General features: G+C 70.4%; 56 protein-coding genes, 1 tRNA gene, 1 rRNA gene and 1 other RNA gene (1 of these 59 running past the window's edge). 23 read left to right on the top strand and 36 right to left on the bottom strand.

Going from position 1 to position 55145, the window contains the following annotated elements; all coding sequences use genetic code 11:
* Positions 1–1302 carry the 5' portion of a glutamine synthetase family protein gene (locus AC6EI4_RS15155; RefSeq protein WP_498424580.1) on the bottom strand. The gene continues 39 nt to the left of window position 1, outside the view, so only the first 1302 of its 1341 coding nucleotides appear in the window; it begins with the start codon at positions 1300–1302; the stop codon falls past the left edge of the window.
* A 21-nt stretch (positions 1303–1323) separates the two neighbouring features.
* On the bottom strand, positions 1324–3372 hold the full coding sequence (locus AC6EI4_RS15150; RefSeq protein WP_498451961.1) for an NAD(+) synthase: 2049 nt from the start codon (positions 3370–3372) through the stop codon (positions 1324–1326).
* Between the two features lie 140 nt (positions 3373–3512).
* On the opposite strand from AC6EI4_RS15150, the gene panB reads away from it, so the two are divergent.
* Together panB and AC6EI4_RS15140 are read left to right on the top strand one after the other, a co-directional pair.
* Positions 3513–4400, top strand: coding sequence for a 3-methyl-2-oxobutanoate hydroxymethyltransferase (panB, locus tag AC6EI4_RS15145; protein WP_498451960.1), 888 nt, complete (start codon positions 3513–3515; stop codon positions 4398–4400).
* An 18-nt stretch (positions 4401–4418) separates the two neighbouring features.
* Entirely contained in the window at positions 4419–5573 is a 1155-nt protein-coding gene (locus tag AC6EI4_RS15140; protein ID WP_498451959.1) for a PQQ-dependent sugar dehydrogenase, read from the top strand.
* Between the two features lie 6 nt (positions 5574–5579).
* Here the strand turns inward: AC6EI4_RS15140 and AC6EI4_RS15135 are convergent, their stop codons facing one another.
* Both AC6EI4_RS15135 and AC6EI4_RS15130 read right to left on the bottom strand, forming a co-directional pair.
* Positions 5580–5846, bottom strand: coding sequence for a hypothetical protein (locus AC6EI4_RS15135; RefSeq protein WP_498424573.1), 267 nt, complete (start codon positions 5844–5846; stop codon positions 5580–5582).
* Positions 5843–6058: a hypothetical protein gene (locus AC6EI4_RS15130; RefSeq protein WP_498424572.1), complete on the bottom strand. Its 216-nt coding sequence runs from the start codon at positions 6056–6058 to the stop codon at positions 5843–5845. Before AC6EI4_RS15130 ends, AC6EI4_RS15135 begins: the two co-directional genes overlap by 4 nt.
* Positions 6059–6082: 24 nt before the next feature.
* Here AC6EI4_RS15130 and map point away from each other — a divergent pair, with 24 nt between their 5' ends.
* On the top strand, positions 6083–6931 hold the full coding sequence (gene map / locus AC6EI4_RS15125) for a type I methionyl aminopeptidase (protein ID WP_498451958.1): 849 nt from the start codon (positions 6083–6085) through the stop codon (positions 6929–6931).
* A gap of 21 nt (positions 6932–6952) precedes the next feature.
* Here the strand turns inward: map and AC6EI4_RS15120 are convergent, their stop codons facing one another.
* Positions 6953–7396, bottom strand: a complete 444-nt coding sequence (locus tag AC6EI4_RS15120; RefSeq protein ID WP_498451957.1) for a tetratricopeptide repeat protein — start codon at positions 7394–7396, stop codon at positions 6953–6955.
* A gap of 77 nt (positions 7397–7473) precedes the next feature.
* Between AC6EI4_RS15120 and rnpB the strand changes: the two genes are divergently transcribed.
* Positions 7474–7881, top strand: an RNA gene (gene rnpB, locus AC6EI4_RS15115) — RNase P RNA component class A.
* 28 nt (positions 7882–7909) lie between these two features.
* Positions 7910–8266: a hypothetical protein gene (locus AC6EI4_RS15110; protein WP_498451956.1), complete on the top strand. Its 357-nt coding sequence runs from the start codon at positions 7910–7912 to the stop codon at positions 8264–8266.
* A 4-nt stretch (positions 8267–8270) separates the two neighbouring features.
* Here AC6EI4_RS15110 and AC6EI4_RS15105 read toward each other — a convergent pair whose 3' ends face one another.
* The 8 genes from AC6EI4_RS15105 to AC6EI4_RS15070 all read right to left on the bottom strand — a co-directional run bounded on the left by AC6EI4_RS15105 (position 8271) and on the right by AC6EI4_RS15070 (position 16686).
* Positions 8271–8645 (bottom strand): hypothetical protein, encoded by a 375-nt coding sequence (locus AC6EI4_RS15105; RefSeq protein WP_498451955.1) that lies wholly within the window; start codon positions 8643–8645, stop codon positions 8271–8273.
* A gap of 204 nt (positions 8646–8849) precedes the next feature.
* Positions 8850–10064, bottom strand: a complete 1215-nt coding sequence (locus tag AC6EI4_RS15100; RefSeq protein ID WP_498451954.1) for a DNA adenine methylase — start codon at positions 10062–10064, stop codon at positions 8850–8852.
* A gap of 14 nt (positions 10065–10078) precedes the next feature.
* Positions 10079–11050, bottom strand: a complete 972-nt coding sequence (locus tag AC6EI4_RS15095) for a hypothetical protein (protein ID WP_498451953.1) — start codon at positions 11048–11050, stop codon at positions 10079–10081.
* Between the two features lie 36 nt (positions 11051–11086).
* Positions 11087–12958: an ORC-CDC6 family AAA ATPase gene (locus AC6EI4_RS15090; RefSeq protein ID WP_498451952.1), complete on the bottom strand. Its 1872-nt coding sequence runs from the start codon at positions 12956–12958 to the stop codon at positions 11087–11089.
* Entirely contained in the window at positions 12955–14178 is a 1224-nt protein-coding gene (locus AC6EI4_RS15085) for a metallophosphoesterase family protein (protein ID WP_498451951.1), read from the bottom strand. The genes AC6EI4_RS15090 and AC6EI4_RS15085 overlap by 4 nt, the downstream gene beginning before the upstream one ends.
* 160 nt (positions 14179–14338) lie before the next feature.
* Positions 14339–15064, bottom strand: coding sequence for a hypothetical protein (locus tag AC6EI4_RS15080; RefSeq protein ID WP_498451950.1), 726 nt, complete (start codon positions 15062–15064; stop codon positions 14339–14341).
* A gap of 101 nt (positions 15065–15165) precedes the next feature.
* Positions 15166–15657, bottom strand: coding sequence for a GNAT family N-acetyltransferase (locus AC6EI4_RS15075; protein ID WP_498451949.1), 492 nt, complete (start codon positions 15655–15657; stop codon positions 15166–15168).
* A gap of 81 nt (positions 15658–15738) precedes the next feature.
* The gene (locus tag AC6EI4_RS15070; RefSeq protein WP_498451948.1) at positions 15739–16686 is read right to left on the bottom strand and encodes an alpha/beta hydrolase; all 948 of its coding nucleotides are present in this window, start codon (positions 16684–16686) and stop codon (positions 15739–15741) included.
* 111 nt (positions 16687–16797) lie between these two features.
* Here AC6EI4_RS15070 and AC6EI4_RS15065 point away from each other — a divergent pair, with 111 nt between their 5' ends.
* The gene (locus AC6EI4_RS15065; RefSeq protein ID WP_498451947.1) at positions 16798–17316 is read left to right on the top strand and encodes a TetR/AcrR family transcriptional regulator; all 519 of its coding nucleotides are present in this window, start codon (positions 16798–16800) and stop codon (positions 17314–17316) included.
* A gap of 174 nt (positions 17317–17490) precedes the next feature.
* Complete coding sequence (locus tag AC6EI4_RS15060; RefSeq protein WP_498451946.1) at positions 17491–18246, top strand: SAM-dependent methyltransferase; 756 nt, start codon at positions 17491–17493, stop codon at positions 18244–18246.
* A gap of 79 nt (positions 18247–18325) precedes the next feature.
* On the opposite strand, the gene AC6EI4_RS15055 is transcribed toward AC6EI4_RS15060, so the two are convergent.
* Together AC6EI4_RS15055 and AC6EI4_RS15050 are read right to left on the bottom strand one after the other, a co-directional pair.
* On the bottom strand, positions 18326–19240 hold the full coding sequence (locus AC6EI4_RS15055; protein ID WP_498451945.1) for a DUF480 domain-containing protein: 915 nt from the start codon (positions 19238–19240) through the stop codon (positions 18326–18328).
* Positions 19241–19351: 111 nt separating this feature from the next.
* Positions 19352–19753, bottom strand: coding sequence for a VOC family protein (locus tag AC6EI4_RS15050; RefSeq protein ID WP_498451944.1), 402 nt, complete (start codon positions 19751–19753; stop codon positions 19352–19354).
* 755 nt (positions 19754–20508) lie between these two features.
* Between AC6EI4_RS15050 and AC6EI4_RS15045 the strand changes: the two genes are divergently transcribed.
* Positions 20509–22380, top strand: coding sequence for a RecQ family ATP-dependent DNA helicase (locus AC6EI4_RS15045; RefSeq protein ID WP_498451943.1), 1872 nt, complete (start codon positions 20509–20511; stop codon positions 22378–22380).
* Between the two features lie 11 nt (positions 22381–22391).
* Here the strand turns inward: AC6EI4_RS15045 and AC6EI4_RS15040 are convergent, their stop codons facing one another.
* Positions 22392–22595 carry a response regulator gene (locus AC6EI4_RS15040; protein ID WP_498451942.1) on the bottom strand — a complete coding sequence of 68 codons (204 nt, stop codon included), beginning with the start codon at positions 22593–22595 and terminating at the stop codon, positions 22392–22394.
* Positions 22596–22779: 184 nt separating this feature from the next.
* Here AC6EI4_RS15040 and AC6EI4_RS15035 point away from each other — a divergent pair, with 184 nt between their 5' ends.
* Both AC6EI4_RS15035 and AC6EI4_RS15030 read left to right on the top strand, forming a co-directional pair.
* Positions 22780–23346 carry a DUF2231 domain-containing protein gene (locus tag AC6EI4_RS15035; protein ID WP_498451941.1) on the top strand — a complete coding sequence of 189 codons (567 nt, stop codon included), beginning with the start codon at positions 22780–22782 and terminating at the stop codon, positions 23344–23346.
* A gap of 15 nt (positions 23347–23361) precedes the next feature.
* On the top strand, positions 23362–23733 hold the full coding sequence (locus AC6EI4_RS15030) for a TfoX/Sxy family protein (protein WP_498451940.1): 372 nt from the start codon (positions 23362–23364) through the stop codon (positions 23731–23733).
* Here AC6EI4_RS15030 and AC6EI4_RS15025 read toward each other — a convergent pair.
* Entirely contained in the window at positions 23717–24523 is an 807-nt protein-coding gene (locus AC6EI4_RS15025; RefSeq protein ID WP_498451939.1) for a DEAD/DEAH box helicase family protein, read from the bottom strand. The two genes, AC6EI4_RS15030 and AC6EI4_RS15025, sit on opposite strands and share 17 nt — an antisense overlap.
* A gap of 169 nt (positions 24524–24692) precedes the next feature.
* On the bottom strand, positions 24693–24989 hold the full coding sequence (locus AC6EI4_RS15020; protein WP_498424544.1) for a DUF4193 domain-containing protein: 297 nt from the start codon (positions 24987–24989) through the stop codon (positions 24693–24695).
* Between the two features lie 238 nt (positions 24990–25227).
* Here AC6EI4_RS15020 and AC6EI4_RS15015 point away from each other — a divergent pair, with 238 nt between their 5' ends.
* Positions 25228–25524, top strand: a complete 297-nt coding sequence (locus AC6EI4_RS15015; protein ID WP_498451938.1) for a ribonuclease E inhibitor RraB — start codon at positions 25228–25230, stop codon at positions 25522–25524.
* 13 nt (positions 25525–25537) lie between these two features.
* Here AC6EI4_RS15015 and AC6EI4_RS15010 read toward each other — a convergent pair whose 3' ends face one another.
* The 3 genes from AC6EI4_RS15010 to AC6EI4_RS15000 form a co-directional block, all read right to left on the bottom strand.
* Positions 25538–25807, bottom strand: a complete 270-nt coding sequence (locus tag AC6EI4_RS15010) for a PepSY domain-containing protein (RefSeq protein WP_498424539.1) — start codon at positions 25805–25807, stop codon at positions 25538–25540.
* A gap of 36 nt (positions 25808–25843) precedes the next feature.
* Positions 25844–27139, bottom strand: coding sequence for a sensor histidine kinase (locus tag AC6EI4_RS15005; protein ID WP_498451937.1), 1296 nt, complete (start codon positions 27137–27139; stop codon positions 25844–25846).
* Between the two features lie 95 nt (positions 27140–27234).
* On the bottom strand, positions 27235–27564 hold the full coding sequence (locus tag AC6EI4_RS15000; protein ID WP_498424537.1) for a DUF6221 family protein: 330 nt from the start codon (positions 27562–27564) through the stop codon (positions 27235–27237).
* Positions 27565–27743: 179 nt separating this feature from the next.
* Between AC6EI4_RS15000 and yaaA the strand changes: the two genes are divergently transcribed.
* On the top strand, positions 27744–28523 hold the full coding sequence (yaaA, locus tag AC6EI4_RS14995; protein WP_498424536.1) for a peroxide stress protein YaaA: 780 nt from the start codon (positions 27744–27746) through the stop codon (positions 28521–28523).
* 7 nt (positions 28524–28530) lie between these two features.
* On the opposite strand, the gene AC6EI4_RS14990 is transcribed toward yaaA, so the two are convergent.
* The 5 genes from AC6EI4_RS14990 to AC6EI4_RS14970 form a co-directional block, all read right to left on the bottom strand.
* Positions 28531–29559: an ATP-binding protein gene (locus AC6EI4_RS14990; RefSeq protein ID WP_498424535.1), complete on the bottom strand. Its 1029-nt coding sequence runs from the start codon at positions 29557–29559 to the stop codon at positions 28531–28533.
* A gap of 101 nt (positions 29560–29660) precedes the next feature.
* Complete coding sequence (locus tag AC6EI4_RS14985; RefSeq protein WP_498424534.1) at positions 29661–30872, bottom strand: bifunctional RNase H/acid phosphatase; 1212 nt, start codon at positions 30870–30872, stop codon at positions 29661–29663.
* Positions 30869–31573, bottom strand: a complete 705-nt coding sequence (locus AC6EI4_RS14980; protein ID WP_498451936.1) for a zinc ribbon domain-containing protein — start codon at positions 31571–31573, stop codon at positions 30869–30871. Before AC6EI4_RS14980 ends, AC6EI4_RS14985 begins: the two co-directional genes overlap by 4 nt.
* Positions 31574–31664: 91 nt before the next feature.
* Complete coding sequence (locus tag AC6EI4_RS14975) at positions 31665–32798, bottom strand: Nif3-like dinuclear metal center hexameric protein (protein WP_498451935.1); 1134 nt, start codon at positions 32796–32798, stop codon at positions 31665–31667.
* A 20-nt stretch (positions 32799–32818) separates the two neighbouring features.
* Positions 32819–34360, bottom strand: coding sequence for an AMP-binding protein (locus AC6EI4_RS14970; RefSeq protein WP_498451934.1), 1542 nt, complete (start codon positions 34358–34360; stop codon positions 32819–32821).
* A gap of 106 nt (positions 34361–34466) precedes the next feature.
* Between AC6EI4_RS14970 and AC6EI4_RS14965 the strand changes: the two genes are divergently transcribed.
* Genes AC6EI4_RS14965 through AC6EI4_RS14955 form a run of 3 tightly spaced genes read left to right on the top strand, consistent with a single transcriptional unit; the run spans position 34467 to position 36953 of the window.
* On the top strand, positions 34467–34811 hold the full coding sequence (locus tag AC6EI4_RS14965) for a hypothetical protein (protein ID WP_498424530.1): 345 nt from the start codon (positions 34467–34469) through the stop codon (positions 34809–34811).
* A gap of 34 nt (positions 34812–34845) precedes the next feature.
* Positions 34846–36297 (top strand): sensor histidine kinase, encoded by a 1452-nt coding sequence (locus AC6EI4_RS14960; RefSeq protein ID WP_498451933.1) that lies wholly within the window; start codon positions 34846–34848, stop codon positions 36295–36297.
* Positions 36282–36953 carry a response regulator transcription factor gene (locus tag AC6EI4_RS14955; protein ID WP_498451932.1) on the top strand — a complete coding sequence of 224 codons (672 nt, stop codon included), beginning with the start codon at positions 36282–36284 and terminating at the stop codon, positions 36951–36953. The genes AC6EI4_RS14960 and AC6EI4_RS14955 overlap by 16 nt, the downstream gene beginning before the upstream one ends.
* Here AC6EI4_RS14955 and AC6EI4_RS14950 read toward each other — a convergent pair.
* Together AC6EI4_RS14950 and AC6EI4_RS14945 are read right to left on the bottom strand one after the other, a co-directional pair.
* Entirely contained in the window at positions 36943–37818 is an 876-nt protein-coding gene (locus tag AC6EI4_RS14950) for a serine/threonine-protein kinase (protein WP_498424527.1), read from the bottom strand. The two genes, AC6EI4_RS14955 and AC6EI4_RS14950, sit on opposite strands and share 11 nt — an antisense overlap.
* Before the next feature lie 35 nt (positions 37819–37853).
* A complete protein-coding gene (locus AC6EI4_RS14945) occupies positions 37854–38249 on the bottom strand; it encodes a hypothetical protein (RefSeq protein ID WP_498424525.1) in 396 nt (131 codons plus the stop codon).
* A 235-nt stretch (positions 38250–38484) separates the two neighbouring features.
* On the opposite strand from AC6EI4_RS14945, the gene AC6EI4_RS14940 reads away from it, so the two are divergent.
* The gene (locus AC6EI4_RS14940; RefSeq protein ID WP_498451931.1) at positions 38485–39396 is read left to right on the top strand and encodes a glucose 1-dehydrogenase; all 912 of its coding nucleotides are present in this window, start codon (positions 38485–38487) and stop codon (positions 39394–39396) included.
* Positions 39397–39408: 12 nt separating this feature from the next.
* On the opposite strand, the gene AC6EI4_RS14935 is transcribed toward AC6EI4_RS14940, so the two are convergent.
* From AC6EI4_RS14935 to AC6EI4_RS14920, 4 genes are all read right to left on the bottom strand, one after another.
* Positions 39409–39480, bottom strand: a tRNA-Val gene (locus AC6EI4_RS14935).
* A gap of 208 nt (positions 39481–39688) precedes the next feature.
* Positions 39689–40156 carry a peroxiredoxin gene (locus AC6EI4_RS14930; RefSeq protein ID WP_498451930.1) on the bottom strand — a complete coding sequence of 156 codons (468 nt, stop codon included), beginning with the start codon at positions 40154–40156 and terminating at the stop codon, positions 39689–39691.
* 100 nt (positions 40157–40256) lie between these two features.
* On the bottom strand, positions 40257–41864 hold the full coding sequence (locus AC6EI4_RS14925) for an AMP-binding protein (protein WP_498451929.1): 1608 nt from the start codon (positions 41862–41864) through the stop codon (positions 40257–40259).
* A gap of 35 nt (positions 41865–41899) precedes the next feature.
* Entirely contained in the window at positions 41900–42409 is a 510-nt protein-coding gene (locus tag AC6EI4_RS14920) for a DUF3052 domain-containing protein (protein WP_498451928.1), read from the bottom strand.
* A gap of 234 nt (positions 42410–42643) precedes the next feature.
* On the opposite strand from AC6EI4_RS14920, the gene aceE reads away from it, so the two are divergent.
* Positions 42644–45412 carry a pyruvate dehydrogenase (acetyl-transferring), homodimeric type gene (gene aceE, locus AC6EI4_RS14915; protein ID WP_498424519.1) on the top strand — a complete coding sequence of 923 codons (2769 nt, stop codon included), beginning with the start codon at positions 42644–42646 and terminating at the stop codon, positions 45410–45412.
* Between the two features lie 39 nt (positions 45413–45451).
* Here aceE and AC6EI4_RS14910 read toward each other — a convergent pair whose 3' ends face one another.
* Positions 45452–46468 (bottom strand): alpha/beta fold hydrolase, encoded by a 1017-nt coding sequence (locus AC6EI4_RS14910; RefSeq protein ID WP_498424518.1) that lies wholly within the window; start codon positions 46466–46468, stop codon positions 45452–45454.
* A gap of 100 nt (positions 46469–46568) precedes the next feature.
* Here AC6EI4_RS14910 and AC6EI4_RS14905 point away from each other — a divergent pair, with 100 nt between their 5' ends.
* From AC6EI4_RS14905 to AC6EI4_RS14880, 6 genes are all read left to right on the top strand, one after another.
* The gene (locus tag AC6EI4_RS14905; protein WP_498424516.1) at positions 46569–47768 is read left to right on the top strand and encodes a PucR family transcriptional regulator; all 1200 of its coding nucleotides are present in this window, start codon (positions 46569–46571) and stop codon (positions 47766–47768) included.
* 84 nt (positions 47769–47852) lie between these two features.
* Positions 47853–49034 carry an acyltransferase domain-containing protein gene (locus tag AC6EI4_RS14900; RefSeq protein ID WP_498451927.1) on the top strand — a complete coding sequence of 394 codons (1182 nt, stop codon included), beginning with the start codon at positions 47853–47855 and terminating at the stop codon, positions 49032–49034.
* Positions 49034–50044 carry a beta-ketoacyl-ACP synthase III gene (locus AC6EI4_RS14895; RefSeq protein WP_498451926.1) on the top strand — a complete coding sequence of 337 codons (1011 nt, stop codon included), beginning with the start codon at positions 49034–49036 and terminating at the stop codon, positions 50042–50044. Before AC6EI4_RS14900 ends, AC6EI4_RS14895 begins: the two co-directional genes overlap by 1 nt.
* Before the next feature lie 48 nt (positions 50045–50092).
* The gene (locus tag AC6EI4_RS14890; protein ID WP_498424512.1) at positions 50093–50338 is read left to right on the top strand and encodes an acyl carrier protein; all 246 of its coding nucleotides are present in this window, start codon (positions 50093–50095) and stop codon (positions 50336–50338) included.
* A 120-nt stretch (positions 50339–50458) separates the two neighbouring features.
* Entirely contained in the window at positions 50459–51709 is a 1251-nt protein-coding gene (locus tag AC6EI4_RS14885) for a beta-ketoacyl-[acyl-carrier-protein] synthase family protein (protein WP_498451925.1), read from the top strand.
* Positions 51709–53145: an acyl-CoA carboxylase subunit beta gene (locus AC6EI4_RS14880; protein ID WP_498451924.1), complete on the top strand. Its 1437-nt coding sequence runs from the start codon at positions 51709–51711 to the stop codon at positions 53143–53145. Before AC6EI4_RS14885 ends, AC6EI4_RS14880 begins: the two co-directional genes overlap by 1 nt.
* Positions 53146–53321: 176 nt before the next feature.
* Here AC6EI4_RS14880 and AC6EI4_RS14875 read toward each other — a convergent pair whose 3' ends face one another.
* The 3 genes from AC6EI4_RS14875 to rrf all read right to left on the bottom strand — a co-directional run.
* Positions 53322–53798, bottom strand: coding sequence for a DUF3145 domain-containing protein (locus tag AC6EI4_RS14875; protein ID WP_498424650.1), 477 nt, complete (start codon positions 53796–53798; stop codon positions 53322–53324).
* Positions 53799–54029: 231 nt separating this feature from the next.
* The gene (locus AC6EI4_RS14870) at positions 54030–54971 is read right to left on the bottom strand and encodes a tetratricopeptide repeat protein (RefSeq protein ID WP_498424508.1); all 942 of its coding nucleotides are present in this window, start codon (positions 54969–54971) and stop codon (positions 54030–54032) included.
* 106 nt (positions 54972–55077) lie between these two features.
* A 5S ribosomal RNA gene (gene rrf / locus AC6EI4_RS14865) occupies positions 55078–55145 on the bottom strand; the annotation flags it as partial.

The following is a 55145-nucleotide window of genomic DNA, read 5'->3' as shown; positions in this document are numbered from 1 at the left end:
GACCTGGCCGCGGTACTCCTCCCACTCCGCGCGCTTGTTGCGCAGGAAGAAGTCGAAGACGTGCTCACCGAGGGTCTCGGCCAGCAGCTCGGAGGACTCGGCGACGGCGATCGCCTCGGCGAGCGACTTGGGCAGCGGCTCGATGCCGAGGCTCTTGCGCTCTCGCTCGGTCAGCGACCAGACGTCGTCCTCGGCCTCGCGGGGCAGCTCGTACTCCTCCTCGATGCCCTTCATCCCGGCGGCCAGGACCACCGCGAACGCCAGGTAGGGGTTGCAGGCGGCGTCGAGGGTGCGCAGCTCGATGCGCGTGGACTGGCCCTTCTCGGGCTTGTACATGGGGACCCGGATCATGGCCGAGCGGTTGTTGTGGCCCCAGCAGATGTACGACGGGGCCTCGCCGCCGCCGATCAGCCGCTTGTAGCTGTTGACCCACTGGTTGGTGACGCAGGAGATCTCCGGCGCGTGGCGCAGGATGCCGGCGATGAACTGGCGGCCGGTGCGGCTCAGCTGGTACTCGGCGCCGGGCTCGTAGAAGGCGTTGCGGTCGCCCTCGAAGAGCGAGACGTGGGTGTGCATGCCCGAGCCGGGGTGGGTGGTGAAGGGCTTGGGCATGAACGAGGCCCAGATGCCCTGGCTCAGCGCGACCTCACGGATGACGGTGCGGAACGTCATGATGTTGTCGGCGGTGCTCAGCGCGTCGGCGTAGCGCAGGTCGATCTCCTGCTGGCCGGGGCCGCCCTCGTGGTGGCTGAACTCCACCGAGATGCCCATCGACTCGAGCATGCCGATCGCCTCGCGGCGGAAGTCGGCGCCCATCGACTGCGCGGTGTGGTCGAAGTAGCCGCTGCGGTCGACCGGCACCGGGTCCTTGCCCGGCTCGGGGGTGTCCTTGAACAGGTAGAACTCGATCTCGGGGTGGGTGTAGAACGTGAAGCCCTTGTCGGCCGCGGCGCTGAGCGTGCGCTTGAGCACGTAGCGCGGGTCGGCGTACGACGGGCTGCCGTCGGGCATCACGACGTCGCAGAACATCCGCGCCGTGGAGGGGCCGTCGCCGCTGCGCCAGGGCAGGATCTGGAACGTCGAGGGGTCGGGCATGGCGAGCATGTCGGCCTCGTAGACCCGGGCGAAGCCCTCGATCGCGGAGCCGTCGAAGCCGATGCCCTCCTCGAAGGCTCCCTCGAGCTCGGCCGGGGCCACCGCGACGGACTTGAGGTAGCCCAGCACGTCGGTGAACCACAGCCGCACGAAGCGGACGTCGCGCTCTTCAAGAGCGCGGAGAACGAAGTCTTCCTGCTTGCCCATGGAGCAACTATGGCGTATGCCTCACCGCGGTTCGCCGGAGGGCACGTTCTCCAGCTCCGCGAGCCAGGCGGCGGGGCTGGCGTCGGACGGCATCCGCCAGTCGCCCCGCGGCGACATGGTCCCGCCGGGCGACACCTTCGGCCCGTTCGGCAGCGCCGAGCGCTTGAACTGCGAGGCGAAGAACCGCTTGACGAAGACCTCCATCCAGCTCTTCACTGCTGCCAGGTCGTAGGCCTTGCGCCGGTCCTCGGGGTAGCCGGGGGGCCACTCGCCGGCCGCGGCGTCGCGCCAGGCGTGCCAGGACAGGAAGGCGATCTTGCTGGGCCGGTAGCCGCGCCGGATCACGTGGTAGAGCGTGAAGTCCTGCAGCGCGTAGGGACCGACGGAGTCCTCGGTGGCCTGCGGCTTCTCGCCCTCCCGGGTGGGCACCAGCTCGGGGGTGATCTCCAGGGCCAGGATGTCGCGCAGCACCTCATTCGTCTCGTCGGTGAACTGCCCGCTCTCGATGACGTAGCGGATCAGGTGCTGGATGAGCGTCTTCGGCACCCCGGCGTTGACGTTGTAGTGCGACATCTGGTCGCCCACGCCGTAGGTGCACCAGCCCAACGCCAGCTCGGAGAGGTCGCCGGTGCCCAGCACGATGCCGCCGCGGTGGTTGGCGAGCCGGAACAGGTAGTCGGTGCGCAGGCCCGCCTGGACGTTCTCGAAGGTGACGTCGTAGACCTCCTCGCCGTCGGCGAAGGGGTGGTCGAGGTCGTCGAGCATCTGCCGGGCCGCGGGGGTGATGTCGATGGTCTCGAACGTCACCCCCAGCGACTCCGAGAGCCGGGTGGCGTAACCCTTGGTGGTGGCGCCGGTCGCGAAGCCGGGCAGCGTGAAGGCGTGGATGTCGCTGCGCGGGCGCCCGAGGCGGTCCATCGCCTTGGCCGCCACGATCAGCGCATGGGTGGAGTCGAGGCCGCCGCTGACGCCGATCACGATCTTCGGCTGACCGATCGACTCCAGGCGCTTCTCCAGGCCGGAGACCTGGATGTTGTAGGCCTCGTAGCAGTCCTGGGCCAGCCGCTCGACGTCGTCGGGCACGAAGGGGTAGCGGTCGACCTTGCGGCGCAGGCCGATGTCCCCGCTCGGGGCGCCGAGGAGGAAGCCGATCGTGCGGAACTCGGCGATCCGGTCCGCGAACGAGCGGCGGTTGTCGTCGAAGGTGCCCATCCGCAGCCGCTCCTGGCGCAGCTTGTCCACGTCGATGTCGGCCACCGAGCGGCGGGGGCCGTCGGGGAACCGCTCGGTCTCCTCGAGCAGGTCGCCGTTCTCGTAGATCATCGTCTGCCCGTCCCAGGACAGGTCCGTGGTGGACTCCCCCTGCCCGGCGGCGGCATAGACGTACGCCGCGCAGCAGCGCGAGCTGGCGCTGCGGCACAGCAGGTGGCGGTCCTCGGCCCGGGCGATGGTGATCGGGCTGCCGGACAGGTTGGCCAGCAAGGTGGCCCCGGCCAGCGACGCCTCGGCGCTGGGCGGGATCGGCACCCACAGGTCCTCGCAGATCTCGACGTGCAGCACCAGGCCGGGCACGTCGCCGGCGGCGAAGAGCAGGTCCGGCCCGAGCGGCACCTCGCGTCCGGCCAGGGTGATCGTGGCGCCGCGCAGGTCGTCGCCGGGGGCGAACCAGCGGCGCTCGTAGAACTCGCGGTAGTTCGGCAGGTGCGACTTCGGGGCGACGCCGAGGATCTCGCCGCGGTGGATGACCACGGCGGCGTTGAGCAGCCGCAGCCCGGCGCGCACCGGGGCGCCCACGACCAGCACCGGCATCAGGTCGGCCGAGGCTGCGACGATCTCGGCCAGCGCCGCCTCGGTCGCCTCCAGCAGGGTGTCCTGCAGGAAGAGGTCGTCGCTGGAGTAGCCGGTCAGGCACAGCTCCGGGAAGACGGCGATCGCCACGGACTCGTCGTGGCAGGCGCGTGCCTGCTCCAGGACGCGCGCCGCGTTGGTGGCGGGATCGGCGACCGAGACCGGCAGCGTCACCGCCGCGACGCGGGCGAAGCCATGGGCGTAGGCCGAGTAGAAGTCCACGCCGGCGAGTGTGTCACGTGGCCTGTCCCACGAAACCCGGCGTGAGCGTCGCCACAGCCCATCGGCAGCCGCCCGGGACTAGCCTGTCGGTGGTCCGTGGACTCCACCCGGGAGCCGCGAGAGCACACGAGGTGAACCCCATGAGCGAGCAGAACGCCGCTTCGGCAGCAAGCGGCGAGGTCGCCGCGCCGTACGGCACCGGGCCCGCGAAGCCGGCCGGCGCGCCGGCGCCGATCCGCCGGATCCGCACCCACCACCTGCGTGAGATGAAGCAGCGCGGCGAGCGCTTCGCGATGCTGACCGCCTACGAGCAGTACGCCGCGCAGACCTTCGACGAGGCCGGCATCGAGGTGCTCCTGGTCGGCGACAGTGCCTCCAACAACGTCTACGGCAACGAGACCTCGCTCCCGGTGACCGTCGACGAGCTGATCCCGCTGACCCGCGCCGTGGCCCGCTCCGCGCACCGGGCGCTGGTCGTCGCCGACCTGCCGTTCGGCTCCTACCAGGCCTCCCCCGAGCAGGCCTTCCACACCGCGGCGCGGTTCATGAAGGAGGGGCTCGCGCACGCGGTCAAGCTCGAGGGCGGGGTCGCGATGACGCCGCAGACCAAGCTGCTGACCGACGGCGGCATCCCGGTGATGGCCCACATCGGCTTCACCCCGCAGTCCGAGCACAACCTCGGCGGCTACCGGGTCCAGGGCCGCGGGGACTCCGCGGCGCGGATCATCGAGGAGGCGCGGGCGTTCGAGGAGGCCGGCGCGTTCGCGCTGGTGATGGAGATGGTGCCCGGCGACGTGGCCGCCCAGGTGACCGAGGCGCTGTCGATCCCCACCATCGGCATCGGCGCGGGCTCGCGCTGCGACGGGCAGGTGCTGGTCTGGCAGGACGCGTTCGGGCTGCGCACCGGGCGGATGCCCCGCTTCGTCAAGCAGTACGCCGACGTGCACGGCGTGCTGCTGGCGGCGGCACGCGAGTACGCCGCGGACGTCAAGGCCGGCACCTTCCCCGGCCCCGAGCACACCTTCTGAGGCCGTAACCTGGGTCACATGCGCCTGGCACTCGGAGCCCTCACCCTCGCCCTGATCGGATCGTTCACCCCGGCGGTGGCCGTCGCGCCACCGGACACTGCGCCGGCAGTGCAGCGGGCCGCGGCCCCGGCACTGTCGGTGACGCGTGCCGTGGGCGGCCTGACGCTGCCCTGGGACGTGCAGGCCATCGGCGGTGGCGACCTGCTGATCACCGAGCGCGAATCCAAGCGGCTGCTGCTGCACCGCGACGGCCGGACCACGCCGGTCGCCTTCCCCTCCGGCACCGTGTGGGCCAGCGGGGAGACCGGGCTGATGTCGCTGGCGGTGGACCCGGGGTTCGGCACCAACCGGCGCTTCTACACCTGCGCGGGCGGCTACCGCTCCGGCGGCGGAAACGACGTGCGCGTCACCGCGTGGACGCTGAGCGCCGACGGCAGTCGGGCGACGCTCAACCGGACCCTGCTGGCCGGGCTGCCGGCCACCACCGGGCGCCATGGCGGCTGTCGGTTGCTGATCACCCGCCAGGGCGCGCTGCTGGTCGGCACCGGCGACGCCGGGGTGGGCCACAACCCCCAGCGGCTCGGCTCCCTGGGCGGCAAGGTGCTGCGGCTGAACCGCACCACCGGGGCGCCGTGGCCGCAGAACCCGTGGGCGAAGAAGGGCAACAAGAACCGCCGCTACGTGTTCACCTACGGCCACCGCAACGTCCAGGGGCTCGCCCAGCGCGCGGACGGCAGCCTGTGGTCGGTCGAGCACGGCAGCTACCGCGACGACGAGGTCAACCGGCTGCGCCGGGGCGGCAACTACGGCTGGAACCCGGTGCCGGGCTACAACGAGTCGGTGCCGATGACCGACCAGTCGCTGCCGGGTCGCCAGGTCGCGGCCCGCTGGCGCTCGGGCACGCCCACCATCGCCACCTCCGGGGCGGCGTGGGTGCGCGGGAAGCGCTGGGGCGCCTACAACGGCACGCTCGCGGTGGCCGCGCTGGCCGGCGAGCGGCTGGTCTTCATGAAGTTCGACCGCGCCGGGAAGCTGCGGTGGGCGCGGGCTCCGCGGGCGCTGCGCACCCAGGGCCGGCTGCGCTCGGTGACCCGGGCGCCGAACGGCGACCTGCTGGTGACTACCTCGAACGGGTCGAACGACGCCGTGCTGCGCGTCTCGCCGCGGCGCTGAGAGGGCTCAGGCCCCCCAGCCCCACCAGAGCGCGCCGGCCGCGATCGCGCCGATCCAGGCGAGCAACGCGACCAGCGGCAGCGCCGCCACCCGGACCGGGTGCGGCGTCCACCAGCGGGCGCCCAGGACGAGCAGCACCAGCCAGAGCGCCAGGAGAGCGGCGACGCCCCACCAGGGCGCGACGGCCCCGCTGGCGGCGTACACGAAGAACATGCAGGCCAGGCCGCCCATCCCCAGGAACGGCCAGGGCGGCGCCGCGGTGTTGCGGCTCACGCCTTGGGCTCGGGGCCGGGCTCGCCGTCTACGTCGTCGTTCCAGTCGGGGTCGTTGTCCCACGACTCGTTGCGCTCGGCCACCGTCTCCAGGGCCCGGGCGGCCTCGGCCGCGGAGGCGTAGGGCCCGAGCCGGTCGGCGTTCTTGCAGCCGTCGCGCTCCTCGACCACGTGGTGGGTCAGGCAGAACCAGTACTCGCGGGGGTCACTCATAGCGGCGAAACTACACTCGCCCCCATGTCCGCCATAGCTCCTGCCACGATCTCGCCGCAGCGCCGCGTGCCCACCCACATCCCCCGGCCCGAGTACGTCGGCAAGGACGCCCCCGCGAAGTTCACCGGCAGCGAGGTCAAGGACGCCGAGACCATCGAGCGGATGCGCGCCGCCGGCCGGCTGGCCGCGCAGGCCCGCGAGCTGGTCGGCAGCCACGTGGCGCCGGGGATCACCACCGACGAGCTGGACCGGATCGGGCACGAGTTCCTCTGCGACCACGGCGCCTACCCCTCGACGCTGGGCTACCGGGGCTTCCCCAAGTCGCTGTGCGCGAGCGTCAACGAGGTGGTCTGCCACGGCATCCCCGACAGCCGAGTGATCGAGGACGGCGACATCGTCAACATCGACATCACCGCCTTCCTCAACGGGGTGCACGGCGACACCAACGCCACGTTCCTGGCCGGCGACGTCGACGAGGAGTCCCGGCTGCTGGTCGAGCGCACCCGCGAGGCGCTCGAGCGCGGCATCCGCGCGGTCAAGCCGGGGCGGCGCCTCGACGTGATCGGGCGAGTGATCGAGTCCTACGCGAAGCGCTTCGGCTACGGGGTGGTCCGCGAGTTCACCGGGCACGGCATCGGCACGTCGTTCCACAGCGGGCTGGTGGTCCCCCACTACGACGAGTCCGGCTACGACGACCTGATCCTGCCGGGGATGACGTTCACCATCGAGCCGATGCTCAACCTGGGCACCCACGAGTGGGAGATGTGGGACGACGGCTGGACGGTGGTGACCCGCGATCGGCGTCGCAGCGCGCAGTTCGAGCACACGCTGCTGGTCACCGCGACCGGCGCCGAGGTGCTCACCACCCCCTGACTCCCCCTCTTGGGGTCGCCCTCAGCGCAGGTCGTCGAGGGAGCCCTCGGGGCTCTGCGCCAGCAGCCGCTCGACGCGGAGCACGGCCAGCTCGTGCTCGGGGTCGCCGCTCATCGCCGCGGCCAGGCGAAGGTGCGGTAGCGCCTCGCGCATCCGCGACTGGCGCTCCAGGCTGCGGCCCAGCGCGTGACGGACCCAGTCGTCATCGGGCAGCAGCTCGACCAGGTCGCGCAGCTCCGCCTCGGCCTTGACCAGGTTCGCGCGCATCAGCAACGCCCAGGCCTTGAGCACGCGCAGGCCGGTGGCGTCGGGGTCCTGGGCCAGCGCGGGCTCGATGATCTCCAGCGCCTCGCGCGGGGCGCGGCGGGCCAGCAGGTCGTGCGCGGTCCGGTACGCCGCGACCGGGCTGTCGGCCTGCCCGGGGAACACCACGGCGGGGGCCCGCAGCTGCTCGTCGTACTCCATCGTCGTCCTCTCCGTGTGGTGGCGTGGGGTCAACGTCACGCTCGGGCGCGTTCTTCCCCTATCCTGACTCACGCGGATGGGCTGGCCGGGCGACCGCGTCGTCCTCTCACGAGGATGCCGAGGAAGGTCCGGGCTCCACAGGGCAAGGTGGTGGGTAACGCCCACCCGGGGTGACCCGCGGGACAGTGCCACAGAAAACAGACCGCCTCCCGGCTTGCCGGGCGGTAAGGGTGAAACGGTGGTGCAAGAGACCACCAGCGCTCCGGGCGACCGGAGTGGCTAGGTAAACCCCACCTGGAGCAAGATCAAGAAGCCGTTCCCTCTCCGGAGGGGGCGGTGCGCGAGTGTTCGAGGGCGGCCCGCCCGAGCTCGCGGGTAGATCGCCCGAGGCTGTCGGCAACGGCAGCCCTAGATGGATGGTCGCCAACCGTGTGGTCGTGAGGCTGCATGGCGAACAGAACCCGGCCTATGAGCCAGCCCCTCCGCACCCTCTCCCTAGGGCAGGATGGCCCGATGTCGACCACGCGCCTGCGGACCACGCGCCGGGCCTCCTCCGTCGCCGCCGCCTGCGCGGCCGCAGTGTTCCTGGTGACCTACGCCTACGGCTTCCTCCAGCAGAACGGGGTCTGGGACGTCGAGGAGACGTGCGAACTGGACGCCGGCGTGCCCTTCGACCTGGACTACTACGCCGCACACGTGGACGCGCCCTGGTGGACGTTCACCAACCCCTGCAACGCAGAGCACGACCTCGTTCCGTCCTGGGTGACACCGACCGCCTGGACGTCCTTCACCCTGTGCGCCGTCCTCACCGTCACCGCGATCGGGCTGAGGATCGCCGCCTCGAGGCGTGCGGCTGACGAGGCACGCTGACCTGTCAGTCCAGCGGCCTGTCGAACCTCAGGAAGAGACGGACCTCGTCGCCGACGACCTCCAGTCCCGAACACACCTCTCGACGATCGAGCAGGCTCCGGGCGGCGCAACTCTCACCTGTGCTGTTGATGCCTGCGGCGACCTCCGCCGCCGACCAGGCGTGCGGCCCGCTGACGGTCCATTCGCGCCAGCAACCACCGGAAGCGCAGTTCACCCTCGGGTCGGTGGCGGCGAACCCATCGGGAAGGGACGGCGCATCCGTCGCGGGCGGTAGAGCAGTCTCGTCGATCGCTAGCCACAGCACTGGCGCGGTTACAGCGGTTGCAGCGAACGCGAGTGCCGACAGCACGATCACGAGGATGGCGGCGGTGCGACGCATCTGTGGACTGTAGGCCGCCGCACGCTTGTTGGCATGTGTGGACGGGCTAGGACCTCGATCGCTGTCACCCGCAATCGGATGGGGGGCGGACTGGGACGACCTGCGTGGCGCCTTGGTCACCCACTGCATATCGCCCAGATAGCGCAGCGTCGAAGCGCCCAGATACCAGTTGGGCGAGCCCGAGAATGATTCTGTGGCAACCGACTACGGCGGGGTTAAGAGAAACAGATTCTCGACCGCCGGAACTCCACGCTGCCCCTTGGAGGCCCCGAGGGTCGAGTGCGTTCGCTTGGACTGCGCGACAACTGAGAGCTTGCCATGCTCCCGCACGCTCATCTCCAACTCCTCTAGGGAAAGGAGACCGTTGCCGGGATAGCTGATAAGCAAGTCCGCATCGCAGGCGCTCGCAAGCGAGGCGAGGCTTTCGAAGCCATCCGCTGCTCGCGTCCGATAGCAGAAGTCGCTTAGGTGCCTGTCGGTTCGTACACGACCGGCTCCCGTAATGTCCGGATAATCGTATAAGGCGAGTGTCTCGAGGACGTGGTAGAACCTGCTGTAATGGTCCTTAGTGTAGGGAGGGTCTGCGTAGATGACGGTCTTACTATTCCAGCCTCTTGCCCGTCCAGATGGGACCGCAACGGCGTCGGAATGCATGACTCGGTTCCCTCGGCGCCAGGAGGTGCTACCAACGCGACCCCAGCCCCCCAATACACGTTCGTACGTCTGAAGCACGTCCCGGTTCCAGTTCTGGCGAACTCGTGTGTACCCCGACTCGGTACGCGACGACAGGAACTGAGCCGTATGCCCCGGACTGTTGACGATCATCGACGCAGTGGTTAGCCATGCCGCAAGAAGGACGTCTCGCGCGGACCCTCGATCCCACGTTGACGCCGGAGCTCCGGAGTTGGGCCACGATTCGTCGATGACCTCGCGGATACAGTCGAGCATGATCGCTTGCTCTGTCGAAAAGTAACCTCGTGAGAAATAAATCCGGACCAGTTCATGGCCCCCTGCCGCGGCTAGTCGACTGGCGTGCCTTGCAACTTCGTCCGAGTTCCCCGGATGCTCTGAACCCGCGATCAGTCCATGGACCGCGTCGCGCCCCGTTGCAAGTGCGCAGCGCTCGCTGGCAATCCGATCCTCAAAACGCTTACCTTGCGCCACCGCTCGAGCGCGTGCGTCCGCAACCAGCGCTCGCTTGGTCCCCGGCGCTAGACGACCACTGTTCTGAAGTAGCCGCGCGCGGGCAACAAGCGGCGGGAATGACAGAGCGTCGTTGCATGTCACAGGCATTACCTCGGCTAAGGACGAGGCTACAGCGGCAGTACCTGCGAACAGATCCACGAAGTGATTAGCGCGCACTGACCGGTTCGACAGATATTGATGGATTTCGGGGATCAAGAATCTCTTTGTCCCCATGTATCGAATCCTGCTCACGAAGCGACCGGCTCAACCATGATCGAGATACCCGCGATTGAACCTGTCGCGCGCCGCTCCTCCGGCGCACGACCGCCATCCGCCGACATGCGCCATACTGTGACATTGTGGCCATTAGCGACAGCGATCAAGGTTGCAGCCAAGGCAAACGGCTTCGGCCCCAACGGCACGATTACTACCCGGCTCGTTCGAGACCATGTACTGACACTGGCATTCAGGTCCATGATGGTCTGTCGCATGTCCGCGACACTGTAGTCGTGGACCGCATCCACGACGCCTGACGAAAGAAGAGACTCGTTGCGTCTCCTCACGACGTCGTCGTAGCGAGAATCTTCTCCATGCGGAATTAGGACGACCGTTTGTCGAGGCTCGATCGTTTCGATCGCCGCGGTCGCCAACTTCTGCTCGAATCCAACACCTAGGACGCACACAACCGGAGCGTCTGGGTCGGATGTCCAACCCTCCATGCCGTCCATCGGGCGGTTGACGAGGACTGGCCCTTCACTCCCCACGAGTTCCGCATCGAATTCTCCGAACGCATAGAAGAAGTCGACCTGCAAAGGCTCCGACTGGTCTTCCGTGCAAGCCAGGACTGTCCGCGCGAGTCTGTCGCGATCCATACTCGAGATGTCGATCGCAATTCTGGGGGTAACTCGCTCACCAGTCGCTTGGTCGACGGCCATGCTCCCACGGACCGACTGAATGAACTCGACTAAACTCTTCCGATATCGACTGGGCGATTCACGCACGACCTCGAAGGCACTGAAGAAAGTAACGTTGGCCTCATAACTGAGGCACGGGACGGTCTGATAGTCGTAGGCACATATCCGGTGACAGTTTGCGGCGAGACGAGTCGCTACTGCGGTCGACCGCTCTTCAAATCCCAACGTCGCCACCAGTGCGTCGTACGTCACCCCGTCGTCAAGTGACGGCGCCGGCCGCACGCGAAGTGTAAAGGTCACGGGCATGTCCCATCATTTGACCGGACAGACGACCTTGACCGATCACTGGTCAAACAGCGTAGCTTCGATGTCCTCACGCTTCTCATCATCGCGTCCCCCCTCCCGATATTCGGACGTTCTCCACTCGGGCAGCAGCAGTTCTGACAGTGAGGCGGACGGAGTCAGGTGGATCGGCAGGCCATACTTCGTAGCGAGCAGATGCGACAGTCGGAATTGTCTGCCGACGATCTCTCCGGCAAGTTGATCTCCCCCGTGCCGAGGCGGAATGTGAACGAATGCGCCCGCATTGATTCCCCGGACAAAGAGATTCTGGATTTGTGGATGCACCGACTTGTTTACGCGAAGAGTCAAGGCTACGTTGTCACTAAAGGGAAACTCAACGACTTTCTGGGCTAGCCTATTTCCGATCCGATCCGCCAGATCCATCAACGAGACGGATCGACCCTCGATAACTACGGCCTGCTGGGCATCAAGCAGGGCGAGAAATCGGAAAAGTACGGACTCGATAGCTGCGCTCTGAGTGGAAGTCTTGACGCGACCGGGGGCGGCGGAGTTTTCGATCGTCGGAAAGAGTTGTCGGACAAGTGAGATGATCATCCTAGGATTGCCGTCGGGCAAACTTAAAATGCTCTCCGCTCCCGTGTACAACTCAAAGCTTTTTCGGGACCGACGCCTCCCGTCCTCCCCGCGGAAGAATTCGCGCACAACTACTAGATTACGAATCTTGCGAAGGCGTGCGGCGCGGCGCGCTGGGTCCAGCTTCTCTAGATTATCCAGGTCAATTCCATTGGTTTTCAGGTATTCGGCGAAGGACTCGTCGCGATCCCTCAGCGACTCCATTGCGCGCCAAAGGCGGGAGCCAACCTCATACGCCCGAGTGGGCGTAACCTCCTCAGCAGTCAGATCCTCTCTTGAGTCCAGGCTTCCCGAACCAAGGAAACGTTCGATCGGAGGGGTCGGCGTTACCGAGTTCCGATTGAGCGTGGACTGAACTAGAGACTTCGCGAAACGAATCGCGGGCCGTTTTCGCGCATACGTCAGTGTGACATGTTCGTAGTCCTGTCCGGCGACGGGCCCATGCTCTTGCTCTAAGACCTGAAATCGCTCATTCGCAGGAGCCAAGGAAAGTTTGAACAGCAGGCGAGGCTGCGCGCCTCGCAGCGCACCTAGAAGTTCCTCGACGATGAAGGCGGGCGCGAGCTCAAGTTCATCGAATAGTAGTGCCCACTTCTGACCCGGTTGACCAACGGCAAGGTTGCACGCGTCGACAGCGACGTCTGCGAGAGTCAAAAAATCGAGGTCACACCAAGTGGGCGGCCGGAGCTCTGAATCTCTACGGAGTCGCTTGCGGAGCGACCCAATCTCCACCAGGCGGTCTGAAAGAAGAGAGCGCAGCGACGGCAGCGAGACTGCGGTTTTGTCTAGCTCGCACAGGTCCGAGATGCGGCGGGCCAGCGCGGGCTCATCGAGTGTGTCGCCGTCCAATCGAAGATGCGGACGCGTGGTCATCGACAGATCGCCACGCAGTCTGTAATCCATTGCATCGACGATGGCCTTCATGCCATGCGTCGTGAACGCTGCGCTTGTGAGGGCAAGACGCGACTCCTGATCGAGGCCTTGGCCGCGCATAGCCAATTGCTCGTTCCAAGTGCGATCCGCCCCTACGAAGACTCCGACCGACCGAACTGTTGCGCTCGCCAAGTCGGCGTCGAGCGCACTCCAATGCTCGAGTGCCTCCGACGTCAACATCTTCAGCATCGTGGTCTTCCCGCTGCCTCGCGGTCCCGTCAACACCGCGTTGTCAGCATGGAGGAGCGCGTCGAACGACGGAGGAGCCACGAAGGTTGCTGCAACTTCTCGGGCACTGAGCTTGATGGCGTTCAGCGACGTCAACGCGGTGGCGCTATCTGTCATGACCTTGCCTCGACCAGAACGAGTCTCTCGAGACAGCCCTCCGTATCCAGTCGCGCTTCAATCGCAGGATCTAGCTCATTCAGGTGCCGCGTGAACTTGCGGAGATCGTCGGGGGCTAGGTACCGCAGGCGGGGTTGCAGCTCGAGGAGCGTAGCGAGGGTTAGGTCCGTGCCTGCTTGACGCACGTGAGTCGCGGCGATGCCCGCGAGGCGCCATGGGTCGGCCCTCCATCCGAAGCCACCCTTCGCAGGAAGGCCATCAGTCTGTCCGGACGGCACCCACGCCGTCGTTCCGTGCGGACTGTAACTCCAAGCCAGGAAGTTGCCCGCGACGCCGAGATCCAGGGTGAAAGCCGCGGTGTCCTCGAGCAATTCGATGACGTAGAACTGGTTCTTCGTGCTCTGCGCAAGCACACCGTCCAAGGGCGCCGAGAAGCTTCCAGCACTGAAGAGTGTCGCGGAGCCGCCTCCTCCTGGGGCGTACTGAATCCATGGACGGTGCTTGTGGCCATGAACGATTAGCCAGGGCCCGTCGTCGTCGATCACCTCCAACAGCGTCTCGACCCCGCGGATCAGGCTCGACTCGTTTAAGTCGATGGACGGGAGTTGGACTGGGTGGTGATGCGTCACTAGGACCCGGACACCCTCTGGCCGCAACTTCTGGAGGCTCGCGCGAAGACGATTCATGTCACTGGGCTGGACACGACCGTGCTTGTACTCGTCTCCGTCAGGGCCGGTGAGCCCGCCCAATGCGCCAGAGTTAAGGGTGACGATTGTCTTTCCGGCTATGTCGACACGAGCAAAGTTGTCAGTAAAGTACTCAAGCCGCGCTCGCTCATCCCTCGCTGGGAACGGTGGGTTCAAGTCCTTCAGCAGCCGACGCGGGTCGTTGCCGTCCTTGGCACGACTGTCGTGGTCATGATTGCCCGCTGTGGCCACGAGAGGTGCGTCGAGTTCGTCTGCCAGCTTGCACAACTGAGCCCAAACCTGCGTCAAGGCCGTCGGATCGGCTCGATCGGTTAGGTCTCCCGCACAGATCACGAGATCGATCTTGCCGACGTCGGCGCTGGTCAAGGCAGCCTTGACACCGCCGAACATCCGATCCACTCCCGCGGCAGTGCCATGAAAGCTGAGACGCGTGGCGCCGCCCGCGTCTGGCTCCGACGCTGTCGCATGCAGGTCCGACAGAACAAGTAGTCGCAGGTGCGCGGGGTCGGACACGAGCCGATGCTAGGTGATCTTGATGCCCCGCGAAGCGATTCGCTCGCGAAAGCGGACAGCGACTTGCCAGCGCGCGGACTGACGAGTGCGCTGCGCTAACGGTGTCAGCCTGGCCTGACCGATTCCGCCGCGAAGCGGACGGCCCATCCGAGCCATGCAACTACTGTCTTGCGCGCTCCAGAGCTCTTACGACGAGACCGGTCGGATCCGTTCGAGGGTTCGTCCAGTCCACCACGCTCGGGTGGGTCAGCGTCACGACCTGGATGCCATCTCGACCTTGATGCGTCGTGCTCCGCCATCGGCGTTCATTCATCTCGACAAAGATGTCGCTTGCAGCCTCGTCGATCGCGCCGACCTGGGCTCGGACCCATTGCCCTGCGGCCTGTCCAAAGCAGACCACCACTCGGACCCCCAGGGCCGAGACGACCCTCTCGTGGACCACCCAGCAGGCACGCAGGAGTTCCTTCACGCGCTGAGTGTCGAGTGCCTCAACGCGCGTACTGCGCACGAACATGGCGTTACTCGCCGGCACCTTATGCAGATCAGCGATGCCACAAGCCGCGATCAAGTGCCGAACGCGCCTTTGGAACGCGACGGCGCCCGGCCCGAACACGCGCCAGTCGTCATCGAAGCCGGACCAGTCACGTCGTCCGAGCTCGCGGGACGCCTGAAGATCGGCCCCGATCGTGTAGCGGCTCAGTGAAGGGTTCGACGGGTCCCCACCCGGGTTGAACCCCAATAGATAGATCAGCGATGGCTGCTGGAACGCAGTGGTGCCTGAGTAGAAGACCTCGCCAGGCTCCTGATAAAGCTCTGCAGGCACGAGATCCAGTAACCCCTCGAGCAGCATCGAGGGGTCGCTCGCGCTCTGTGGGTCCATCATCATGGCAATAGTCTCGGCGCCAGCTTCAACCATTGCTGCGGGTGTCCACCACGCGCGTCATTCCGCCGCGTGCCGGACGTACGAACAGACTGAGATCCGGATAGTCACGCTTGAAGGCCTGCCCCGAAGACCAAGGCCGGGCCACCCATTTTGTGAACCTCGCGCTCGAGGACAAGTCCGAGCTTCGTCGCCACGCGCTGCGAGGCCAGATTGGCTGGCCGGATGATCGCGATCAAGTGCTCAACTCCGGCCGTGCGAGCGGCGTCTCGCACCGCGACGGCTGCTTCCGTGGCTAGCCCCTGGCCCCGCAGGTCGGAACGGACGTGCCAACCCGCTTCGACGAACCACTGCCCGCCCACTTCCTGCATGGTCAAGCCGCAGTCGCCGACAAATAGCCCCGCGTGGGTCTCGATAATCCAGAGGCCGAACCCGTGGTTTGCATAGTTGCGACGGTTCCAGGCGATCCACCCGTCCGGGCCACGGGAGCCGCCGATGTTTAGGGTCGCGATGTCAGGCAGGTCCGCATCGGTCATCTCGCGGAAGCAAAGTCTCGATGTCGGATTTGGAAGCACCCGGTCACGGTAGCGGTCGAGCACGCCCGCACTACGGCGAAGAGCGCGTCACTCCCCGGGGCCGGACGCACGGGTCTGCCGTGAGCGAACGGCCTGCCTTGCCCCTCAGTGGAGGCCTTGCACCGGGACCTGGCCGCGCAGGAAGTCCAGCTGGTCGCTCACAACTTGCTCGAAGTGGGGTTCCACGTAGGGGTCGAAGTGCCCGCAGTCGTAGACGCGCACGGTCGACTGGGGCATCTTGGCGGCGGCTCTCTCGGCCACTGGGCGGGGCGTGACGGTGTCGTGGGCGGCGATCTGGACCAGCGCGGGGCAGGTCACGCGATCTGCATACCTGGCTGGCGAGTAGAGGCCGATCTTGAGAGTGACCCGGGCTGCGACGTAGGTGGGGTAGTCATCCTCGACGAGACCTGATGCCTCGATCTGCCGGGCGAGACCTGGCGCGGCGTCGGGGGTGGTCATGACGGCGGTCGTGCCTGGCTCACCCACGGCCTCGACGTAGACAGGAGTTCGTCGGCGCAATGCCGCTACTTGGTCGAGCACAGCTGGGCGCAGGAGACGCAGAGCCGCGACGATGCCCGTCGCCCGCACCGCTGCGGGACCACTGACGTGCGGGACCTGCGCGATGATCGCGGCTAGCCCCTCTCCCTGTCCCGCCAGGGTGATGACGTGGCCACCGCCGAACGAGGTGCCCCATGCGATGAGCCGCTCGGGGTCGGCACCCGGCAGTGCGCGGGCGAAGCCCAGCGCGGACCGCCAGTCCTGAAGCTGCATGGCGACGTCCAGCACCTGTCGGGGACTGCCCTCGCTCTCCCCGAACCCGCGGTAGTCGAAGACCACGACCAGGTAGCCGGAGGCGACGAAGCGCTCGGCATAGGCATAGAGCCGCAGCGCCCGGACACCGCCGAAGCCGTGACCCATCACGATGACTGGCCTGGGGTCGTCCGCAGCCGAGGGGTGTGCGCTGGGGCGATAGACGCGCGCCGCGCACGCGGCCCCCTCGGATCGGAATGTCTGCTCCGAGGTGGTGAACGGGAGATCGGACGGCTCTGGCACTGGCACTCCTGGCTCGTCTTGAATGGCGCGCAAGAGAGCCTCGCCGACTCTTGAACCGCGGTCAAGATAAGGTGACCCATGCCTCGAAACCGCCGCCAGCAGGACCCCGGGGTGAAGCGCGCCGAGATCGTCGATGCCGCAGCAGAACTGTTCACCGAGGCCGGCTACGACAACACCTCCATGGCCAAAGTCGCAGCAAGCGCCGGAGTCACGACGAACACGATCTACTGGTACTTCAAGGACAAGGACGCGCTTCTCGTCGGCGTACTCGACCACCTCCTCAGCGAGTCGCTGGCGACCGCTTCCCTCCACGCCGGCGAGCCCTGGGTCGACCAGGTGCTGTGGGCAGTCGAGCAGCTCGACCAGTACAACCGGCTCGTCACGGACGTCCACGCCAGAGCCTCCACCTCGCCCGCCATCGAGGCCTGGCACAAGAGCTTCCACGACCTCATGGACTCGCTGATGGCCAAAGGTTTCCGCGCAGTCGGCGTAGCAGAGGCCGACCTGGACGCGATGAACCGAATCGGCGCCTTCGTCGTCGAGGGCCTCCTGATGCACCCACACACGGGGCCGAGCCGACGTGAGATCGTCGAGCAACTTGCCCGTCCTCGTGGAGATCGAGGCGCGTAGCTCGCCCGTCACTCAGCTTGCATCAACGTCCGCAGCCGCGATCCGCGCGTATGCCCGGTGCGTCTAAGCGCCGTCTGCCGGCCGCGCGGTTCTGCCGCTGAGCGCACGTTGCCTGTCGACGTGCGACTACGTATGAAGACCGGCAGGCGCAACGACCAGCGATAGGGTCCGGCGATGAACCGGACCCGGATCAATGATCTCGCCCACGCCGATCACCCGATCGCCTCACCCTTGAGCGAGGAGACCGTTGACCGCCTTCTCAGTCTCGCAGTCGGCGGCCAAGGCAGCGTGCTCGACCTAGGCTGCGGCGACGGCAGTTGGCTACTGCGGGCCCTGCGCCAGAATCCATCGCTGACCGCGGTCGGAGTCGACCTGTCCGGCGAGGGCTTCGCTCGGGTACGTGAGCAGGCCGAACAGGAAGGACTCTCGCAGCGCCTTCAGTTTGTGCGCGCCGACGCCCGTGAGTGGACAGCCCCTGACCTGTTCGACGTCGTCCTGAGCGTAGGTGCCACGCACGCCTTCGGTGGCCTTGAGCCCACCCTGGCGGCCATGGGCGAGCACCTGCGCCCAGGCGGCCGGGTGCTTCTGGGCGAGTGCTTCTGGGAACAGCCACCGACCCAGCAGGTACTGGACATACTCGGTGCTGAGATCAAAGACTACGGCGACCTGGCAACTAGCGTGGAGACGGCGGCGTCGAACGGCTGGGTACCTTTACAAGGGCACGTGAGCACCCTGTCGGAATGGGATGAATATGAGTGGTCCTGGACCGGGGCGCTCGCGCGCTGGGCGCTGGAGCACCCAGATGAGCCGGACAGTGAGCAGGTCATGACCACCTCGATCGAGCATCGTCGGGCGTGGCTGGCGGGCTACCGCGGCACGCTCGGCTTCGTCACCCTGCTACTCGGACGTTCCAAGCCGTACCCAGGTTGACGCCAGGCCGGACGCACTCATCTGCCGCAAGTCGCGCACTCCAAGATGTGGGTCTTTCCGTCGCGGATATCCAAGGCCCTCAGCTTGCGTGGTGCTGAACGACGTTGAGCACGTTGCCATCGGGAGCGCGGACGAAGAAGCGAGTCACGCCCCATGCCTCGGTTGTCAGGGGATGCACGATCTCGTACCCGCGCTCCTGTGCTTGGCGGTAGGCGGCTTCGACGTCGTCGACCATGACCGAGACCACGGGGTCCACGGGCGCGGTGGCATCGCTGGTCATCACCTGGAGCGTCGCCCTGGATACCGGCGACGTGTGGCGGGCCACCCAGCCCAGGTTGAACTCCTCTTCGGCTAACCCGAGGTAGTCGCTGTAGAAGCCCCTGGCGGCGGGGAGGTCGGGTACGTGGAGGTCGGCGAAGATCTGCGTGACGCGGATGCGTGACGGGTCGGCACTCCCAGCTCGGGCCGTTTCGCCTGAGTTCTGCTCCGATACGGCGCCCAGGAGGTGGATCCAGCGAGGATCCTGCTGGCCCGGCCGGCGCTCGAGTTCGCGTACCAGCGGTTGCGGGCGGCTCGCCATCCGGTGCAGGCACTCCTCGACCTGGCCCCGGTCGGCGAACCCGTGCAACCGCTCGGTGCGGGTGCGCAACTCACCCGGCGCCTGCGCGCCGCGTAGCAGCAGCACCGTGAGCAGCGCCCGCTCGTCGGGCTCGAGGGCGAGGTGCTCGTCGAGGATCTGGTGGTACTTCAGTGTCCGGCGCCCGGTGTCGGACCACACGATCCGCAATAGCCCGCGTTCCTTGAGCGACTTCGCGGTCCGTTCAACGATCTGCTGGTCGAGGTCGGTGACGGGGTCGCGGCTGCTCGTCTGGTTGCATGCCGACATCAGTGCGTTCGCGGAAAGGGGATAGGTGGCGGGCACGGTCGTCTGCTTCTCCAGCAGGCTGCCGAGGATGCGCTGGTCAGTCGCATCGAGGACGGGGAGTTCTCTCACGTCACGACCTTAGGTCTGCCTGGCACGATGCGGATCAAACAGCGTCTATTCACCGCGAATCAGCGTGGAGCCGCGCAGTCGATCAGTCGGCGACGCCCCTGCCGTGTTGGCCTAGTCTGCGAACGTTGCGAAGGTCCAATGGTTGCCGTCGGGGTCAGCCACCGTGAAGTCGCGCGACGGATAGTCGGTCTGGTCGACGATCTCGCGCACGACTCTGGCGTCCAGTGAAATTGCGCGAGCCAACACCGCGTCTGGATCTGCGGTCACCACGTGCAGCGAGGCGGTGCCCGGCCGGCACGGTGTGGGTCGCTCACCGGTGCTTGAGAGCAGGATCCGCCCACCCTCGGGCCAGTCGAGCTGGCAGTGGTGAATGGCATCCACACGCTCACCGGGAATCAGAAGGTCTTCGGCGAACCCGAGTTGGAGCAGCCAACCGCGAAGGGCCTGGGCGTCATCGCTGACGAGGCTCGCCCAGACGCTGTGCTGCAACACCCGACTAACCCGGACGGTCATGATTGTCAGCGTACGTCTCACGCGCCTGACAGTGCCTGCATCCTGCCGGGCCCCGCCACCCTGAGGGGCCTCGTACGCGCTCCGAATCAGTCACGCTGTAGTCGGCGTACGGCCGGTGCTCGGTCGATGCGGCGGCCGTCACTGATGCCGAACTGAACGAAGATCTCCGGCTCTCGGTGTCCCCGCAGACAGCGAGTGGGAACGGCGAGCCGAATGCGCGCCTGCCCCCACTTACCTTCGACACCTCGACAGCGACGCGGGGCAGCATCGAAGTGGTCGAAATACAGGAGCTTGGCGCGTGCGGCTCGTGCCCGTCTCTTGCTGATCTCCACGACATAACCAGCCTCGAAAATCTCGAAGCGCGAGATGCTGAGCGAGGCAGTCCCGTTCCGCCGAAGACCCGGAACATGGGCCGCGACCGCTACTTTCTCGGACGTATGCACGTATCGCGCGCTCTTAATGTCAACCCCGGCCGAAGCGTCGTTCAACCTGTCCTCACGAGTAACTACCTCAGCCGAGGAGACCCCTGCCGGGATGGTGAGCATGAGAGTGACGGCGGCGATCAATGCACCGGGCCTATTCATTCACGCAGGATGACACGAGGATCTGGTTCGCCACCTGCGGCCTCGGGTGCCACCGAGGGATCCGAGGGCTGCTTTGGCCAGTCCCTCCTACTCACACCGCTGACCTGCCCAGATGCAGGTCGCCCGAGGGCGGCCGAGGTCCCCGCTCGACGGTAAGAGACCGTAGTCCCCGTGCGCCGCCCCGACCTGACTCCGCTCCAGGTCCTGAGGACCACCTTCGGCCACCAGGCGTTCCGCGGTCCACAGGCCGCCATCGTCGACACCGTCACCTCCGGCGGCGACGCCCTGGTGCTGATGCCCACCGGCGGCGGCAAGTCCCTGTGCTACCAGATCCCCACGCTGGTCCGCCCCGGCACCGGGATCGTGGTCTCGCCGCTGATCTCGCTGATGCAGGACCAGGTCGCCGCACTCGCGGCGCTCGGCGTGCGTGCGGCGTTCTGGAACTCCACGCTGACGCCGGCCGAGCGCGACGAGGTCGTCCGCGCCTACGCCGCGGGCGAGCTCGACCTGCTCTACCTCTCCCCCGAACGGCTGGCGGCTCCCGGCACCCTGGAGCTGCTGGGCCGGGCCCCGATCAGCGTGATCGCGATCGACGAGGCGCACTGCGTCGCGTCCTGGGGGCACGACTTCCGGCCCGACTACCTGACGATCTCGCGGCTGACCGCGCAGTTCCCGGAGGTCCCCCGGATCGCGCTCACCGCGACCGCCACCACCGCAACGGCCGCCGAGATCGCGGACCGGCTCGACCTGCGCCTCGGTGACGACGACGCCGGCCGGTTCGTGGCGTCGTTCGACCGGCCCAACATCGAGTACCGGATCGTCGCGAAGACCGATCCGCACGCCCAGATCCTCGACTTCCTCACCCGCGAGCACCCCGGCGAGAGCGGCATCGTCTACTGCCTCTCGCGCCGCTCCGTCGAGGAGACCGCGGCCTTCCTGACCCGCCAGGGCATCGAGGCGCTGCCCTACCACGCGGGCCTGCCCACGGCCCTCCGCGCCGAGACCCAGGCCCGCTTCCAGCGTGAGTCGCCGCTCGTCGTGGTGGCCACGATCGCGTTCGGGATGGGCATCGACAAGCCCGACGTCCGGTTCGTCGCGCACCTCGACCTGCCCAAGTCCGTCGAGGGGTACTACCAGGAGACCGGCCGCGCGGGCCGCGACGGCGCCCCGGCGACCGCGTGGCTGGCGTACGGCGCGGCGGACGCGGTGCGGCTGCGCGGGTTCATCGCCCGCTCCCCCGGCGGCGCCGCCCAGCGCAAGGTCCAGACGGCGAACCTGGACGCGATGCTCGCGCTGTGCGAGACGATGCGCTGCCGGCGCGCCCAACTGCTCACCTACTTCGGCCAGCCCACCGTGACCGCCTGCGGGAACTGCGACACCTGCACGAGCCCGCCCGAGGACTACGACGCGACCGTGCCCGCGCAGGAGCTGCTCACCGCGGTGGCGCGGCTCGCGCAGAGCCGGCAGGTGCTCGGCGTCGAGGCGCTCATCGAGCTGCTGCGCGGGGAGGGCTCCCCCACCACCGAACAGGAGTGGCGCGCCGTGGTCCGCCAGCTCGTGGCGCAGGGCTACCTCTCCTGCGACGTCCGCGGCCGGCAGACGCTGCACCTCACCGATACCTCGGCGCTGCTCCTGGACGGCGAGGTGAGCCTCCGGCTGCGCAAGGAGACGCCGGTGGCCGCGGCGCCGGCCGCGCGGGCGGCACCGCGCGCCGCCCGCGCCTCCCGCCGCCGTGGTCGTCGCGGCCGCACCAAGCGCAGCCGCAAGCGCAGCACCCGGGCGAGCAAGGCTCCCGCGCCGCTCGTCCTGGGCGACCTCGACGCGGACGCGCAGGCCCGCTACGGCGCCCTGCACGCGTGGCGCTCCGACCAGGCGCGCGACCTCAGCCTCTCGCCGTTCCTGATCCTCAACGAGCGCACCCTGCTCAGCATCGCGCAGCAGAACCCCAGCGACCCCGACCAGCTGCTCGACATCGTCGGCGTCGGCCCGCAGAAGCTCCAGCGCTGGGGTGCGCCCGTCCTTGGGGTGCTCGCCGACGCCTGACCCGGCTGGGTCTACGGCCCGTAGAAGCCGATGACCAGCGCGACCGCCCGCTGCCAGCGCCGCAGCCCCTCGAGGATCGCGCGCGCGTGGGCGTAGCTCGCGCAGACGACCACCTCGTAGTCGCCGCCGTAGCGACGGCGCAGCTCACCGCCGATGACCTCGCGCGAGACCGCATCGGTGGTCGCGAGCAGCATGATCGGGTCGGTGTCCTCCATGGCTCAGGCTGCCTCCTCGGCTCCTCGCGGCGTGATCCCCCCGCGGGCCGATCTCGCCCTCTCCTCAGCCTGACCTCGGGCGGGCCGGAAAGTCATCGCAACGGGACGGGCTGTTTCCCGGTTGACCGATGCGGTGGTGCAGGGCACCGTGAATCAGAACGGCGCCGTGCGCGAGGAGAAGCCGATGAGCTCGATCGAACGCCCCCCAGCCATCGTTCGCTGGACGCTGCGCCTCGAGGAGACCGTGGCCCTCGACCGTGCGGTACAGGCCATCGAGCCCTCGATCCGCGCCGAGTTCGGGACGGGCACGCGAGGCTCGGTGCTGCGCGGCGACTGGCTCGGGCACGCGGTCCATCCCGCGCTCACCGACGTCGTCCTCGGCACCTGGACCTCCGCCACGGTGCTGGACCTGTTCGGAGGCCCCGGGTCCGCGGCGGCGGCGCGGCGACTCGTCGGCACCGGCCTGCTGTTCGTCGTTCCCACCGCCTGGACCGGGTGGGCCGAGTGGTCGAGTGCCGGCCCGCGCGAGCAGCGGGTCGGCGTGGTGCATGCGGCCACCAACGCCGCCGCGGTCCTCACCTACGCGGCGTCCTGGACCGCCCGCCGCCGGGGCCGGCAGCGCGCCGGGGCGCGGCTCGCGCTGGCCGGCGCGACGATCGCGGGAGTCGGCTCCTACCTGGGCGGGCACCTGGCCCGGGCGCGCCAGGTGTCCTCCCACGATCCCGCCTACGACGCTGCGCCGGGCGAGTGAGGACGCAGGCTCCCGATGACCTACGACGAGAGCCTGGCCGAGCGGATCCGGGCCGCGGTCCTCGCGGCGGCCGGGGCGGACGGTGTACGCGAGATCAAGATGTTCGGTGGCCTGTGCTGGACCGTCAACACCCACATGGCCGTCGGTACCGGCGCCGATGACCTGATGGTCCATGTCGGCGTGGACGGAGTCCACGAGGCACTCGCCCAAGGCGCCCGCCCGGCGATGATGGGGGCGCGCACCATGGGCGGCGTGGTGCTGGTCCCCGCGGCCGATCTTCCGGACGCCGACGCGCTGGGGGCCTGGGTGGGCCCGGCGGTCGAGCGCGCCCGGGCAAGGCCACCGAAGCAGCCGAAGCCGCCGAAGCCGCTCAGACCTGCCCGCTGAGCTGCTCCAGCCGAGCCGCCAGCGCATCCACCATCGCGCCTGCCCTCTTGGCGGAGATGGCCGCGTGCCGGTCGCCGCCCTGGCTGGACACCGGGAGCACGTCGACCGAGAGCCTCGCGCCGCCGGCCAGCGCCCGCAGCTCGTCGATCTTGTCGCCGAACGGCGAGCCGCTGCCCGGGGAGTAATAGCGGACGACCTCGTCCAGCTCGTCGGCGTACAGGTCGGCCTTCGTCACCGCGATCACCAGCCAGATCGGCCGGTCGCGGCGTACCGCCATCGAGGCGATCCGGTGCGCGGTGATCGCCCAGTCCTCGAGCTCCGCGGTCAGCTGCTCCTCGCGGGTCGCGACCGCAGCCCCCGTCGTGCCCGCGGTACGCCGCGGCGTGGCGTGGCCGTTGGCGACGACGTGGATGACCCCGTCCACGGGCTCGTCGTGGAAGACCTCGTCGAGGGCACCCAGGCGCGTCGCCGCGTTGTCGCCGGGCACCACCAGGAACCGGAAGCCGTGCAGGCGGGCCGAGCGCCGGGTGCGCCGTTCCATCACCGCCGAGCCGACCTCGGCCACCCCGTCGCCGGAGGTGCGCCGCGCGAGCCGATCGGCGAGCTGGGTCTTGCCGACCCCGGTCATCCCGGTGACGGCCACCGTCGGGAAGCGCCGACGGAAGAGTCGCCCGATCCGGTCGGGGGCCGACGCGAGGCCGGTCAGCACCCCGCCGGCGAGGGTGGCCCCGAGGGCCGCGCGGCCCGATCCGGGCAGAATCGTGCGGAATCGATCTGCGGCGTGGGGCACGGCGCCTCCTCGGTCAGCGTTCGGTGCGGGTGCGGCACGCGCGAGCCTACGTTCCTGCGGCCCTCACGCACCGCAGCGCGGACCCGGATTGAGCGTGAGGCCGTCCCTACCTCCGCTCGATCCGTGGCGCGTTCACGGGCAATGCGCTGAGCTGGGGCTCGCTGTCGTGCTAGTCGCAGTCGCTGCAGAGGTCCGAGCCCGGCGCCGAGCGTCGCGAGCCGTGCTGGACCAGGTAGCAGCCGGTGCAGGTGAACTCGTCGGCCTGCATCGGCGTGACCTCGATGGAGAGCGTCTCGTGGGAGAGATCCGCGCCCGGAAGCTCATACGACTCGGCCAGCTCGGCCTCGTCCTCGTCCACCTTCCCCGAGGTCTTGTCCTGCTCGCCCGAGGTGAGGCGTCGAGCCTCCAGGCTCTCTTCCTTCTGCTCGTCCTCTGTCTTGCGGGATGCGTCGTAATCAGTGGCCATGCGGGGTCCTCTCTGGGCGGAGCGCGAATGTTATCGCCGCAGGTTTCCCGGCCCGCAATCACGGTGCCGCCGGGCCGCGCGGGGGACGGCTGGTGGACGACCGTTCAGAAGGAAAACGCGAGCCCCGCCAGGCTGCTCCAGGCGTGGGCGCCGACGTGTTTTCCTTCCGAACGGTCGCTGCCCCCCGCGGCTCGGGGCAGTGGGAGGGTGAGCCATGGGCATCTTCAGGAGGAAGCCGGTGACCGAGCCGCCCGCTGCGCCCAGCGAGCCGAGCGTCGGGCGGCACTGGATCCACTACCTCTACTTCGCCGGCGAAGACGCGGCCCGCACCGCCGCGGCACAGATCAGCGCCGCCGGCTGGGGCTTGCAACGGGTGGACCGGTCCGCCGGCGGCGGTCCGGAGTGGATCGTGATCGCAGAGGCGCACGGCGCGGTCGTCGATTCCGAGACGGTCGACAGGGCGCGCAGCTTCTTCGAGGCGGTCGCTGCCGCCCACCACGGCGGGGACTACGACGGCTGGGAGGCCAGCCTCTGAGCGGGCACGCCCCTCAGCTGCTGGGGTTGAGCACCTCGTAGTCCTCGTCGAGCTGGATCTCGACGTCCTCGCCGTTGTCGAGCGTCACCTCGACGACGTAGGCGTAGGGGTCGTCACCGTCTCCCTTCTCCACCTCGGTGACGCGGCCCTCGCCGACCTCCTCGAGGGCGACCTCTCCGGCGCGGTCGCGCTCACTGTCGCTGACGGAGTCGTCCTCGCCACAGGCGGAGGCTCCCAGGACGAGGATCAGGGCGGCGGTGAGGGTCGAGGCTGTGCGGCGCATGGTGGGTCCTTCCCGAGCGGAGGTCGCTCTTCGAGGCTACTCCCGGCCGGTTTCGCCCAGCCGAGTCGAAGGCGCCGAGCGGAGACCGAACACGGCGGCGCGGAGGTCGCGGATCGTGGTGTCGATCTCCTCGATCGCCTGGCCCAGGCGGCGTCCCATCTCCACGTGGTCGTGCAGTGACGCCGTGCCCTGCAGCTCCAGCTCGATGGTGAACAGCCGCTGCAGGACCAGGCCGTGCAGGTCCTGGGCGATCCGGTCCCGATCCTCCAGCACCGCCAGCCTCTCCGCGGCGCGACGGGTGCGGGCGATGTGCAGGGACAGCGCCGCCTGCTCGGCCAGCAGCGCCACCAGCGCCGCGTCCGGCGGTCGGACGGCCGCGGCGGCGTCGGCGTCGGCGTCGGCGTCGGCGCACCAGCCCAGCGTGACCACGCCCTCAAACCCGATCGCGCTGCGCAGCGGCACGCCGATCCCGGCGGCGACGGGCTCTCCGCCCAGGGCCCGGCTGACGTCCACGGCACGCGGGTGCTGGGACAGCCGCCGCACGGCGAGGGGACGCCCGCAGGCGGCGGCACAGCGCGAGAGCGACCTGCTGAAGTCCAGCCCGGACATCGCGTCGGGCTGCGCGGGCAGACCGGAGACCACCTGGAGCCGCAGGTGGGCCGGGTCGGGGCCGGTGACCAGCCAGGCGACGTCGGCCCCGGCCAGGTCGCGGGCCCGGTCCGCCACGATCTGCAGGGCGAGGTCCTCGGCGTCGGGCCTGAGCACCGCGGTGGCGAGGTCGGCAGCGGCCGCCAGCCAGCGCTCGCGGCGCAGCGCGTCCTCGCGCAGCCGGGCGTGGTCGATCGCCACCACCGCGGCCGCGACCAGAGCGGCCACGAGCTGCTCGTCCTCGTCGCCGAACCCGCCGCCGGGCGCGGCGGTGAGGTGGAGCGTGCCGAGGACCTTCTCGGCCAGCCGGAGCGGGACCCGCAGGAAGGGGCGCCGGGGTGGGTGCGGTGTCTGCGCCGCGCCCCGGATGCGCGCCACCTCGTCGACGGCGGGACCGTGGCTGGCCAGCACCCGCTGCCCCACCGCGCCGTCGGCGATCGTCAGCGTCGCGGAGCGGGCCCGGGTGAGGTGGGCGGCGACCGCGAGCACATGGTCCAGCAGCTGGGAGAGCGACAGATCGTCACCCAGGGTGGCGAGGGCGTCGACCAGCGAGTGCCAGCGGCCCTCGCCGCTCGTGGCGCCGTCGACCTGCTGACCTGCCATGCGCATGAGCTCGTCGAAGGAGATCTCGTCCCACGCCGGAGACGAGCCCTCCCCCTCGAACGCGCCCGAGGACTCCTGCATGCCGCTCCTAGAACACGGACGCCGCCGGTCGTGGCAGCCACCCTGATCACGGTAACGCGACCGGGGCCCCGAAGGGCACCAGAAGCGGCGCCTAATCAGTCCCTGGCGTGGTCCGCCACCTGGCGGCGCCGTGCCCGCGATCGAGGAGCCTCGGCGCGCCGCGTGCCGGGGCGCCACTCCTCGCGGTAGTCGGGGTGGTCGGCGTACAGCTCGGCGCGCATCTGCAGCGCGTGCAGGCGACGGTGGGTGCGCGGGTCCTCGCCCTGGCTGCGGACCCGCTCCACGCCGGCCAGCGTGATCCGGCTGCCGTCGACGAGGACCAGGTCGGCCGACCCGTCGGCACAGGCCGCCTCCTCGTCCTCACGCGCGCGGGCCTCGAGGAACTCGAGCATGGTGGACAGGGACGTGGATGAGGGGCAGGTCATGGCGGGTCCTGAGGAATTAGCGGTGCGGGTACGGCGTGGACCCTTTCTCTACCCGCGGGTAGGCCGCGCTCATCGACCAGGAAGGTAAAGGATCCCCACAATTGGGTAACAAAACGCAGGCTGCGCTCCACTCGACCCACGCCGCCGGCCGCGCGGCCGCACCGCCTACCCTGTCGGTCGTGCTGATCCTGTTGCCGCCCAGCGAAGGCAAGGCCGCGCCCCGCCGGGGCCGCCCCCTCGCCCTCGACACCCTCGGCTTCCCGGGACTCACCGACGCTCGCCAGGAGGTCCTCGACGCCCTGGTCAAGCTGTGCGACGGCCCCACCGAGGAGGCCGCGAAGGTGCTCGGTCTGGGCGCGACCCAGCTGGACCTCGTGCAGCGCAACGCCGAGCTCCGTGAGGCCCCGACCGCTCGAGCCGACAAGGTCTACACCGGGGTGCTCTACGAGGCGCTCGACTTCGCGACGCTCTCGACCGCAGCCAAGCGCCGGGCCGGTGCCCGGGTCGCGGTCACCTCGTCGCTGTTCGGGCTCGTCCGTCCCGGTGACGCGATCCCCGCCTACCGGCTCTCCGGCGACGCGACGCTGCCGGGCGTCGGCTCGGTGGCGGCGCTGTGGCGCGCCCACCTGGGCGCGGCCGCGGTCGAGGCGCTCGGCGAGGGCCTGCTGGTCGACCTGCGCTCCGGGATGTACGCCGCGTTCTGGCGCCCCGGGCCGGAGCTCGCGGCGCGGGTGGCGACGGTGCGGGTGCTGCACGAGGTCGACGGGGTCCGCAAGGTGGTCAGCCACTTCAACAAGGCGACCAAGGGCCGCATCGTGCGGGCCCTGATGGAGGACGGCCGCGCGCCGCGCACCCCCGCGGCGCTCGCCGAGGTGCTGCGCGACCTGGGCTGGGTGGTCGAGCTCGGCACCCCCGGACCGCGCGGCACCCAGCTCGACGTGGTCGTCGGCGACGTCTGAGGGCCGCTCAGCCCTCGGAGCCCTGCCACAGCGGATGCGTGGCGTCGTAGGACAGCGACTTCACCATGTGCACGACCGCGCCGGACTGCGGCTCGTCGCGGAAGTGCAGCCGATCCACCAGCGCCCGCATCAGGGTGAGCCCGCGTCCCGCCTCGGCCGACTCCTCGGCCGTGCGTGGGACCGAGCTCGCGTCGAAGCCGCTGCCGCTGTCGACGACGATGATCGCGCACCGGTCGGCGGCCAGCTCGACCTTCACGTCGTAGGTGTCGGTCTCCATGGCGTGGTCGATCACGTTGGCGCAGGCCTCGGTGATCGCGAGCTGGACGTCGTCGATGTCGGAGTCGACGACCCCGAAGGCCTGGAGCGCCTGGGCCGCGAGCCGGCGCACCACGGGCACGCTCACGCTCTCCCGGGGCAGGCTGAGCGAGAGGTCGAGGTGCGGCGTCGGGCCCTCGTGCCGGGCAGCGGTGGGCGGCCAGCGGTGCGTCTCGCCCTCCTCTTGGCCCCGGGAGCCGAGCCAGATCTGCAGGTGACACTCCCCCGTCTCACCCTCGATGGGCCGCTCCAGCGCGACGGTGGCGACTCCGTTGAGGCGGGCGCCCAGCCGGCCGGCGAGACCGCTCACCACGTGGCACAGCGTCTCGCTGCCCGGGCCGGAGGCTCCCAGGGGGCAATCGAGCACCATCACCTCGACGGCATCCTCCGCGACGGAGACCAGCCGTGCCCGCCCGCCCAGGACGCGGTGGGCCTCGAGGAAGATCTCGCCCACCTCCGCCGCCGCCCGGGGTGGGGAGTCCCCGACGAAGCGGTCCGCGAGCGCGGCGCCGGCCAGGGAGGCCATCTGCGCCGGGGTCGCCGTGGGGTGAGCCTCGGCGGCGGCGGCCAGCGCCACCGCGACGCTGACTGCCCCGATCTTGCGGGGGTCGGCGTCGATCTGCGGCATCGGCGGCGGGCCGTCGTCGAAGGTCCTACGGACGCGGACCGTGGCCGGCGACGCCGCCGCTGCCCCTTCCGACGGGTCGAGGATCCGGTCCATGGCGCCGCCTGTCGGTAGGGGATGTGGCACCTCACGATTCCCCGGCGCGGCACGGACAAACGGGGCGCCGAGCCCTCGGCATCGGCGCCCCGCTGTGACGACTATCTCAGGGCGGGGTGGTCCGCCGGCCGAGCGTTGTACAGGCGCATCGATGCCATCGACTCGTCGCCGTCGTGCCCGCCGAGGAAGTACGACAGCACGGTGACCGACGCCGGCGAGAGCTCCATCCGGTAGACCGACTCCAGCGGTGCGCGCAGCGCGTCGGCCACCAGCGTCTTGATCGGGGTGACGTGGCTGACCACGACCACCGTCTTGCCGGCATGGCGGGTCAGCAGCCGGTGCAGCCCGGCCAGGACCCGCTTCTCGACGGTGCGGAACGACTCGCCGCCGCCGGGGGCCACGTCCATCGAGCCGAGCCAGGCGTCCAGCTCGCTCGGGTGCCGACGGGCGATCTGGGCGAAGGTCAGCCCGTCCCAGGTGCCGAACTCCATCTCCGCGAACCCCGGCTCGACCTCGACCTCGCGCGGCGCGCCCTCGTCGAGGAAGTCGGCGATGATCTGTGCGGTCTCCAGGGTGCGCCGCACCGGCGAGGAGACGATCGCGTCGATGTCCTCGACCAGCGGCGCCAGCCACTCGGCGGTGGCCCGGGCCTGGGCGCGGCCCTCGTCGCTGAGACCGGGGTTGTCGCCGCCGAGGCCTCCGGAGAACCTCTTGGCCGAGGTGTGCTCGGTGACGCCGTGGCGCACCAGCACGACCGTCGTCGGCTTGTCGCCGGTGGCGGCCCAGCCGCGTGCCGGCTGGGTGTCGGGGTCGGAGAGCTCGGGGTCGTCGAGGCCCTGGTCGGGGTCGATCCCGGCGGCGGTGATCCCGTTCCGCTTGCCGTCGAGCGCCTCGTTGGCGAGCCGGTCGGCGTGGCTGTTCTTGGCGCGCGGGATCCAGGTGTACGTCGTGCCGGGCGGCGCCAGTCGACGCGCCTGCTCGGCCAGCGGCCGCATCGAGGGGTGCTTGATCTTCCACCGCCCCGACATCTGCTCGACGACCAGCTTGGAGTCCATCCGCACCTCGACCTGCGCCCCGGCGGCGAACTGCTCGGCGAGCTTGAGCCCGGCGATCAGGCCCGAGTACTCCGCGACGTTGTTGGTCGCAACGCCCAGCGTCTCGGCGGCCTCCGCGATCACCGCACCGGTGCGGGCGTCCTTGAGCAGGGCGCCGTACGCCGAGGGACCGGGGTTGCCGCGGGAGCCGCCGTCGGCCTCGACGACGACGGCCTCGTGCGTGGGCAGTCCCGAACCCTGGCCGGAGCCAGCGCTCACAGGCCCGACTCGTCGGTGCGGACCAGGATGCGCGAGCACTCCTCGCAGCGGATCACCTCATCGGAGGGCGCCGCCTTGATCACGGCCAGCTCGGCGGCGTCCACGGTCAGCCGGCAGCCGCCGCACTGGCGGGCCCGCAGCGCCGCGGCGCCGACCCCGCCGTGCTTCTCGCGCAGCTTGTCGTAGAGCGTCACGAGGTCCTCGGGGAGGCCCTCGGCCTCGGCGGCGCGCGAGGAGCGCACGGCCTCGAGGTCCGCGTCGATCTCCCGGGTCCGCTCGTCGCGGGCCGCGGCCAGCTCGGCCAGCCGCTCGTCGATCACGGCCAGCTCACCGGTGAGGCGGTCCAGGTCGCGCTGGGCGTCCTCCAGGCGCGCCATGATCTCCAGCTCCTCGTCCTCGAGGCTGTTGATCCGGCGGTCCAGGGAGACCAGCTCGGTCTGCATCCGGGCGAGGTCCTTGGGGTTGGTGATCAGCCCCTGGTCCATCCGCTCGCTGTCGCGGCGTCGACGGGTCTTGACCAGCTCCACGTCACGGTCGGCCTTCTTCTGGTCCACGCTCAGGTCGTCGACCACGATCCGGGCGTCGCGGACCTGGTTGTCCAGCCCGGTGCGCGTCTGCTGCAGCTTCGCGATCTCGGCGATCTCGGGCAGGGTGCGGCGCTGGTGGGTCAGCCGCGCGATGCGGGCGTCGAGCTCCTGCACGTCGAGCAGCTTGAGTTGGGCGAACGGGTCGGCTTTCAGCGTCGGCTCCTCGATCAGGGGGTGGCACGGTGGTGGCGGGCGGGTCGGCGACTCACAGCCGGAACCGCCACGGGTCGGTGGGCAGGGTGCTCACGCGGGTCTCCACCGTATCCCCCGCACCGCCCTCGCCCAGCGCCGCGGCCACCCGAGCCGCCACCACCGGCAGCCAGGTCCACTCCGCGGCCCAGTGCGCCACGTCGACCAGCGCCGGCCCGCCCTTCTCGACGAACTCCGAGGCGGGGTGGTGGCGCAGGTCGCTGGTCAGGTAGACGTCCACGTCGCTGGTGGCCATCCGGTCCAGCAGGAAGTCCCCCGCGCCGCCGCAGACCGCCACCCGCCGTACGACGCGGTCGGGGTCGCCGGCGACCCGGACGCCGTGCGCGGTCTGCGGCAGGCTGGCCGCGACCCGCTCAGCGAAGCCGCGCAGGGTGGTCGGCGCGACGTCCCCGACCCGGCCGGTGCCGGTCTCGGCCAGCCCGGGGTCGGCCAGCTCGACGACGTCGTAGGCGGGCTCCTCGTAGGGGTGGGCGGCCAGCAGCGCGGTGACGACGCCGCCGCGCCGCGAGCGCGGCAGGACGGCCTCCACGCGCACCTCGTCGACGACCTCGAGCCCGCCGACGGAGCCGACGACCGGCTGGGCGCCGGGCAGCGGCCGGAAGCGGCCCTCGCCCGGCGTGCTGAACGAGCAGTGGTCGTAGTCGCCGATCGCACCCGCCCCGGCCGCGGCGAGCGCCTCACGCACCCGCTCGGCGTCGCCGCGCGGGACGTAGGTGGTGATCTTGTCGAGCGCGTCCGCGTCGGCCGCGATGATCGGGCTCAGCCCGGTCAGGCCCAGCGCGTGGGCCAGCGCCTCGGAGACTCCCCCGATCGCCTGGTCGGCGTTGGTGTGCGCGGCCAGCAGCGCGCAGCCGGCGCCGGCCAGCGTGGCCAGGGTGCGTCCCTTGGGCGTGGTGGCGGCGAACCCGTGCACGGGCTTGAGGAAGAGCGGGTGGTGGGTGACCAGCAGGTCCGCGCCCCAGTCGGCGGCCTCGTGCGCCACCTCCGGGCTGGGGTCGACGGCGAAGAGCACCTTGCGCACCGGCGCCGCCGGGTCGCCGTACACGAGGCCCACGGCGTCCCAGGACTCCGCGGTCGCGGGCGGGTACCAACCGTGCAGCAGCGAGACCAGGTCACCGAGCGTCGTCATGTTCGCAGGCTAGTGCCGGCTCAGTTGACCTGGCGCTCGCGCCCCTCCCAGTACGGCGCGCGCAGCTTGAACTTCTGCAGCTTGCCGGTGGCGGTGCGGGCCAGCTCGTCTCGGAACTCGATCGCGGTCGGGGCCTTGTAGCCGGCGGCCCGCTGCTTGCACCAGGCGATCAGGTCGGCCTCGGTCACCGCCTGCGCCTCCTCGTCGGGGGCCTTCACCACCAGCGCCATGATCGTCTCGCCCCACCGGTCGCTGGGCACCCCGATCACCGCCACCTCGGCGACGGCCGGGTGGGAGAAGAGCACGTCCTCGACCTCGATCGAGGAGACGTTCTCGCCGCCGGTGATGATCACGTCCTTCTTGCGGTCGCTGATCGTCAGGTAGCCGTCCTCGCCGAGGGTGCCGCCGTCCCCGGTGTGGAACCAGCCGTCCTCCAGCGCGCGGGCGCTCTCCTCGGGCTGCTCCCAGTAGCCCTCCAGCACGACGTTGGAGCGGGCCAGCACCTCGCCGCTGTCCGAGGTCGCCAGGCGTACGCCGAGCGCGGGCGCCCCGGCGCGGACCAGCTTGGCGGCGCGCTCCTCGGCGGTGAGCTCGTCCCACTCCGCGCGGCTGCGGTTGACGGTGAGCAGCGGCGAGGTCTCGGTGAGGCCGTAGATCTGGATGAACTCCCAACCGAGCTCCTCCTCGACGCGGGCCACGGTCTTGGTCGGCGGCGGCGCGCCGGCGACGACGATGCGGACCCGGTCGCGACCGGGGATCTCGCCCTGCCAGGTCTGCGCGGCCTCGAGGACGGCGGCGACGACGGCCGGCGCCGCGCACATGATCGTGACGCCGTGCTCGGCGACGCGGCGCAGGATCTCCGCGCCGTCGACCTTGCGCAGCACGATCTGGGGCACGCCGAGCCCGGCGGTGGCGAACGGCATCCCCCAGCCGTTGGCGTGGAACATCGGCAGGGTGTGCAGGTAGACGTCGCGGTCGCTGAGCCCCAGGTGCATCGCCATCGTGGTGGCGTTGACCCAGATGTTGCGGTGGGTGATCTGCACGCCCTTGGGGCGCGCCGTGGTGCCGGAGGTGTAGTTGATGCAGGCGGTCGCGGACTCGTCCGGCTCCCAGGGCACCGGCTCGGCGCCGGCTGGGGCGAACAGCTCCTCGTCGGAGCCCAGCACGATGCGGTGCTCGACCGGGACGACGTCGAGCTCCTCGGCGATCTCGGGGTCCACCAGCAGCACCCGGGCACCGGAGTGCCGCACGATGTAGTGCACCTCGTCGGGACGCAGCCGGAAGTTGATCGGCACCAGCACCCGCCCGGAGCCGGCCACCGCGAAGAACGAGGCGAGCATCCGCGCGCTGTTGTGCGAGGCGATGGCGACCCGCTCCCCGACCCCGATGCCCAGCTCGTCGAGCCGGGCCGCCTGACGTCGGGCCAGCGCGGCCAGCTCGCGGTAGCTGAGCGTCCCCAGCGCGGGGGCGGGCTGCTCCGGCTCGTCGAGGACCCCGGGGCGCTCGCCGTACACGGTCTCGGCGCGGTCGATGAAGTCCGTGACGCTGAACGGAACGAACATGTGCTCTCCCTCACACGCTGGCGTGGGCGTCACTGTAGCCAGCCGATGAGGGTCCTCTCATCAGGCTCTCACCACGGGCCCACGATGGGGCAGGATCGTGGGTCTGATGAGCACGCTGCTGAAGGTCCTGCTCGGGCTGCTGATCGCACTGCCGATGACGGCGTACGTGGTCGGCTCGCTCGCCGCGTCCTCGCGGGAGCATCCCAACCGGCTCGAGCCGGTGGTGATCACCGAGGCCCCTGCGTCCCCGCGCCCCCCGGCAACCACGCCGAGCCGCGCGCCCGAGCCCGAGCGCTCCCCCGGCGACGGCGGCGACGTCCGGGTGCTCACCCCGCAGCCCACCCAGCTCGACGACGACCTGGACGACGGACCGGACGAACTGGACGACGGGCCGGACGATGACCGGGACGACGACGCCGACCGTGAGGGGGACGACTCTGACGAGGACTGAGCGATCGCGGCGCGGTGTCCTGCCGCAGTTCTCGGTGCGGACCCGCCTGGTCGCCGTCATCGCGCTGCTCACCGCCACCGCCATGGCCGTGGCCGGGGTGCTGGTCTACGCCCTCGAGTCCCAGCGCATCGACCGAGCGGTCACCGAGCAGATCGAGCAGGAGGTGGCGGAGTTCCGCCAGCTGCAGACCTCGGGGAACGACCCCGCCACCGCCCAGCCGTTCCGTGAGGTCAGCCGCCTGCTCAAGGTCTTCCTGGTGCGCAACGTCCCCGACGACGACGAGATGCTGGTCGCCCACTACCGCGGCCGGGCGCGCGACGTCACCGCCAACCGCTACGGCCAGGAGATCCTGCAGAGTCCGGCCTACACCGCCGCCGTCGGGCGGATGCTCCAGGACGGAGGCACCGAGGAGATCGAGTCCTCGGAGCTGGGCGAGGTGTGGGTGACGATCGTGCCGGTCCGCAGCACCCGGGACGCGGGCGGGCTGATCATCGTCAGCTTCCTCGACGCTGAGCGGGCCGAGCTCAACCGGACCATGCAGACCTACTCCCTGGTCGCCCTGCTCGCCCTCGGCGCGGTGACGGCGCTGGCCGGCTGGCAATCGGGGCGGCTGCTCGCGCCGCTGGCCACCCTGCGCCGGACTGCCACCGAGATCACCGCAACCGACCTGTCGCGCCGCATCCCCGAGCGCGGCAACGACGACATCACCGCGCTGACCCGCACCCTCAACGACATGCTCGACCGGCTGGAGAGCGGGTTCGCCGACCAGCGCCGCTTCCTCGACGACGCCGGACACGAGTTGCGCACCCCGCTGACCGTGTTGCGCGGCCACCTGGAGCTGCTCGACGCCGACTCTCCCACCGACGTCGCCGAGACCCGCGAGCTGCTGCTCGAGGAGGTGGATCGGATGTCACGGCTGGTGGGCGACCTGATCCTGCTCGCCAAGAGCCGGCGCCCCGACTTCCTCGCTGCGCGCCCGGTCGGGCTGGGGCCGCTGACGCACACCGTGTGGGCCAAGGCCCAGGGCCTGGCCGAGCGCGACTGGCGCCTGGACGGCACCGGCGAGGGCACCGTGATCCTCGACGAGCAGCGGCTCACCCAGGCGCTGTTGCAGCTGGCTGACAACGCCGTCAAGCACACCGGTCCCGGTGACGTGGTGGCGGTCGGCTCCTCCTACGAGCCGCAGCCCGGGTCGCCGGACGTGCCGGGCACCGTCCGGCTCTGGGTGCGCGACGAGGGTCCCGGCGTCGCGGCACAGGACCGTGAGCACATCTTCGAGCGCTTCGCCCGCGGCAGCGTGTCGGTCGCCGACGAGGGCTTCGGGCTGGGGCTCTCGATCGTCTCCGCGATCGCGGCCGCGCACGGAGGCGAGGTGCACGTCGAGGACGCCGAGCCGAGCGGCTCACGGTTCGTGATCACGCTCCCCGCCCAGCCGCCCGCTGCGCGCCGTACGACATCGCAGGAGGACACATGGCCCGAATCCTGATCGTGGAGGACGAGGAGCGCATCGCGTCGTTCGTCGCCAAGGGGCTGCGCGCGGACGGTCACCGGACCACCGTCGCCGCGGACGGGCGTGAGGGGCTCGACCTGGCGCTCGGCGGGGACTTCGACCTGGTGGTGCTGGACATCGGGCTGCCGAGTCTGGACGGCTTCGCGGTGCTCGACCAGCTGCGCTCGCAGGGGTCCCGGGTCCCCGTCATCGTGCTCACCGCGCGCGACTCGGTGACCGACACCGTGTCGGCGCTCGAGGGTGGCGCCGACGACTACATGCCCAAGCCGTTCCGGTTCGCGGAGCTGCTGGCCCGGGTCCGGCTTCGGCTGCGCCAGGACGGGGCGCCGGGCGCCGGGGGTCGCGAGGAGGTGCTGACCGTCGGCGCGGTGCGCCTGGACCTGCGCACCCGTCGAGCCGTGGCGGCCGGGCGGCAGGTCGACCTCTCCGCACGGGAGTTCGCGCTCGCCGAGATCTTCATGCTCAACCCCGGCCAGGTTCTCTCCCGCGAGCAGCTGCTCGACCACGCCTGGGGCTACGACTTCGACCCCGGGTCCAACGTCGTGGACGTCTACGTGGGCTACCTGCGCCGCAAGCTCGGGGCGGGGGCGATCTCCACGGTGCGCGGGATGGGCTACCGGTTCAACGCGTGAGCCTGAACCCGGCCAGGTGGCCGCGCGGCTGGCGGGCCAGCACCGGCTCCAGGGCGTCGGCGATCTCGTGCGGCACCGGCCGGTCGGCCGGGTCCGGCTCGAGGGCGGCCGCGATGACCTTGGCGACCTCGTGCGGCACCGCGTCGGGCAGCTCGTACGGCGCGTCGCGCAGCTGCGGGAACCGTTCGGCGAGGTCCGCGGCGTCGGGCTCGCCGACGTCGAAGGGCCGGTAGCCCGCGACGGCCTCGAACAGCGTCGCCCCCAGTCCCCACACGTCGCTGGCGTGTCCCGGCCTGCCGGTGCCGGGCGGATCGCACTGCTCGGGCGCCATGTAGGCGTCGGTGCCGATGGGGCTGCGCAGTGCCTGCGCGTCCTCGACGCGACGGGCCACCGAGAGGTCGATCAGCCGCGCCGGGGCCCCCATGATCACGTTGCTCGGCTTGATGTCGAGGTGGGTGTGGCCGACGTGGCGCAGATAGTGCAGGGCGGCCGACACGTCGATGGCCAGGGGCAGGTACTGCTGGGCCTGCAGCGGCCCGAAACGCCGGATCAGCGTCGAGAGACGGGGCCCGTCGATGTGTTCGAGGACGACGTGGGGTCGCTCGCCCGCCAGCTCGTGGCGCAGGCCGCGCACGAGCACCGGGTGGCTGGCCAGGGCCAGCGACGCCACCTCACGGCGCAGCCCCCGGAGGCTGGCCTCGTCGGCGACTTGGTCGGGACGCAGCACCTTCACCACGACCGGCGAGTAGGTGATCTCGTCGAACGCCAGATAGGCCTCGTAGGCCGCTCCCCCGCCGAGCAGCCTGGCCACCGTCAGCTCGGGGGTGAGGGCGTCGCCCTCGGCCAGCCTCCAGCTCTGCGTCATCTCTCCCGACCTCCCGGTGCTCGCGTCGTACGCCGTCAGCCGCGGCCGCGGGTGTCGTTGCGCGAGCGGTCGTTGGTCCGGTTCGCCGACCAGTCGCGCTTGCGCTGGCCGGCGCCGTCGCGGGTCCAGTCCCGGGTCTTGTCGCTGCGGCTGAGGTCGCGGTTGCGGCTCACCCGGGTGAAGTTGCTGCGGGTGTTGTCCCGGGTGGACCGGCTGAACCCGCTGTCGCGATCGCGGGTGTTGGTGTGGGTGTCGGCGTTGGTGTCATCGTCGTCGTCGTCGGCGACCAGCACCAGCTCGGGGACGTCGTCCTCACGCTTGCTGAACTCGTCGCCTCCCGTCGCCGACACGGACGGGGACTGCATCGCCAGCAGCCCGACCGTCACCATCCCCGTCAGCGCGAGCACTCCGGTGGTGAGTAGCTTCCTCATCGCGATCTCCTCTCGTTGCGGCGGGCGGCCCGCCTGTGCACCTGACCCCCCAGACGCTGCCCGCCCCCCGTGAGCACACCGTGAGCCCCCGATGAGACCCCTCTCATCTCCGCGTTACATGAGGGTCCTCGGCGCCGCGGGCGGCGTTTTGTGGCTCAGCCGAACGGGTACCCGGCAGCGCCCCGTCACCGGGCGGGGTCGCAGAGCGCTCACCCCCGAGGAGCAGGAGCAGCCGATGCCCGACCAGTCCCCCGAGACCACCGACCCGCACCGCCAGCACCCGCAGCCGGACACCTCCGGCGAGCAGCTCCCGGCACCCGGCTCGTCGGGGTCGGTCACCCCCGCCATGGACAGCCAGCCCGACCACGGCGAGGACAGCTACCGGGGCACGGGCAAGCTCACCGACCGGGTCGCGCTGATCACCGGCGGCGACTCCGGGATCGGGCGCGCGGTGGCGCTGGCGTTCGCCCGTGAGGGCGCCGACGTGGTGCTGACCTACCTCCCGGGCGAGGAGGAGGACGGCCGCGCGACCGTCGCCCTGGTCGAGGAGGCCGGTCGCCGCGCGGTCGCGGTGCCCGGGGACCTCACCTCGGAGGAGTTCTGCCAGCAGCTCGTGGACCGGACCGTCGAGGAGTTCGGGCGCATCGACATCCTGGTCAACAACGCCGCCTACCAGATGTCGCAGCCCGGCGGCCTGGCCGACATCACCACCGAGCAGCTGGACCGGGTCTTCAAGACGAACCTCTACGCGATGTTCTGGCTGTGCCGGATGTCGCTGCCCCACATGAAGCGCGGCGCCTGCATCATCAACACCTCGTCGGTGCAGGCCTCCTCCCCGTCCTCGCACCTGCTCGACTACGCCACCACCAAGGCCGGCATCGCCAACTTCACCCGCGGCCTGGCGGCCAGCGTGGCCGAGGACGGGATCCGGGTGAACTCGGTGGCCCCCGGCCCGATCTGGACGCCGCTGATCCCGGCCACGATGACCGAGGAGAAGGTCGAGAGCTTCGGCGAGCAGACCCCGATGGGTCGCGTCGGCCAACCGGCCGAGGTGGCCACCGCCTTCGTGTTCCTGGCCTCGGCCGAGTCGAGCTACGTCACCGGCGAGGTGCTGGCCGTGACCGGGGGCCAGCCGGTCACCGTGTGAGGCCGGCGGGAGTGGGCGCAGAGGGGATCGAACCCCCGACCGCTGGTTTGTAAAACCAGAGCTCTACCGCTGAGCTATACGCCCGTGAAGCCCGCACAGACTAGACGAGATCGACACGTGCGGGGCAACTCGGCCGGGTCGGCCGGGACCCACGCCGGACGACCGCCGGACAAATGAGAGTCGCGCCGCTGGCGTCTCGGGTCACCAGCGGCGCGACATCAACAAGATTAGCGCGGGGTCTCGCACCCGTCAGGAATCGAGGCGGAAATCACCGGAAACCCGCCGCCTCGGTCTAGACCGCGGCGTCGTGCAGCTGCTTGAGGTGCTCGTCGAGGTCGCGGCCCTCGGGCATCGCGTTGTGCACCGACCAGGTCACCCGGCCCTCGGCGTCCACGATGTACGACGAGCGCCGGGGGCAGCCCTTGGCCTCGTCGAAGACGTCGTACGCGCGGGCCACCTCGCCGTGCGGCCAGAAGTCCGAGAGCAGCGGGAAGTTCAGCCCGTCCTGGTCGGCGAACGCCCGCAGCGAGTAGACCGAGTCGCAGGAGATGGCGAGGACCTCGGTGTCGAAGGTGAGGAACTCCGCGAGCCGGCCGCGGATGCCGGCCAGCTCACCGGAGCAGACACCGGAGAAGGCGTAGGGGTAGAAGAACAGCGCCACCGCCTTGCGCCCGCGGAACGAGGACAGCGCGACGTCCTGGCCGAACTGGTCGCGCAGCGCGAAGTCGGGGGCGATCCCGCCGAGCTCGATGCCGGTCATCGAGCGGCCCCGCTGGGTCGGCGCTGGTGGTCGGCACTCATGGCCCCATCCTCGCACCCGGGAACGCGGCGGAGCCCGTGCGGGTCCCGGCCGCCCCCGCTCACGCCTCGTGCAGCTCGCGCTTGAGCACCTTGCCCGTGGAGTTGCGGGGCAGCTCGTCGAGGAACACGATCTCGCGCGGCACCTTGTAGCGGGCGAGGTTCTCCTTCACCCAGCCCTTGAGGTCGTCCTCGCTCGCCGCATCACCACCGCGCAGCACGACGAAGGCGCGCAGCCGCTTGCCGAAGTCGGGGTCGTCGACGCCCACCGCGGCCACGTCGGCGACGTCGGGGTGGCGGGCCAGACAGTCCTCGACCTCCTTGGGGAAGACGTTCTCCCCGCCGGAGACGATCATCTCGTCGTCGCGGCCCTCCACGTAGAGCCGGCCGTCCTCGCCGAAGCGGCCGACGTCCCCGGTGGACATCAGGCCCTCGACGACCTCCTTGTGACCGCCGCCGGTGTAGCCCTCGAACAGGAAGCTGTTGCTGACGAAGATCCGCCCGGTGGTGCCCTGCTCGACCTCCTTGCCCTGCTCGTCGAGGATCCGCACGACCGTGGCGTAGGGCGGCTTGCCCGCCGAGCCCGGCGCCGCGCGCAGGTCCTCGGGGGTGGCGATGCTCGCCCAGGCGACCTCGGTGGAGCCGTAGATGTTGTAGAGGGTGTCGCCGAAGCGGTCCATCCAGGCGAGCGCCAGGTCGCCGGGCAGCGCGGAGCCCGAGGCCGCGACGACCTTGACCGCGCTCAGGTCGTGGCGGTCCAGCGCCTCCTCGGACAGCTGGAGGATCCGCTGGAGCATCACCGGGATCACCACGAAGGAGTCGCAGCGCTCCTCCTCGAGCACCTGCAGGCACCCCTCGGGGTCGAAGCGGCGCCGCAGCACCAGCGTGGATCCCAGGAGCATGGACAGGGCCATGTGGGCGAAGCCCCAGGTGTGGAAGAGCGGCGCGGCCACGTGGGTGCGCCAGCCCGCGCGCAGCGGCATCCGCGACAGCAGCGCCACCGCGGCGTCGATGCCGGCCTCGCGGCGCGGCGCCCCCTTGGGGGTGCCGGTGGTGCCGGAGGTGAGGATCACGATCCGGGCGTGGCGCTCGGGCGGGTCGAGGTCGTCGTCGGCACCGGCGCGGATCAGCGCCTCCAGGGTGGGTACGTCGCCCTGCTCGGAGTCCACCCACGCCAGGATCCGGTGCTGCGCGTCCGCCTCGGCGAGGAGCTCGGTGAACTCCTCGTCGTGGATCACCACGACCGGCTTCTCGCGGGCCAGCACGTCCACCAGCTGAGGTCCGGCGAAGGCGGTGTTGAGGTAGAGCAGGTCGGCGCCGAGCTTGGCCACCGCCACGGTCGCGTCCAGGAACCCGCGGTGGTTGCGCGCCATCAGCGCGACGCTGTCACCCTCGCCGACGCCCCGCTCGCGCAGCCCCCGCGCCAGGGCGTTGCTGCGCCGGTGCATCTCACCGAAGGTGAGCGAGCCCAGCTCGTCGACCAGGCCGACACGGTCGGAGAACCGGGCCGCGAGCGTCGTGAAGCCTCCCGCCGGTCCGGTGCCCCAGGTGAGCACGGTGCGGGCCAGCCGGCCCAGCACGAGGGGCGGGAAGGGACGGATCACGCCGGCCGAGGTGAGCACCCGGGCGCTGGTCGCGGCCGTCCCGGCCAGGTCGAGAACGCGTCGCATCAGCCTGCTTCCGGGTCGTGGGGACGTGCGGGGCGTCAGGCAGGGGTCTTGGGTGCCATCAGCCGCGTGGCCGACCAGTCCTTGCTGACCGTGGCCGTGGTGGTCTGGGCCAGTCCGGCGACCGGCGCGGCCTCGGAGATGTCCGCGGCGTCCACGGCGTCGGGGCGGCCGACCTTCGGCGTCAGCAGCCAGATCGCTCCGCCGCCCACCAGGTCGGTCAGGGCGTCGACGAGGGCGTCGACGAGGTCGCCGTCGTCCTTGCGCCACCACAGCACGACGGCGTCCACCACGTTGCCGTAGTCGCCGTCGACCATGTCGGCGTCGATGCAGTCCTCGATCGCAACGCGCAGCTCGTCGTCGCTGTCGTTGTCCCAGCCGAGCTCCTGGATGACCATGCCCGCCTTGAAGCCGAGCCTGGCGGCCGGCCCCGAGGGCGTGGACTTGTCTGCATCCTGCGAAGCCGGACCGGTCTGGCCTGCTTCTGTCTGGCCTGCATCTGTCTGGGTGGACCCGCCACCCGCGGTCGGACTCACTGACGCCTCCATCTGCTCTGCTGATCGACACGGATGCGGAACAGTGTCCCGCACTTGGTTCCCGACCAAACACCGCCCGTTCGCGTGGCGCTCTGCGCTGCGACGTACGGGGTGGCGTGGGCAAGGGTGGGGGTAGTCCATCGAAGTTCCTCCACCGACGCAACCCTTGCCCCCGTTGGACCCGCGCGACGCGCGATTAGTCGTGGGTGGATTTCCTGTCAACAGCGCGCGTGCAACGATGGTTCGGTGACCGACGACGTACCCCAGTCCCGTGCCAGCTCCACCCCGTCCGTGATCCACGAGGGCCTGCCGACCCAGTTGCCCGACATCGATCCGGACGAGACGCACGAGTGGATCGACTCGTTCGATGCCCTCGTGGACGACCGCGGCCGGGAGCGTGCCCGCTATGTGATGCTCCGCCTGCTCGAGCGCGCCCGCGAGAAGCAGGTCGGGGTGCCCGCCCTGCGCAGCACCGACTACATCAACACGATCCCTCCCGAGCGCGAGCCCTGGTTCCCCGGCGACGAGGAGATCGAGCGACGTATCCGCGCGTTCATCCGCTGGAACGCCGCGGTGATGGTCTCGAGCGCGAACCGCAAGGGACTCGAGGTCGGCGGGCACATCGCGTCGTACCAGTCCTCGGCCAGCCTCTACGAGGTCGGCTTCAACCACTTCTTCCGCGGCAAGGACCACCCCGGCGGCGGCGACCAGATCTACATCCAGGGTCACGCCTCCCCCGGCATCTACGCGCGCGCCTTCCTCGAGGGCCGCCTGGAGGAGCAGCAGCTCTTCCGCTTCCGCCAGGAGGTCCAGCACGGACCGGGCAAGGGCCTGCCGTCCTACCCGCACCCCCGGCTGATGCCGGACTTCTGGGAGTTCCCCACCGTCTCGATGGGTCTCACCGGCCTGAACTCGATCTACCAGGCCCGCTTCAATCGCTACCTGCACAACCGCGGCATCAAGGACACCTCCCAGCAGCACGTGTGGGCCTTCCTCGGTGACGGCGAGATGGGCGAGGTCGAGTCGCTGGGCGCGATCTCGGTGGCGGCGCGCGAGGAGCTCGACAACCTGACCTTCGTGGTGAACTGCAACCTCCAGCAGCTCGACGGACCGGTGCGCGGCAACGGCAAGATCGTCCAGGAGCTGGAGTCGATCTTCCGCGGCGCCGGCTGGAACGTGATCAAGGTCGTCTGGGGCCGCGAGTGGGACGCGCTGCTGGCCCGCGACGTCGACGGCGTGCTGGTCAACAAGATGAACACCACGCCCGACGGCGACTTCCAGACCTACTCGGTGGAGACCGGCGGCTACGTGCGGGAGAGCTTCTTCGGCGGCGACCCGCGCCTGCGCAAGATGGTCGAGCACATGAGCGACGACCAGATCCGCAAGCTGCCGCGCGGCGGCCACGACTACCGCAAGGTGTACGCCGCCTTCGACGCCGCGACCAAGCACGTCGGCCAGCCGACGGTGATCCTCGCGCACACCATCAAGGGCTGGACGATCGACGCCCTGGAGGGCAAGAACGCCACCCACCAGATGAAGAAGCTCACCCCGGCCGACGTCAAGAAGTTCCGCGACCGGCTGTACCTGCCGATCAGCGACCGGGACCTGGACCGCTCCTACGAGCAGAACGGCACCGCCCCGCTGTTCCACCCGGGCGCCGACTCCGCGGAGATCGAGTACATGCTCGAGCGTCGCCGCCAGCTCGGTGGCTCGCTGCCGCGCCGCGTGGACCGGGCCAAGCCGCTCCAGCTGCCGGGCGACTCGGTCTACGCCGCTCTCGGCCAGGGCTCGGGCAAGAACAAGATCGCCACCACGATGGCGCTCGTGCGCCTGCTCAAGGACTGGATGAAGGACCCGGAGATCGGCAAGCGGATCGTGCCGATCGCGCCCGACGAGTACCGCACGTTCGGCATGGACGCGATGTTCCCGACCGCGAAGGTCTACAACCCGGCCGGCCAGCAGTACCAGTCCGTCGACCGCAAGTTGTTGCTCTCCTACAAGGAGTCCGCACAGGGTCAGATGCTCCACGAGGGCATCTCCGAGGCCGGCGCGCTGGCCTCCGCGACCGCCGCGGGCTCGGCGTACGCCACGCACGGCGAGCACATGATCCCGTTCTACATCTTCTACTCGATGTTCGGCTTCCAGCGCACCGGCGACTCCATCTGGGCGATGGCCGACCAGATGGCCCGCGGCTTCCTGATCGGCGCCACCGCCGGGCGCACCACGCTGACCGGCGAGGGGCTGCAGCACGCGGACGGGCACTCGCCGCTGCTGGCGGCGACCAACCCGGCCGTCGTGCACTACGACCCGGCGTTCGCCTACGAGGTCAGCCACGTGATGCGCTCGGGCCTGGAGCGGATGTACGGCGCGCACCCGGAGAACGTGATCTTCTACCTGACCGTCTACAACGAGCCGGTCACCCAGCCCGTGGAGCCCGCGGACGTGGACGTCGAGGGCATCCTCAAGGGTCTGCACAAGGTGTCGACGGCCGAGGCGGAGGGCCCCCGGGTCCAACTGCTCGCCTCCGGCGTCGCCTACCCGTGGATCCAGGACGCCGCGCGGATGCTGGCCGAGGAGTGGGGCGTCGCCGCCGACACCTGGTCGGTGACCTCGTGGAACGAGCTCTCCCGTGAGGCGATCGCCTCGGAGGAGTGGAACCTGCTGCACCCCTCGGCGGAGCCCCGCACGGCGTACGTGACCGACAAGCTCTCCGGCTCCGAGGGCCCCGTCGTCGCGGTCTCGGACTTCATGGCGGCGGTGCCGCTGCAGATCGCCCGGTGGGTCCCGGCCGACTACCGGGTGCTGGGAGCCGACGGCTTCGGCTTCGCCGACACCCGACCGGCCGCCCGGCGCTTCTTCCACATCGACGCGCAGTCCGTGGTGGTCCAGGCCCTGCAGGCCCTGGCCGACGACGCGCAGATCTCCCCGGAGGTCGTGCAGCAGGCGTTCGAGAAGTACCGCATCGACGACCCGACCGCGGTCGCGGACGTCGAGCAGGAGGGCGGCGACGCCTAGCTCCGCGTAGCACCGGCAGCGGCCGGGCGGGCCACCACCTCAGGCGATGGTGGCCCGTCCGGCCGTTGCGTTCGGCTCCGCGCCGCGTCCGTGCCGATCCACGGGTGCGACCGGGCGGTGCCCCGCCTCGGCCTCGCGAGGCAGCACGGTGGCACCGTGCTCGAGCAGGGCGCGCCACTCCTCGCGGCTGTGCTGGGCCGACTCGGTGGCCCGCACGAAGTCGTTCACGATCTTGACGAACCGCTGCGGGTGGTCCTTGTGCGGGAAGTGCCCGGCGTTGCGGATCACCTCGACCCGCGCGTTCGGTGCGAGTGCCGCGGCGTTGGCGGCATGATGCACCGGGATGACGGCGTCGTCGCGCCCCCAGATGACGCACATCGGCAGCGCCTCGGTGAGGTAGGCGCGATCGGCCATCGTCACGATCTGGCCCTTGAAGTCCACCACCGCCCGCACCACGTGGCGGATCGCGGCCCGGGCCTCGGGGTCCTTGAAGGAGTCGTAGATCTCGGCCACCTCGGCCAGGTCGCGGGTCCCCTTGAGCGGGCTCAGCCTGGCGATCGCGCGCATCCCGGCCCGGCCCAGGTGACGCACCCCGGGCAGCGTGAGCACTCCCATCGCCTGGTGGAAGCCGGGCGTGGTGACCACCCGGATGGCGGGGCTCACCTCGGGCCCCAGTCCCCCGCTGGCGACCAGCACCAGACGCTCGGTGCGCTCCGGGTACTGGTAGGCGAACTGCATGGCGACACCGCCGCCGAAGCTGTGTCCCACCACGGTGGCGCGGTCGATGCCCAGGAGCGTGAGCAGGTCGCGCATCCCGTTGGCGTAGCCGCCCAGCGTGTAGTCGGCGCGCGGCTTCGCCGAGCGCCCGTGCCCGAGCAGGTCGGGGGCGATGACGGTGTAGCGGCGCGCCAGCGCGTCGATCACCGGCGACCAGGTGGTGTGGTCGCAGCCCAGTCCGTGCAGCAAGAGCAGGGCAGGGCCCTTGCCGGCCTTCACGAAGGCGCGGCGATGGCCGTGGATCTCGAGGTACTGGACCTCGTGCGGCGTTCCGGTCATCGGAGCCTCCTCAGGTATCCCCCGATTCAAGCAGACCTGGGGCCCGGCGGAGGGGGAAGCCGGTGTCCACGGGCGATCGACATCCTCTAGCCTCGCCCTCGTGACCACTCCCGAGCTCTCCGGACGACAGGCCCGGGCCCGGGCTGCGGACGCGCTGCTGCGCTCGGTCGGCGCCCTGAGCACCTCCGCGGTGACCCGGATGGAGTCGGCGCTGCCCTGGTTCCGCGGGCTCAGCGCGGAGGACCGATCCTGGGTGGGCCTGATCATCCAGGCGGGCATCCGGGCCTTCGTGGAGTGGTACCGCCACGAGGCACGCCGGCTCAGCGGGGAGCACGCGATCGCGGCCGAGGTCTTCGGCGCGGCGCCGCAAGCCCTCACCCGGGTGATCAACCTGCGCCAGACCGTCGACCTGGTGCGGCTGACGCTGGAGGTCGTGGAGGAGCAGGCTGCCACCTTCCTGCACCCCGAGGACGTGCCGGCCGTGCACGAGGCGGTGCTGCTCTACGGTCGCGAGGTCGCCTTCGCCACCGCGGAGGTGTACGCCCGCGCCGCCGAGCAGCGCGGCGCCTGGGACGCCCGGCTGGAGGCCCTGGTGGTCGACTCCATCCTGCGCGCGGACGCCGACGAGGAGGTGCTCTCCCGGGCCAGCGCCCTGGGCTGGGAGGGCCGGGCCGGCGTCGCCGTGATGCTCGGCAGCCTGTCCTCCGCCCGACCGCAGACGGACCTCTTCGAGGAGGTGCGCCGTACCGCCCAGGGCGTCGGGATGGACGCGTTGTGCGGCACGCACGGCGATCGGATGGTGATCGTCCTCGGCGGGGTCGAGCTGCCGGCGGACACCTCGGTCGCGCCCCTGGCCGAGCTGTTCGGGCCGGGGCCGGTGGTCGTGGGGCCGGTCCTGGGCGACCTCGGCGGTGCTCACGTCTCCGCGCGGGCGGCGCTGTCCGCGCACCGCGCCAGCGCCGGCTGGCCGCAGGCGCCGCGCCCGGTGCAGAGCGACGACCTGCTCCCGGAGCGGGCCCTGTCCGGCGACGGGCACGCCCGGCGCCACCTGATCGAGGAGGTCTACCTGCCGCTGCTCCAGGCGCGCGGCACGCTGATCGAGACGCTGGCCGCCTACCTGCACGGCGGCGGCTCGCTGGAGGGCACCGCACGCGAGCTGTTCGTGCACACCAACACGGTGCGCTACCGGCTGCGCCAGGTGGCGGAGCTGACCGGGCTCACGGCCTCGCACTCGCGGGACGCGTTCACCCTCCGGATCGCCCTCGTGCTCGGACGCCAGTCGGGCCGCGGGCCCCAATAGTTGTAGGAACCCTCCAAAGAACCCCGCTCGGGTTGGTGTGCGCCGAAGGCGAATCTGAGCCCGGCCAAGGGGCACAGTGGTGTGGTGCTCGTCATTGTCGCCCCCGGCCAAGGGGCCCAGACCCCCGGCTTCCTGACCCCGTGGCTCGAAGACCCGGTCTTCGCGTCGCGCTTCGAGTGGTTGGCCACAGTCGCCGGCCTCGACCTCGTCCACTACGGCACCGAGGCGGACGCGGAGACCATCCGCGACACCCGCATCGCCCAGCCGCTGCTGGTCGCCTCCGGCCTCGTCGCCGCCCTCGAGCTCTTCCCGCACCCGGCCGACGCGTTCTCCCGGATCGGGGCCGTCGCCGGGCACAGCGTGGGCGAGCTGACCGCCGCGGCCGGTGCCCGCGCGATCAGCGCCGAGCAGGCGATGGTGCTGGTCCGCGAGCGCGGCCGGGCGATGGCCGACGCCGCCGCCGTCACCGCCACCGGGATGACCGCGATCCTGGGCGGGGAGCGCACCGACGTGCTGGCCACCCTGGCGCGCCTCGGTCTCACCGCCGCGAACGACAACGGCCCCGGCCAGATCGTGGCCGCGGGCACCACCGAGCAGCTCGCCGCCCTGGCCGAGCAGCCCCCCGCCCGCGCCCGGCTGATGCCGCTCAGCGTCGCCGGCGCGTTCCACACCGAGCACATGGAGCCGGCGGTGGGCCACCTCGCCCAGCTGGCTCGCTCGGTGTCGACCCACGACCCGCGCACCGCCCTGATCTCCAACCGCGACGGCCAGGTCGTCCACGACGGCCGGGAGGCCCTGGCCCGCATCGTCGGCCAGATCGCCAGCCCGGTCCGCTGGGACCTGTGCATGGAGGCGATGCTCGACCTCGGCGTCACCGGCATCCTCGAGATGCCTCCCGCCGGGACGCTCACCGGCATCGCCAAGCGGGCCCTCAAGGGGGTCGAGACGTTCGCGTTGAAGACCCCCGACCAGCTCGACGACGCCCGCGCCTTCTGCGACAAGCACGGCGAGGCCAACGGCCTCGACCTCCACCCCACCTGGCGGATGGTGGTCTCGCCCGGCAAGGGCACCTTCCACCGTGCGCGCGAGGTGGCCGACGCCGAGTTCCTGCCCGCCGCCACCGTCATCGGCGAGGTGGCCAGCACCCGGGACCGCACCTCGATCAGCGCCCCGCACGGCGGCCAGGTGGTGGAGTGGCTCGTCGAGGACGGCGACCTGGTCTCCCCCGGCCAGCCCCTGCTGCGCCTGCACCCCCAGGAGCCGTGATGAGCGCGTCCGTCCTGTCCGGCGGCATTCCCGGGGCAGCCCACGCGGGCGTGCTGGGCGTGGGCGCCTACCGCGCCAGCCGGGTCGTGCCCAACTCGGAGATCATCGACGCGATCGACTCCACCGACGAGTGGATCCAGCAGCGCTCGGGCATCCGCCAGCGCCGCTTCGCCACTGCGGCGGAGACCATCCAGATGATGTCGGTGGCCGCCTCCCGCGGGGCCCTGGAGAGCGCCGGCATCGACGTACGCCAGATCGACTGCGTGATCGTGGCGACCGTGAGCCACCTGCTCCAGACGCCGGCCATCGCGACGGCGATCGCCCACGAGCTCGGCACCGAGCAGGCAGCCGCCTTCGACATCTCCGCCGCCTGTGCGGGGTTCTGCCACGGGGTCGCGCTGGCCTCGGACATGGTCCGCGGCGGGACCGCTCGCCACGTCCTGGTGATCGGTGTCGAGCGGCTCTCCGACATCACCGACCCGGCCGACCGCGGGACGGCGTTCATCTTCGCCGACGGCGCGGGGGCGGCGGTCGTGGGCCCCAGCCCGACGCCCGGGATCAGCCCGGTGGTGTGGGGATCCGATGGTGAGCAGTTCGACCTGATCCGTCAGCGCGAGGACTGGCGCGACGTGATCGCCTCCGAGGCCCCGCTGATGCCGCACCTGACCATGCAGGGCAACCCGGTCTTCCGCTGGGCCTCCTTCACGATGGCCAAGATCGCGCAGCAGACGCTCGACCGGGCCGGGATCACCTCCGCCGACCTCGACGTCTTCGTCCCCCACCAGGCCAACATGCGCATCATCGACGCGATGGCCCGCGCGATGAAGCTGCCCGAGCACGTGCGCATCGCCCGCGACGTCGCCGACCAGGGCAACACCTCGGCCGCGTCCATCCCCCTGGCGCTGCACCGGATGATCGAGGAGGGCGAGGCCCGCAGCGGCGACAAGGCCCTGCTGATCGCCTTCGGCGCCGGGCTCTCCTACGCCGCCCAGGTCGTCGTCGTGCCCTGAGCGGCGCCCCCAGAGTTCACCCCCACCCCCCACAGAGAAGGAACACAGATGGCCACCACCGAAGAGATCCGCACCGACCTCGCCGACATCGTCAACGAGGTCGCTGGGATCGACACCGACGACGTCCAGCTGGACAAGTCGTTCGTCGACGACCTCGACGTCGACTCGCTGTCCATGGTCGAGGTCGTCGTGGCCGCCGAGGAGAAGTTCGGCGTGTCCATCCCCGACGACGAGGTCAAGAACCTCAAGACCGTCGGTGACGCCGTCGCCTTCATCGAGCGCGCCCAGGGCTGAGCCCCCTCGGTGGTCCCGCTGCCAGCGGGACCACCGGTCCAGCCTCCGGTCGGCCCCGTGGCCACCACCCAGCTCGTCACCACCCCACGTGAGACCCCCGCAACCCGAAGGACCTTCCTCATGTCGCTCAAGCGAGTCGTCGTCACCGGTCTCGGTGCCACCTCCCCCGTCGGTGGGGACGTACCGACCACCTGGGAAGCGCTGCTGGAGGGGCGCTCGGGCGTCGGTGTCCTGAACGACGACTGGGCCCAACCCCTCGGCACCCGGATCGCCGCCCGCGTCGCGGTCGAGCCCGGCGAGGTGCTGGACCGGGTCAAGGCGCGCCGGATGGACCGCTCGGGCCAGCTGGCCATGGTCGCCGCGCTCGAGGCGTGGCGCGACGCCGGGCTCGCCGTCGAGGACGGCGAGGACCCGCTGATGGACCTCGAGCGGCTGGGGGTGGCGCTGGCCTCCGGCATCGGCGGCGTCACCACGCTGCTCAACAACTACGACAGCCTGCTCGCCAAGGGCCCGCGGCGGGTCTCCCCGCTGGCCATCCCGATGCTGATGCCCAACGGGCCCGCCGCCGCGGTCGGGCTCGCGATCGGCGCCAAGGCGGGCGTGCACACCCCGGTCTCGGCCTGCGCCTCCGGCAACGAGGCGATCGCGCTGGGGATCGACCAGATCCAGCTGGGCCGTGCCGACGTGGTCGTCTGCGGCGGCACCGAGGCGGCCGTGCACGCCCTGCCGATGGCCGCCTTCGGCCAGATGATGGCGCTCTCCAAGCGCAACGACGACCCTGCCCGCGCCTCGCGTCCCTGGGACAAGGGCCGCGACGGCTTCGTGCTGGGCGAGGGCGCAGCGGTGATCGTGCTGGAGTCCGCCGAGCACGCCGAGGCGCGCGGCGCACGCATCTACGCCGACGCCGCCGGCGCCGGCATCACGGCCGACTCCCACGACATCGCGCAGCCCGACCCCGTGGGGCGTGGCGCCACCCGGGCGATGGGGATGGCGCTGCGCCAGGCGAACCTCAGTGCGTCCGACCTGGTCCACATCAACGCCCACGCCACCTCGACCCCGCAGGGCGACCTCGCCGAGGCGCTGGCGATCCGCACGGCGCTCGGCGACCCCGCCGACCAGGTCGTCGTCACCTCCACGAAGTCGATGACCGGTCACCTGCTGGGTGCCGCCGGTGCCCTGGAGTCGGTCGCCACGATCCTGGCCCTGCACCACCGCAAGGTGCCGGCCACCATCAACCTCGACGCTCCCGAGGACGTCGGGCTCGACCTCGCCGACAAGGTCCGCGACCTGCCCGCCGGAGACATCGCGGCGCTGAACAACTCCTTCGGCTTCGGCGGGCACAACGTGGCGCTGGCCTTCCGGAGCGTGTGATGACCCAGACCGCCACGCCCGCGCGTCGCGAGAAGCTGCCGCGCGACCAGGACCCTCGCCACCCGCTCAAGCGGCTGGGCGCCCTGCTCGATGACGGCTCGCTCGAGCTGATCACCGCCGACGACGACTCGGGCATGCTCGCCGCGGTCGGCACCGTCGAGGGCGCACCCGTGGTGGCGTTCTGCTCGGACGCCACCGTGATGGGCGGCGCGATGGGAGACCAGGGCTGCAAGGTGGTGGTCAAGGCCTACCACCGGGCGATGACCGACCGGGTGCCCGTCATCGGTCTGTGGCACTCCGGCGGGGCCCGCCTCGCCGAGGGCGTGCTCTCGCTGCATGCGGTGGGCCGCATCTTCCAGGTGATGACCCAGGCCTCCGGCAAGATCCCGCAGATCTCGGTGGTGCTCGGACCCGCCGCCGGCGGCGCGGCGTACGGCCCCGCGCTCACCGACGTCGTCGTGCTCGGCCCCGAGGGCCGGATCTTCGTCACCGGACCCGAGGTGGTCCGCTCGGTCACCGGCGAGGACGTAGACATGCTCCGCCTCGGCGGCCCCGAGCCGCACGGCCGCCGCTCCGGCGTGGTCCACATCCTGGCCGAGAGCGAGCAGGAGGCCCTCGATCGGGCCCGCGGCGTGGCATCCCTGCTCGGCGCCCAGGGCAGCCTGGATGCCGAGAACGTCGTCGACACGGACCTCGCCGCGCTCCTGCCCGAGTCGCGCAAACGCGCCTACGACGTCCACCCGCTGGTCGACGGCGTGCTGGACGTGGGGACGGCCCAGGAGCTGCACGCCCGCTGGGCCCCCAACATCGTCACGGTGCTGGGCCGCTTCGGGGGTCGCACCGTCGGGGTGGTGGCCAACAATCCGCTGCGCCTGGGCGGCTGCCTGGACTCGCTGTCCGCGGAGAAGGCATCGCGCTTCGTGCGCATGTGCGACGCCTTCGGCGTGCCGCTGATCGTGCTCGTCGACGTCCCCGGCTACCTGCCGGGCGTGGGACAGGAGTGGGACGGAGTCGTCCGGCGCGGAGCCAAGCTCCTGCACGCCTTCGGCGAGTGCGTGGTGCCTCGGGTGACGCTGGTGACCCGCAAGACCTACGGCGGCGCCTACATCGCGATGAACTCACGCTCCCTGGGCGCCACCCGGGTGTTCGCCTGGCCCGGCGCCGAGGTGGCGGTGATGGGGGCGGTCGCCGCGATCCGCGTGCTCCACCGCCGGCGGCTCGCCGAAGTGGCGCCCGAGATCCGTCCGCAGGTGGAGGCGCAGCTGGCCGCCGAGCACGAGCGGCTGGCCGGCGGCATCGACAAGGCGGTCGAGATCGGCGTCGTCGACGAGGTGGTCGAGCCGTCGCGTACCCGCTCGGCGCTGGCCCGTGCGATCTGTGATGCCGTCGAGACCGACGGCGTCAAGCGGGGAGCCCACGGCAACATCCCGCTCTGAGCACCACCTCGCCCGCACCCAGGGCGGCGCCGCGCCGCGTCGTACGGCGGCGCAGCGTCCCCGGCGGGCACTGAGCACACGAAACCCCCGCTTCCCACGTGTTCCTTCGTGTGGGAAGCGGGGGTTTCACACGTTAACTCGTGAAAGCCGGGGTGATCGTGACCAGAGGGGCTCGCTCAGACGACCTGGTGGAGCCAGCGCACGGGGGCGCCGTCCCCCGCGTGACGGAACGTCTCGAGCTCATCGTCCCAGGGCTTGCCCAGCAGCTTGTCGACCTCGCCGGTCAGCGTGGTGTCGCCCAGCGCGGCCTTGACCACCGCAGCCTTGAGCCGGTCCTCGGGGATCATGATGTCGCCGTGCAGGCCGGTCACCGCGTGGAAGACGCCGAGCTCGGGGGTGTAGGAGTAGCGCGAGCCCTCCGTGGAGGCGGTGGGCTCCTCGGTGATCTCGAAGCGGAGCTGGTTCCACCCCCTCAGGGCGGAGGCGACGGCAGCGGCGGAGCCCGCCGCACCGGTCCACGAGAGCTCCGCGCGGTAGGTGCCCGATTGGGCGGCCTGCGGAGTCCAGTCCAAGCTGACGGGCACGCCAAGGACGCCGCCGACTGCCCACTCGATGTGTGGGCAGAGCGCCGACGGCGCTGAGTGCACGAACATGATGCCCCGCGTCCCCGGACCGTTGGGGCGGGCGGCAGTACGTGTGGTCACGGTGACCTCCTTCATCCTCGGCGTCGAGATACGCCTTCCCCAGCGGTCTCTTTCGAAGATGTCGAAGCCTTGAGTGACACGTGTGTAGTTATGAGGACATTGTGGCGGAAAAACCCGCCGAATGCCAGCAGGTGCGCGTCAATGCCTCAGCGTGTCACGCGGCATCCGACGAGATGCAGATCAGCGGTCGAGCTTCTTCTCCAGCTGCTCGGCGCGCTCCGCGGCGTCCGTGGTCTCCTCGCTGTCGATGGCGTGGGTGCGGTGGAACCACTCCAGCGCGTCGCGCTCGCGACCCGCGGCGACCAGGGTGTCCGCGTAGGCGTAGCGCAGGCGCACCACCCAGTTCGCGCGGGTCTTCGAGTTCAGCGGCGCGAGCTCGAGCGTCCGCAGCGCGGCGTCGAACTGTCCCATGTCGCGGCGGGCGCCGGACTCCACGATCGTCATCTCGGCCTTGGCCTCGGCCGGGAAGCCGGCCACCGACGGGCTCTTCGCCAGCTTCAGCGCCTGCTCGGGCTGTCCCAGCGCGCGGTGGCAGTCGGCCATGATCGGCAGGTAGGCGGTGGCGCCGTTCATCCGCTTGGCGGCACGCAGCTCGGCCAGCGCCTCGGCGTAGTGGCCGGCGGCGTAGGCGGCCTCCCCCGTCGCCTCTCGCACGACCGCGAGGCGCGAGGCCCGTGCGCGAGCAGCCAGCGTGTGCTGGTAGGCGGTCTCGGGGTCCTCGTCGATCAGGGTGCCGGCCGCGGCGAGGTGACGAGCCACGCGCGCCGCAAGCTTCTCGGGCAGCCCCTTGAGCTGCGCGGTGATCGACCGGTCGAGCTCCTGGCCGGTGATCCCCTCCGGCAGCGGCGGACCGTCGTAGCGCGCCTGGTCCTCGTCGCGGGTCTTCTGGTCGGTCGCCGGACGCTTCCAGTCACCCTGGCGCGCCGGACGGTCGTCACGACCACGACGGTCGTCACGACCCCGCCGGTCGTCACGACCCCGGCGGTCGCCGTCCCTCGCGTCGGAGCGGCCACGCGCAGGCGCGCCGCGGCCTCCGCTCTGGGGCGCACTGCCCGAGCGCTTGGGACCATCGGAGCGTCCTCCACCAGAGGCGGGGCGCTGGCTGCGGCGGTCTTCAGCCACGAGTCTTCCTTCCAGGAGCAGTCGATCTCTCAGACACAGTAAACACTGCGCCTGGTTGTAAATGCCGTAGAGGCCACCCAGGTGGGTGGCCTCTACGTGAAGTGTTGTCCGGCGGCGTCCTACTCTCCCACAACCTCTCGATTGCAGTACCATCGGCGCTGTGAGGCTTAACTT

It is taken from the genome of Nocardioides sp. Z43_10 (assembly GCF_059766615.1).
This window is presented reverse-complemented; position numbering and strand designations above follow the sequence as displayed.

Excerpts from the sequence above, each read along its gene's own strand:
- AC6EI4_RS15035 (WP_498451941.1), top strand. The coding sequence starts at position 22,780 with ATGAGCTCGATCGAACGCCCCCCAGCCATCGTTCGCTGGACGCTGCGC.
- AC6EI4_RS14950 (WP_498424527.1), bottom strand. The coding sequence starts at position 37,818 with ATGACGCAGAGCTGGAGGCTGGCCGAGGGCGACGCCCTCACCCCCGAG.
- AC6EI4_RS14910 (WP_498424518.1), bottom strand. The coding sequence starts at position 46,468 with ATGACCGGAACGCCGCACGAGGTCCAGTACCTCGAGATCCACGGCCAT.
- AC6EI4_RS15000 (WP_498424537.1), bottom strand. The coding sequence starts at position 27,564 with ATGACCTGCCCCTCATCCACGTCCCTGTCCACCATGCTCGAGTTCCTC.
- AC6EI4_RS14955 (WP_498451932.1), top strand. The coding sequence starts at position 36,282 with ATGGCCCGAATCCTGATCGTGGAGGACGAGGAGCGCATCGCGTCGTTC.
- AC6EI4_RS15020 (WP_498424544.1), bottom strand. The coding sequence starts at position 24,989 with ATGGCCACTGATTACGACGCATCCCGCAAGACAGAGGACGAGCAGAAG.
- AC6EI4_RS15095 (WP_498451953.1), bottom strand. The coding sequence starts at position 11,050 with ATGCCCGTGACCTTTACACTTCGCGTGCGGCCGGCGCCGTCACTTGAC.
- AC6EI4_RS14990 (WP_498424535.1), bottom strand. The coding sequence starts at position 29,559 with ATGGACCGGATCCTCGACCCGTCGGAAGGGGCAGCGGCGGCGTCGCCG.
- AC6EI4_RS15005 (WP_498451937.1), bottom strand. The coding sequence starts at position 27,139 with ATGCAGGAGTCCTCGGGCGCGTTCGAGGGGGAGGGCTCGTCTCCGGCG.
- AC6EI4_RS14965 (WP_498424530.1), top strand. The coding sequence starts at position 34,467 with ATGAGCACGCTGCTGAAGGTCCTGCTCGGGCTGCTGATCGCACTGCCG.
- AC6EI4_RS15120 (WP_498451957.1), bottom strand. The coding sequence starts at position 7,396 with ATGGAGTACGACGAGCAGCTGCGGGCCCCCGCCGTGGTGTTCCCCGGG.
- AC6EI4_RS14945 (WP_498424525.1), bottom strand. The coding sequence starts at position 38,249 with ATGAGGAAGCTACTCACCACCGGAGTGCTCGCGCTGACGGGGATGGTG.
- AC6EI4_RS14920 (WP_498451928.1), bottom strand. The coding sequence starts at position 42,409 with ATGGAGGCGTCAGTGAGTCCGACCGCGGGTGGCGGGTCCACCCAGACA.
- AC6EI4_RS15060 (WP_498451946.1), top strand. The coding sequence starts at position 17,491 with ATGAACCGGACCCGGATCAATGATCTCGCCCACGCCGATCACCCGATC.
- AC6EI4_RS15140 (WP_498451959.1), top strand. The coding sequence starts at position 4,419 with ATGCGCCTGGCACTCGGAGCCCTCACCCTCGCCCTGATCGGATCGTTC.
- AC6EI4_RS14895 (WP_498451926.1), top strand. The coding sequence starts at position 49,034 with ATGAGCGCGTCCGTCCTGTCCGGCGGCATTCCCGGGGCAGCCCACGCG.
- AC6EI4_RS14880 (WP_498451924.1), top strand. The coding sequence starts at position 51,709 with ATGACCCAGACCGCCACGCCCGCGCGTCGCGAGAAGCTGCCGCGCGAC.
- AC6EI4_RS14875 (WP_498424650.1), bottom strand. The coding sequence starts at position 53,798 with ATGTTCGTGCACTCAGCGCCGTCGGCGCTCTGCCCACACATCGAGTGG.
- AC6EI4_RS15100 (WP_498451954.1), bottom strand. The coding sequence starts at position 10,064 with ATGGGGACAAAGAGATTCTTGATCCCCGAAATCCATCAATATCTGTCG.
- AC6EI4_RS15090 (WP_498451952.1), bottom strand. The coding sequence starts at position 12,958 with ATGACAGATAGCGCCACCGCGTTGACGTCGCTGAACGCCATCAAGCTC.
- AC6EI4_RS14885 (WP_498451925.1), top strand. The coding sequence starts at position 50,459 with ATGTCGCTCAAGCGAGTCGTCGTCACCGGTCTCGGTGCCACCTCCCCC.
- map (WP_498451958.1), top strand. The coding sequence starts at position 6,083 with ATGTCCGCCATAGCTCCTGCCACGATCTCGCCGCAGCGCCGCGTGCCC.
- AC6EI4_RS14925 (WP_498451929.1), bottom strand. The coding sequence starts at position 41,864 with ATGCGACGCGTTCTCGACCTGGCCGGGACGGCCGCGACCAGCGCCCGG.
- AC6EI4_RS15080 (WP_498451950.1), bottom strand. The coding sequence starts at position 15,064 with ATGATGATGGACCCACAGAGCGCGAGCGACCCCTCGATGCTGCTCGAG.
- AC6EI4_RS15110 (WP_498451956.1), top strand. The coding sequence starts at position 7,910 with ATGTCGACCACGCGCCTGCGGACCACGCGCCGGGCCTCCTCCGTCGCC.
- AC6EI4_RS15040 (WP_498451942.1), bottom strand. The coding sequence starts at position 22,595 with ATGGAGGACACCGACCCGATCATGCTGCTCGCGACCACCGATGCGGTC.
- AC6EI4_RS15105 (WP_498451955.1), bottom strand. The coding sequence starts at position 8,645 with ATGCGTCGCACCGCCGCCATCCTCGTGATCGTGCTGTCGGCACTCGCG.
- AC6EI4_RS14940 (WP_498451931.1), top strand. The coding sequence starts at position 38,485 with ATGCCCGACCAGTCCCCCGAGACCACCGACCCGCACCGCCAGCACCCG.
- AC6EI4_RS15010 (WP_498424539.1), bottom strand. The coding sequence starts at position 25,807 with ATGCGCCGCACAGCCTCGACCCTCACCGCCGCCCTGATCCTCGTCCTG.
- AC6EI4_RS14930 (WP_498451930.1), bottom strand. The coding sequence starts at position 40,156 with ATGACCGGCATCGAGCTCGGCGGGATCGCCCCCGACTTCGCGCTGCGC.
- AC6EI4_RS14975 (WP_498451935.1), bottom strand. The coding sequence starts at position 32,798 with ATGACGACGCTCGGTGACCTGGTCTCGCTGCTGCACGGTTGGTACCCG.
- AC6EI4_RS14890 (WP_498424512.1), top strand. The coding sequence starts at position 50,093 with ATGGCCACCACCGAAGAGATCCGCACCGACCTCGCCGACATCGTCAAC.
- panB (WP_498451960.1), top strand. The coding sequence starts at position 3,513 with ATGAGCGAGCAGAACGCCGCTTCGGCAGCAAGCGGCGAGGTCGCCGCG.
- AC6EI4_RS14970 (WP_498451934.1), bottom strand. The coding sequence starts at position 34,360 with ATGTTCGTTCCGTTCAGCGTCACGGACTTCATCGACCGCGCCGAGACC.
- AC6EI4_RS15130 (WP_498424572.1), bottom strand. The coding sequence starts at position 6,058 with ATGAGTGACCCCCGCGAGTACTGGTTCTGCCTGACCCACCACGTGGTC.
- AC6EI4_RS15050 (WP_498451944.1), bottom strand. The coding sequence starts at position 19,753 with ATGACCGTCCGGGTTAGTCGGGTGTTGCAGCACAGCGTCTGGGCGAGC.
- AC6EI4_RS15030 (WP_498451940.1), top strand. The coding sequence starts at position 23,362 with ATGACCTACGACGAGAGCCTGGCCGAGCGGATCCGGGCCGCGGTCCTC.